This window comes from Sulfurimonas sp., assembly GCF_026196735.1.
Lineage (GTDB): Bacteria > Campylobacterota > Campylobacteria > Campylobacterales > Sulfurimonadaceae > Sulfurimonas.
Genome location: NZ_JAPHUF010000007.1, coordinates 173,015 through 230,685 on the forward strand (window position 1 = coordinate 173,015; position 57,671 = coordinate 230,685).

At 29.8% G+C, this 57,671-nt stretch carries 49 protein-coding genes (2 of these 49 running past the window's edge); 39 read left to right on the forward strand and 10 right to left on the reverse strand.

Annotated elements, in window-relative coordinates; genetic code table 11:
• From dnaE to OQK60_RS04205, 10 genes are all read left to right on the forward strand, one after another.
• Positions 1–2,144, forward strand: the 3' portion of a protein-coding gene (gene dnaE, locus OQK60_RS04160; RefSeq protein WP_297684363.1) for a DNA polymerase III subunit alpha. 1,465 nt of this gene lie to the left of the window's left edge; the window shows 2,144 of its 3,609 coding nt (coding positions 1,466–3,609); its start codon lies beyond the left edge, outside the window; the stop codon is at positions 2,142–2,144.
• A gap of 9 nt (positions 2,145–2,153) precedes the next feature.
• Positions 2,154–3,413 (forward strand): M18 family aminopeptidase, encoded by a 1,260-nt coding sequence (locus tag OQK60_RS04165; RefSeq protein WP_297684365.1) that lies wholly within the window; start codon positions 2,154–2,156, stop codon positions 3,411–3,413.
• On the forward strand, positions 3,413–4,396 hold the full coding sequence (locus OQK60_RS04170) for a HAMP domain-containing sensor histidine kinase (protein WP_297684367.1): 984 nt from the start codon (positions 3,413–3,415) through the stop codon (positions 4,394–4,396). Before OQK60_RS04165 ends, OQK60_RS04170 begins: the two co-directional genes overlap by 1 nt.
• A gap of 58 nt (positions 4,397–4,454) precedes the next feature.
• Positions 4,455–4,796: a hypothetical protein gene (locus tag OQK60_RS04175; RefSeq protein WP_297684369.1), complete on the forward strand. Its 342-nt coding sequence runs from the start codon at positions 4,455–4,457 to the stop codon at positions 4,794–4,796.
• A complete protein-coding gene (locus OQK60_RS04180; RefSeq protein WP_297684371.1) occupies positions 4,793–5,077 on the forward strand; it encodes a hypothetical protein in 285 nt (94 codons plus the stop codon). The genes OQK60_RS04175 and OQK60_RS04180 overlap by 4 nt, the downstream gene beginning before the upstream one ends.
• 104 nt (positions 5,078–5,181) lie before the next feature.
• Positions 5,182–8,307 (forward strand): cytochrome c biogenesis protein CcsA, encoded by a 3,126-nt coding sequence (ccsA, locus tag OQK60_RS04185; RefSeq protein WP_297684373.1) that lies wholly within the window; start codon positions 5,182–5,184, stop codon positions 8,305–8,307.
• Positions 8,308–8,316: 9 nt separating this feature from the next.
• Positions 8,317–9,015, forward strand: coding sequence for a DUF2461 domain-containing protein (locus OQK60_RS04190; RefSeq protein ID WP_297684375.1), 699 nt, complete (start codon positions 8,317–8,319; stop codon positions 9,013–9,015).
• Positions 9,016–9,969: a ferrochelatase gene (gene hemH / locus OQK60_RS04195; protein WP_297684377.1), complete on the forward strand. Its 954-nt coding sequence runs from the start codon at positions 9,016–9,018 to the stop codon at positions 9,967–9,969.
• An 8-nt stretch (positions 9,970–9,977) separates the two neighbouring features.
• Positions 9,978–10,607, forward strand: a complete 630-nt coding sequence (locus tag OQK60_RS04200; protein ID WP_297684380.1) for an HAD family hydrolase — start codon at positions 9,978–9,980, stop codon at positions 10,605–10,607.
• A 43-nt stretch (positions 10,608–10,650) separates the two neighbouring features.
• The gene (locus tag OQK60_RS04205; RefSeq protein WP_297684382.1) at positions 10,651–11,901 is read left to right on the forward strand and encodes a hypothetical protein; all 1,251 of its coding nucleotides are present in this window, start codon (positions 10,651–10,653) and stop codon (positions 11,899–11,901) included.
• Here the strand turns inward: OQK60_RS04205 and OQK60_RS04210 are convergent.
• On the reverse strand, positions 11,887–12,279 hold the full coding sequence (locus OQK60_RS04210; protein ID WP_297684384.1) for a hypothetical protein: 393 nt from the start codon (positions 12,277–12,279) through the stop codon (positions 11,887–11,889). The genes OQK60_RS04205 and OQK60_RS04210 overlap by 15 nt on opposite strands.
• A gap of 58 nt (positions 12,280–12,337) precedes the next feature.
• On the opposite strand from OQK60_RS04210, the gene OQK60_RS04215 reads away from it, so the two are divergent.
• Positions 12,338–12,721: a YbgC/FadM family acyl-CoA thioesterase gene (locus tag OQK60_RS04215; RefSeq protein WP_297684386.1), complete on the forward strand. Its 384-nt coding sequence runs from the start codon at positions 12,338–12,340 to the stop codon at positions 12,719–12,721.
• Here the strand turns inward: OQK60_RS04215 and OQK60_RS04220 are convergent.
• Positions 12,701–13,990 carry a hypothetical protein gene (locus OQK60_RS04220; RefSeq protein WP_297684388.1) on the reverse strand — a complete coding sequence of 430 codons (1,290 nt, stop codon included), beginning with the start codon at positions 13,988–13,990 and terminating at the stop codon, positions 12,701–12,703. The two genes, OQK60_RS04215 and OQK60_RS04220, sit on opposite strands and share 21 nt — an antisense overlap.
• A 283-nt stretch (positions 13,991–14,273) precedes the next feature.
• On the opposite strand from OQK60_RS04220, the gene OQK60_RS04225 reads away from it, so the two are divergent.
• The 5 genes from OQK60_RS04225 to OQK60_RS04245 all read left to right on the forward strand — a co-directional run bounded on the left by OQK60_RS04225 (position 14,274) and on the right by OQK60_RS04245 (position 20,161).
• On the forward strand, positions 14,274–15,413 hold the full coding sequence (locus OQK60_RS04225; RefSeq protein ID WP_297684390.1) for a DUF4172 domain-containing protein: 1,140 nt from the start codon (positions 14,274–14,276) through the stop codon (positions 15,411–15,413).
• Positions 15,414–15,415: 2 nt separating this feature from the next.
• On the forward strand, positions 15,416–17,647 hold the full coding sequence (locus OQK60_RS04230) for a hypothetical protein (protein ID WP_297684392.1): 2,232 nt from the start codon (positions 15,416–15,418) through the stop codon (positions 17,645–17,647).
• 506 nt (positions 17,648–18,153) lie between these two features.
• Positions 18,154–19,080, forward strand: a complete 927-nt coding sequence (locus OQK60_RS04235; RefSeq protein WP_297684394.1) for a hypothetical protein — start codon at positions 18,154–18,156, stop codon at positions 19,078–19,080.
• Positions 19,081–19,111: 31 nt separating this feature from the next.
• Positions 19,112–19,798, forward strand: coding sequence for a hypothetical protein (locus OQK60_RS04240; RefSeq protein WP_297684396.1), 687 nt, complete (start codon positions 19,112–19,114; stop codon positions 19,796–19,798).
• A 141-nt stretch (positions 19,799–19,939) separates the two neighbouring features.
• Entirely contained in the window at positions 19,940–20,161 is a 222-nt protein-coding gene (locus OQK60_RS04245; protein WP_297684398.1) for a DNA-binding protein, read from the forward strand.
• Positions 20,162–20,397: 236 nt separating this feature from the next.
• On the opposite strand, the gene OQK60_RS04250 is transcribed toward OQK60_RS04245, so the two are convergent.
• Positions 20,398–20,601, reverse strand: a complete 204-nt coding sequence (locus OQK60_RS04250) for a helix-turn-helix domain-containing protein (protein WP_297684400.1) — start codon at positions 20,599–20,601, stop codon at positions 20,398–20,400.
• A gap of 116 nt (positions 20,602–20,717) precedes the next feature.
• On the opposite strand from OQK60_RS04250, the gene OQK60_RS04255 reads away from it, so the two are divergent.
• Positions 20,718–22,664: a DEAD/DEAH box helicase gene (locus OQK60_RS04255; protein WP_297684403.1), complete on the forward strand. Its 1,947-nt coding sequence runs from the start codon at positions 20,718–20,720 to the stop codon at positions 22,662–22,664.
• 2 nt (positions 22,665–22,666) lie between these two features.
• Here the strand turns inward: OQK60_RS04255 and OQK60_RS04260 are convergent, their stop codons facing one another.
• The gene (locus OQK60_RS04260) at positions 22,667–22,798 is read right to left on the reverse strand and encodes a hypothetical protein (RefSeq protein WP_297684426.1); all 132 of its coding nucleotides are present in this window, start codon (positions 22,796–22,798) and stop codon (positions 22,667–22,669) included.
• Between the two features lie 78 nt (positions 22,799–22,876).
• Here OQK60_RS04260 and rmuC point away from each other — a divergent pair, with 78 nt between their 5' ends.
• The 13 genes from rmuC to OQK60_RS04325 all read left to right on the forward strand — a co-directional run bounded on the left by rmuC (position 22,877) and on the right by OQK60_RS04325 (position 46,880).
• A complete protein-coding gene (gene rmuC, locus OQK60_RS04265; protein WP_297684428.1) occupies positions 22,877–24,595 on the forward strand; it encodes a DNA recombination protein RmuC in 1,719 nt (572 codons plus the stop codon).
• A gap of 3 nt (positions 24,596–24,598) precedes the next feature.
• Complete coding sequence (locus OQK60_RS04270) at positions 24,599–26,557, forward strand: AAA family ATPase (RefSeq protein ID WP_297684430.1); 1,959 nt, start codon at positions 24,599–24,601, stop codon at positions 26,555–26,557.
• Positions 26,544–28,526, forward strand: coding sequence for an ATP-dependent helicase (locus OQK60_RS04275; RefSeq protein WP_297684432.1), 1,983 nt, complete (start codon positions 26,544–26,546; stop codon positions 28,524–28,526). Before OQK60_RS04270 ends, OQK60_RS04275 begins: the two co-directional genes overlap by 14 nt.
• A 62-nt stretch (positions 28,527–28,588) precedes the next feature.
• Entirely contained in the window at positions 28,589–30,424 is a 1,836-nt protein-coding gene (locus OQK60_RS04280; RefSeq protein ID WP_297684434.1) for a site-specific DNA-methyltransferase, read from the forward strand.
• Positions 30,425–30,430: 6 nt separating this feature from the next.
• Entirely contained in the window at positions 30,431–33,376 is a 2,946-nt protein-coding gene (locus OQK60_RS04285; RefSeq protein ID WP_297684436.1) for a DEAD/DEAH box helicase family protein, read from the forward strand.
• Positions 33,376–35,553, forward strand: coding sequence for a tetratricopeptide repeat protein (locus OQK60_RS04290; protein ID WP_297684438.1), 2,178 nt, complete (start codon positions 33,376–33,378; stop codon positions 35,551–35,553). The genes OQK60_RS04285 and OQK60_RS04290 overlap by 1 nt, the downstream gene beginning before the upstream one ends.
• A gap of 34 nt (positions 35,554–35,587) precedes the next feature.
• A complete protein-coding gene (locus tag OQK60_RS04295) occupies positions 35,588–40,402 on the forward strand; it encodes a RecQ family ATP-dependent DNA helicase (RefSeq protein ID WP_297684440.1) in 4,815 nt (1,604 codons plus the stop codon).
• Positions 40,403–40,474: 72 nt separating this feature from the next.
• Positions 40,475–42,223 carry a DUF262 domain-containing HNH endonuclease family protein gene (locus OQK60_RS04300; RefSeq protein WP_297684442.1) on the forward strand — a complete coding sequence of 583 codons (1,749 nt, stop codon included), beginning with the start codon at positions 40,475–40,477 and terminating at the stop codon, positions 42,221–42,223.
• A 19-nt stretch (positions 42,224–42,242) separates the two neighbouring features.
• Positions 42,243–42,485: a hypothetical protein gene (locus tag OQK60_RS04305; RefSeq protein WP_297684444.1), complete on the forward strand. Its 243-nt coding sequence runs from the start codon at positions 42,243–42,245 to the stop codon at positions 42,483–42,485.
• Complete coding sequence (locus OQK60_RS04310; RefSeq protein ID WP_297684446.1) at positions 42,486–45,032, forward strand: hypothetical protein; 2,547 nt, start codon at positions 42,486–42,488, stop codon at positions 45,030–45,032. It abuts the gene before it with no gap.
• Positions 45,029–45,436 carry a hypothetical protein gene (locus OQK60_RS04315; protein ID WP_297684448.1) on the forward strand — a complete coding sequence of 136 codons (408 nt, stop codon included), beginning with the start codon at positions 45,029–45,031 and terminating at the stop codon, positions 45,434–45,436. Before OQK60_RS04310 ends, OQK60_RS04315 begins: the two co-directional genes overlap by 4 nt.
• Positions 45,426–45,842 carry a hypothetical protein gene (locus tag OQK60_RS04320; RefSeq protein ID WP_297684450.1) on the forward strand — a complete coding sequence of 139 codons (417 nt, stop codon included), beginning with the start codon at positions 45,426–45,428 and terminating at the stop codon, positions 45,840–45,842. Before OQK60_RS04315 ends, OQK60_RS04320 begins: the two co-directional genes overlap by 11 nt.
• A gap of 3 nt (positions 45,843–45,845) precedes the next feature.
• Positions 45,846–46,880, forward strand: coding sequence for a radical SAM protein (locus OQK60_RS04325; RefSeq protein ID WP_297684452.1), 1,035 nt, complete (start codon positions 45,846–45,848; stop codon positions 46,878–46,880).
• An 82-nt stretch (positions 46,881–46,962) separates the two neighbouring features.
• Here the strand turns inward: OQK60_RS04325 and OQK60_RS04330 are convergent, their stop codons facing one another.
• The 3 genes from OQK60_RS04330 to OQK60_RS04340 are packed head-to-tail and all read right to left on the reverse strand — an operon-like array spanning position 46,963 to position 48,922.
• On the reverse strand, positions 46,963–47,805 hold the full coding sequence (locus OQK60_RS04330; RefSeq protein WP_297684454.1) for a metallophosphoesterase: 843 nt from the start codon (positions 47,803–47,805) through the stop codon (positions 46,963–46,965).
• The gene (locus OQK60_RS04335) at positions 47,806–48,483 is read right to left on the reverse strand and encodes a nucleotidyl transferase AbiEii/AbiGii toxin family protein (protein WP_297684456.1); all 678 of its coding nucleotides are present in this window, start codon (positions 48,481–48,483) and stop codon (positions 47,806–47,808) included.
• The gene (locus OQK60_RS04340; protein ID WP_297684458.1) at positions 48,473–48,922 is read right to left on the reverse strand and encodes a hypothetical protein; all 450 of its coding nucleotides are present in this window, start codon (positions 48,920–48,922) and stop codon (positions 48,473–48,475) included. The genes OQK60_RS04335 and OQK60_RS04340 overlap by 11 nt, the downstream gene beginning before the upstream one ends.
• A gap of 368 nt (positions 48,923–49,290) precedes the next feature.
• On the opposite strand from OQK60_RS04340, the gene OQK60_RS04345 reads away from it, so the two are divergent.
• The 7 genes from OQK60_RS04345 (at position 49,291) to OQK60_RS04375 (ending at position 52,558) form a co-directional block, all read left to right on the forward strand.
• Complete coding sequence (locus OQK60_RS04345; protein WP_297684460.1) at positions 49,291–50,100, forward strand: DUF932 domain-containing protein; 810 nt, start codon at positions 49,291–49,293, stop codon at positions 50,098–50,100.
• Positions 50,101–50,111: 11 nt separating this feature from the next.
• Positions 50,112–50,357 carry a hypothetical protein gene (locus tag OQK60_RS04350; RefSeq protein WP_297684462.1) on the forward strand — a complete coding sequence of 82 codons (246 nt, stop codon included), beginning with the start codon at positions 50,112–50,114 and terminating at the stop codon, positions 50,355–50,357.
• On the forward strand, positions 50,354–50,947 hold the full coding sequence (locus OQK60_RS04355) for a hypothetical protein (RefSeq protein WP_297684464.1): 594 nt from the start codon (positions 50,354–50,356) through the stop codon (positions 50,945–50,947). The genes OQK60_RS04350 and OQK60_RS04355 overlap by 4 nt, the downstream gene beginning before the upstream one ends.
• Before the next feature lie 10 nt (positions 50,948–50,957).
• Positions 50,958–51,662 carry a Rad52/Rad22 family DNA repair protein gene (locus OQK60_RS04360; protein WP_297684466.1) on the forward strand — a complete coding sequence of 235 codons (705 nt, stop codon included), beginning with the start codon at positions 50,958–50,960 and terminating at the stop codon, positions 51,660–51,662.
• A 107-nt stretch (positions 51,663–51,769) separates the two neighbouring features.
• Positions 51,770–52,087, forward strand: coding sequence for a DUF2958 domain-containing protein (locus tag OQK60_RS04365; RefSeq protein WP_297684468.1), 318 nt, complete (start codon positions 51,770–51,772; stop codon positions 52,085–52,087).
• Positions 52,071–52,313 carry a hypothetical protein gene (locus tag OQK60_RS04370; RefSeq protein WP_297684470.1) on the forward strand — a complete coding sequence of 81 codons (243 nt, stop codon included), beginning with the start codon at positions 52,071–52,073 and terminating at the stop codon, positions 52,311–52,313. The genes OQK60_RS04365 and OQK60_RS04370 overlap by 17 nt, the downstream gene beginning before the upstream one ends.
• A gap of 35 nt (positions 52,314–52,348) precedes the next feature.
• Positions 52,349–52,558 (forward strand): helix-turn-helix domain-containing protein, encoded by a 210-nt coding sequence (locus tag OQK60_RS04375; RefSeq protein WP_297684472.1) that lies wholly within the window; start codon positions 52,349–52,351, stop codon positions 52,556–52,558.
• A gap of 37 nt (positions 52,559–52,595) precedes the next feature.
• On the opposite strand, the gene OQK60_RS04380 is transcribed toward OQK60_RS04375, so the two are convergent.
• On the reverse strand, positions 52,596–53,888 hold the full coding sequence (locus tag OQK60_RS04380) for a hypothetical protein (RefSeq protein WP_297684474.1): 1,293 nt from the start codon (positions 53,886–53,888) through the stop codon (positions 52,596–52,598).
• Between the two features lie 167 nt (positions 53,889–54,055).
• Complete coding sequence (locus OQK60_RS04385; RefSeq protein WP_297684476.1) at positions 54,056–54,712, reverse strand: uracil-DNA glycosylase; 657 nt, start codon at positions 54,710–54,712, stop codon at positions 54,056–54,058.
• A 106-nt stretch (positions 54,713–54,818) separates the two neighbouring features.
• Between OQK60_RS04385 and OQK60_RS04390 the strand changes: the two genes are divergently transcribed.
• Positions 54,819–56,402 (forward strand): bifunctional diguanylate cyclase/phosphodiesterase, encoded by a 1,584-nt coding sequence (locus OQK60_RS04390; protein ID WP_297684477.1) that lies wholly within the window; start codon positions 54,819–54,821, stop codon positions 56,400–56,402.
• A gap of 18 nt (positions 56,403–56,420) precedes the next feature.
• The gene (locus OQK60_RS04395) at positions 56,421–57,140 is read left to right on the forward strand and encodes a penicillin-binding transpeptidase domain-containing protein (protein ID WP_297684479.1); all 720 of its coding nucleotides are present in this window, start codon (positions 56,421–56,423) and stop codon (positions 57,138–57,140) included.
• Here OQK60_RS04395 and OQK60_RS04400 read toward each other — a convergent pair.
• Positions 57,132–57,671: the end of a bifunctional diguanylate cyclase/phosphodiesterase gene (locus OQK60_RS04400; RefSeq protein WP_297684481.1), read on the reverse strand. The gene runs 1,026 nt beyond the window's last position; the window shows 540 of its 1,566 coding nt (coding positions 1,027–1,566); its start codon lies beyond the right edge, outside the window; it ends in the stop codon at positions 57,132–57,134. The genes OQK60_RS04395 and OQK60_RS04400 overlap by 9 nt on opposite strands.

Here is a 57,671-nt window from a genome sequence, read left to right on the forward strand (position 1 = left end):
TCGCCAGAGTTTTAGATATGCCACTCTCTCAAGCCGATAAGATGGCAAAACTTATTCCTGATGAGTTAGGCATTACTCTTAACGGCAAAGAGAAGAAGGGCGAGTATATTGACGGAGCTTTTCAAAAAGAGCCAAAACTTCGTGAACTTATTGAAAGTGATGAAAATTCCAAGAGAGTTTGGGAGTTTGCAAAGAAGCTTGAAGGACTAAAGAGAAACTCCGGTATTCATGCGGCAGGTGTTGTGATAAGTAATGAAGAGCTATGGAAAAAAACACCTATATACAAACCATCGGGTGAAGATGTTTTTGTAACTCAATACTCACTTAACTATCTTGAGGATGTAGATCTCATTAAGTTTGACTTTCTTGGACTTAAAACTCTTGATGTAATTGACAATGCTATAAAGCTTATAAAAAGAAGATATGACAAAGATATTATCTGGCATGAAATAAATGAGAATGACCCTAAAGTTTATGAGGTAATTAGAACAGGTGAGACAGTTGGAATGTTTCAGATAGAGAGTTCGGGAATGCAAGATTTGAACAAGCGTTTAAAACCGGATAACTTTGAGGACTTGATTGCGGTCTTGGCATTATATCGTCCTGGACCGATGGAGTCTGGGATGCTCGATAGTTTCATCGAGCGTAAACATGGCCGTGAGACAATTGAGTACACCTTTGATGTTATGAAACCGATTTTAGAAAATACTTACGGGGTCATTGTATATCAAGAACAGGTTATGCAGATTGTTCAACATGTAGGCGGTTTTTCTCTTGGTTATTCTGATATTATCCGTCGTGCCATGGGTAAGAAAAAAGATATGGCAACATACAATGCAGAGTTTTCTAAGGGTGCTGAAAAACAAGGCCATTCATATGAGGAAGCTTCCAAACTCTTTGATTTGATTGAAAAGTTTGCCGGTTACGGTTTTAACAAATCTCATTCAGCTGCTTATGCTATGGTTACCTTTCAGACTGCATGGTTAAAGACTTACTATCCAAATGAGTTCATGGCTGCACTTCTTACATCAGATAAAGACAATACAGAAAAAGTTGTAAGATACATCGATGAGGTTAAAAGGATGGGCATAGAACTCTCTCCTCCAGATGTCAATGATTCTTATTTAGAGTTTTCAGCAATAACAAAAGATGATAAAGAGATTATTCTTTTTGGTCTTGGTGCCATTAAGGGTGTTGGCGGTGCCGCAGTTGAATCGATTATACAAACTCGCGAAGAAGATGGTGAGTTTACCTCTATTGAAAATTTTGTAAACAGAATTGACCCATCAAAAGTAAATAAACGATTTATTGAGTCTACTATTAAATCAGGTGGTTTTGACAGATTTGGATACTCAAGAAAGGCTCTTTTAGACCAACTTGAGAAGATAGTTGAAACTGCTAAAAAAGCGAGTGATGCAAAGAAAAATGCAGTAGGTTCTCTTTTTGGTGATGATGATGAGATTACAACCGTAAAGCTGCCTCTTACAAACTCAGATGAGTATGAGTTAAAAGAGATTTTAGAGTTTGAAAAAGATACCTTAGGCTTTTATGTATCAGGACATCCGCTTGATAAGTTTAGAGAGATGATGGATGAATTAGAATATACTATGTCATCTGAAGTTGAAGGTGCAAAAGACGGTTCAACTGCTATATTTATAGGTAAGGTTGAGGATATACAAAAGAAGATTTCTAAAAAAGGAAATCAGTTTGGTATTGTAAATCTTATGGACTTTCATGGAAATATAGAGATTATGCTTTTTGCAGACAAACTTGAACAGTTAGATGAAATGAACTTAGAAGAGCCGGTAGCTTTTAAAGCAAAAATAACACACACTGAGATGTTTACCCGTATAGGTGTGAGTAAGATAATGACACTAAAACAAGCTGTAAAAGAGACTAAAAAAGTTAAAAAAGAGGTTCGCGAAGTACCTTTGGAACCGATACATTTAGCAATAAGACTTGATACAGAGACAACAATTTTAGACCAGTTATATACTTTAGTCAGACAAAATCCTGGAAACAGGGAGCTAAAACTTACAATTATTTCTAAATTACAAAATGTTCTTATTGATTCAGCTATTAGAGTTGATTCTAAAATTTTAACTGCCTTAGACGGCAATGAACATGTAGATATATTGAGCTAAGGAGCAGATATGGATAAAAATGATTTTAATGAAGGACTACTTGGCTTTTTAGATGCTTCGCCAACACCTTTTCATGCTACAAACAACATGTCAATGATGTTTAAAAATGCCGGATTTGTTAAACTTGAAGAGTCTGATAAGTGGGAGTTGGAGCATGGCAAAAAATACTTCGTTACTCGCAATGACTCTTCTATAATTGCTTTTACATATCCAAAAAATAAAAACTATGTAATGTTTGGCGCGCACACTGATTCCCCAAATCTTAAACTAAAGCCAAACCCTGTTATAAAAGAGCATGGCGTAGTTAAGTTTGGGGTTGAGCCGTATGGTTCATTGCTTTTAAATCCTTGGTTTGACAGAGACTTGTCACTGGCTGGAAGAGTGTCGTATTTGAACTCTCAAAATGTTGTAAAAGATGCTTTGATTGATACAAAAAAAGCTATTGCAATTATTCCATCACTAGCTATTCATTTGGATGAAAATGCAAATAAAGAGAGAACTGTAAATCAGCAGAGTGACATGTGCCCAATCTTGACAACAAATGAAGAATTTGAATTTGATGAATTTTTAAAATGGCAGCTATCAAAACTTGATATATTAGATGTAAAAAATTTTTATGCAAGCGAACTTAGTTTTTATGATACGCAAAAGGCTTCTTATGTTGGACTAAGCGATGATTTTATAGCAAGTGCAAGACTTGATAATCTTCTAAGTTGTTATACCGGAATGCTTAGCATTTGTAGTATAAGCGATGAAAAACCTATGCTTTTTATCGCTAGTGACCATGAAGAAGTAGGTAGTGCAAGTACGAGCGGGGCTAGTGGAAGTTTTTTAGAAAATACACTAAAGAGAATGTATAGCGATTATGATGAGTATATGAATATGATTAGTACATCTATTATGATAAGTGCAGATAATGCACACGCAATACACCCTAACTATTCAGATAAACATGATAAAAATCATGCTCCGTATATAAACAGAGGCAGCGTAATTAAGGTCAATGCAAATCAACGATATGCTTCAAACTCTAAAACTATTTCAAGGTTTATGAATGTAGCTTCCTCGCTGGATGAGCCTATACAGCAGTTTGTAACAAGAAGTGACATGGGTTGCGGTTCTACTATAGGTCCTCTAACTGCAACAAGATTAGGTATAGATACTTTGGATGTTGGACTCCCGACATATGCGATGCACTCTATAAGAGAGCTTTGCGGCAGTGACGATGCGTACTCTTTGTATAAAATCATTTTAGGTTTTTCTGAGTAATGTCCGGAGTAACAGCTGAGGAGTTAAATCTTTTAATTGAGCAGACTTACAAGGTTGAAAAAGAGTTCAATGAACTAAAGTCATCTTATGCTCATCTTCAAGATACTGTTGAGGAAGTTGTTGAGTTTTTACCAAATGCTATCTGGATTTTAGATGAGGACGGTGATGTTTTTTTACAAAATTCACAGGCAAAATCACTTAGTGAATTACTTGAACTTTTAGAATCAAAAAATAATGATTATGAGGTCAAGTTTAATTCCTCTTCCTACCTTATAAAAAGTTCGTCATACAAAGATAAGATTATGCTCAGTGCAACAGATATTACAGAGCAAAAAAGAAAAGAAAACCTTGCAACGATGGGACAGATGGCGGCGCACCTTTCTCATGAGATTAGAAACCCGATAGGCTCTATATCGCTTTTAAGCTCGACTTTAAAAAAGAGAGTTATCCCTGAAAATGTTTCTATAGTTGAGGAGATACAAAAGTCAGTTTCTCGTATCGAGAGAATTATAAAAGCTACTTTGATGTTCTCTAAAGGTGTTGATGCAAATATGACTCAATTTGAATGGAATGAACTACAAGAAGAGCTAAGCAGCGACATTGGATACTATAGTTACTCTAAAGATATTACATTTATTTTTCCACAGCAGCAATTCACACTATATGCAGACAAAGGTCTATTGGAGATGCTGTTTTCCAACTTTTTAACGAATGCTATAGATGCGATAGAATTGGATGATAACGAAGATGGAGTAGTTGAGATAATCTATGAAACAGATGATAAATATCATATATTTTACATCTATGACAGCGGCATAATGATTGAAAACACTAAAGAGCTGTTTGAGGCCTTTAGAAGTACAAAAGTTAAAGGTAATGGATTGGGGCTTGTTCTATCAAGACAGATTGCTGAGGCACATGGTGGCAGCGTAGAACTTTTAAGCGGAGATAAAAAAGGTTTTGAAATAAAATTAAGTATATAATTTTATTTTGGATGGAATATTTATTGCTGATGTCAAATAAATAACTTTAGGATTAGACATGTTAAATCGTGAAAATAATGTAGTTAATTTACTTGATTTTATTAAAGTTGATAGATTTTATGTAGTTTGTCACTTTAAATGTAGAGTTAAAAACAAAACAGTTGTTTCTACAGTTCCATTTGAGCCTTATGATGGTAAAATAGAAATAAGCTGGAAAGAAATGCTTTTGCATCCTATAAAGTCATATAATAGGTATTATCACACTCCTATAAAAATTTATGGAAGTGACTGCCACGAAACAATAGTTTTAAAGGCTTTTGAGAAGGTTTCAAAGTATTTTGAGTGGAATTCTCAAGAGCAAAAATATATTTATCATTACACAAGGTTAATAAAACAATGAAAAAAGAATTAATAGAAGTACCAAGAGCGACACTGGATTTTTACAAGTATGAAGAAGATGGATTGACTTTTTATGAGTTTAATGTAACAGGTTGTCAGCCGCCAGAACCGATGGTAAATACTTTGTGCGGACTTAGTCTGCTTAAAAGTGATAATGACAGACTTGTCGGTATTTATTTTCATGAGCCGTTTCCTCTGTATGACAGAATACCGTTAACTATTTCTCATGAAGCAAAAGAACTCGAAAATGGTGATTTCAGAATAACTTTTAAAATAGCTTAGTTATATATTTATGAAATTCTAAAATTATATAAAGTGTTTAAGAAATAATTTAACCCTCTATTAGCTAACTTTAACTAGAATATCTTTTTAATTAAGGGATATAAATGAAACAATTTTTTAATATTGTGGGTTCTATGAAAACGATGGCAGTTATGATGCTTATTTTTGCATTTGCCATCGGGTATGCAACATTTGTTGAAAACGACTATGGTACGATTACATCAAAAGCAGATGTTTATAACGCAAGATGGTTTGAAATCCTCCAAGCACTACTTACAATCAATCTTATTTACAATATGATTAAGTATAAAATGTTTAGTATAAAAAAAGCTCCAATCTTTATATTTCACTTATCTTTTATTATTATTGTTATTGGTGCTGCAATAACTCGTTTTATCGGTTTTGAAGGAACCATGCATATTCGCGAAGGTGATACGGCAACAACTATGATAAGTTCAAATACTTACTTTAAAGTTAGTGCAAAAATGGATGATAAAGAAGTTTCATCTTCTGAGATAGTTTACCTGTCTAAAAAAACAACAAACTCTCTAACATCATCTTTAAATGTTAAAGATAAAGATGTACATGTAGAACTTGTTAATTATATTCCAGATGTTATTGAAGCATTAGAAGAGGGAAGTGAAGGTGGATTTGAAGTTCTTGATTTGATGGTAGCAGGTCAAGGTTCAAGTGAGCCGGTGAAGCTGAAAAAAGGCTCTTTTTATGAGAATGAGTCTATAGCGATAGACTTTGGTTCAGGCAAAATGTTTTTAAGACCTGTTATTTCAATATTTGAAGAAGATGGTAAGCTTTTTTTGAAGCATGATATACCATTGAGATTTCTAAAAATGGAAGATAAATCAGATGGCGAAATAGCACCTTCAGAGAAGACTTTCTTAGCTAAGAGAACTCTTTTTGGTGTTAAAGAGAGTAATTTTGTTTTACGCAAACACTACAAAAATGCAAAAACAAAACTTATATCCAATCCAAATGCCTCACCAATGAGACCCGAACAGGATGCTTTAGAGTTTGCTGTTACTGTGGATGGTGTTACAGAAAATGTCATGATTTTTGGACAAGCGGGAAGAATGGCAAAAGAGTCTCATAATGTGATTAACGGAGTAGATGTTCGTATAGCTTATGGTTCAAAAAAATTAACTCTTCCTTTTGGTGTAAAACTGATTGATTTTCAATTAGACAGATACCCTGGTTCAATGTCTCCTGCCTCATATGCTAGTGAAGTTGAACTTGTAGATAATGAGAAAAATATTTATATGCCATATAGAATTTTTATGAATAATATTTTAGAGCATCGCGGATATAGATTTTTTCAGTCTTCGTATGATCAAGATGAAAAAGGAACTATTTTGTCCGTAAACAATGACCCTGGAACACTTCCAACATATATAGGATATTTTCTTCTAGGATTGGGGATGTTTTGGGCACTTTTTTCAAGAGGAAACAGGTTTGCAAAACTCTCTGAAAAAGCAAGAAAAGCCAGCGAAGCTAAAACTCTTGGATTTCTTTTAACTTTAGGTTTACTCTTTAGTGTAACACCGTCTTATGCCGAAAATTTAAATCCGGTAATAAAAACTGTACTCTCTTTTGATAAAGAACATGCCAAAAAGTTTGGTCAGTTGATTATTCAAGATAGCGCAGGTAGAATGAAACCAATGGATACTCTCACGACAGAGATATTGGCAAAAATTCATAGAGCCTCACACATAAGTGTTGGTAGTGAAAAATTGAACCCAAACCAAGTAATACTGGGAATGATGGCAAAACCAGATGCTTATAGAGAACTCAAAATAATTAGAACAAAAGATGAAGAGATAAACAGATTAATTGGCGCAAAAGCTGATGCTAAATATGCTTCATTCTCCCAGTTTTTTGAAGAGCCAGGTTATTTGCGTGGCTATAAACTTGAAGAAGCAGTAAATGAGGCTATAAGAAAAGAACCTAAAAATAGAGATCTCTTTGATAAGGCAGTGTTACAAGTTGACGAGCGTGTAAACATCTCATACTCTGTTTATTCAGGCGATTTGATGAAGCTCTGGCCAAAGCCCAATGATGAAAATAACAAATGGTATCCTACGGTAGAGGCACTTAAAACATTTAGCCCCGATAATATCCTTAAAATAAGAAATATCGCATTTGAATACTTCACAGCTTTAGATGCTGCAACAACAAGTGGAGATTGGAGTGCAGCAGATGTTGCTGTTGAAAAAATTTCTGAATATCAAAAATTTTACGGAGCATCGATTATGCCTTCTGAAGGTAGAATAAAAGCAGAGATGTTCTATAATTATGCAAATATATTTGAGAATATTTATCCTATATATCTTCTGGTGGGTTTTATACTTCTTATTTTTAGTTTTACAAAGATATTGAAACCAAAATTCAACTTATCTATATTTTCAAACATCTCTTTAGGAATCTTAGTTATTCTGTTTATCGCTCATACATTTGGCTTGGGTATTAGATGGTATATATCCGGTCACGCTCCATGGTCAAATGGTTATGAGTCAATGCTTTATATCGCTTGGGCAACAGTTTTAGCAGGCTTTATGTTCTCTAAGCGATCTGCTATGACTATGGCATCGACATCTGTGCTTACAGGTTTAATCCTTTTTGTTGCACATTTAAACTGGATGGATCCTCAAGTTACTAACTTGGTTCCTGTACTTAACTCATACTGGTTAAGTATACATGTATCGGTTATTACGGCAAGTTACGGTTTTCTCGGTCTTGGAGCACTTCTTGGATTTATTGTAGTATTACTCTACATACTTATAAATGATAACAACAAGAGACAGATATCTCTATCTATAAAAGAGCTTAATGCCATAAATGAAATGAGTCTCTTGATAGGCTTGGCACTTCTTACTTTAGGTAACTTTCTTGGTGGTGTTTGGGCAAATGAGTCTTGGGGTAGATATTGGGGCTGGGATCCAAAAGAGACATGGGCACTTGTAACAATTCTTATTTATGCAGTGGTAGTTCACTTGAGATTTATCAAATCAGTTTATAGTGAGTTTAATTTCAGTGTAATATCTTTACTCTCGTTTACATCTGTACTTATGACTTATTTTGGAGTAAACTATTATCTTGCAGGAATGCACTCATATGCAAAAGGTGATCCGGTTCCTGTTCCAGACTTTGTACCTATTACTTATGCAATTTTATTTGTTGTAATCGCGCTTGCATTTAGAAATAGAAAGTTAGTATAAGGTCTAAATTTGGATTTTAAAGGCTTTAGCAAAAAAACTTTACCTTTTTTAGAAGCTATCCGCAAAAACAACAATAAAGAGTGGTTTGAAGCGCACAGAAGTGAGTATGAGAAAGTTATTTTAAACCCTTCACGCACTTTTGTTGTAGAAATGGGTGAACATCTTATGGCGCTTGAGCCGACAATCGACTTTGAGCCAAAGATAAACAAAGCACTCTTTAGAATATACAGAGACACTCGCAGAATGGGTGCAAATAAAGAACCTTTAAAATCAAGAATTGGGATTATTTTCACACAAGGAAAAGGCAGCAGACTTCAAAGATCCTCTTTTTATATGCACTTCTCGCCTGATGAGCTTTTTATATCTGTTGGTGTAAGATGGTTTGAAAAACCTATGTTGAATGCTTATAGAGAGTATATAAACGACTCTCGCAAACGAGAAGAATTAAATAAATTACTTCACAATTTAATGGATAAAGGGTATAGTGTTATTGATAAGGGTTATAAAAGATTTCCTAGAGGTGTAAATGCAGATATGATGTACTCACATCTGTTTTTATACAAAGGTATGGCGACCTACAAGATTTTAGACCCAAAACTTATAGAAGATGGTGAGAAGCTCATTGATACACTTTATAAAATCTATGAAGATATGTTGCCGCTTCAACAAATAGTTTATGATATTAGTTTAAGAGTTAAAGAGGAATAAATGGCAAAAAAAGAAGCTGTAATACTGCTAAATATGGGCGGACCAAACAATCTTGAAGAGGTTGAAGTCTTTTTAAAAAATATGTTCAATGATAAAAATATTTTGACTATGAAAAGTGACCTGCTTAGAAAAATTGTTGGAGGCCTGATAGTTTTTAATAGAACAGAAAGTTCACAAGAAATATATCGTCAACTTGGTGGAAAATCACCAATTGTAGGACATACAAAATCTTTGGTAAAAAAACTTCAAGATAAGTTGGGTGATGATGTCATAGTTGATTTTGTTATGAGATATACACCGCCGTTTGCTCCAGAAGTCATAGAAAAACTCAACAAAGAAAAAGTCGAGAAGATTTATCTGATTCCGCTTTATCCGCAGTTTTCAACAACAACAACAAAATCATCACTTGAAGATTTTGAAGAGCATTATCACACAATGGGCGGCGATGCAATTCTTGTGGAAGTTAAACATTTTTTTCAAAATAATACTTACAACAAAGCAATCATACAGAGAATAAAAGAGAGAATCGGAGATACTGAGTATCAAGATTTTGACATTATATTTTCTGCTCATGGACTTCCTCAAAAGATAGTTGACGCTGGAGATGTTTACCAACGACATGTAGAAAAACATGTAGATATACTAAAAGATATGCTAAAAGAGCAAAAGATGGATTTTCGTGAAGTACACTTGGCATATCAGTCAAAAGTAGGGCCGATGGAGTGGCTAAAGCCATCATTGGACGATAAGCTTAGCAGCGTTAGAAATAGAGGTGTTATAATTTTTCCATTAGCATTTACAATAGATAACTCTGAAACAGATTTCGAGCTAGAGATAGAGTACAGAGAAATAGCAGAGGAACAGGGTTTTAAGGATTACAGGGTGTGTAGATGTCCAAATGACAGTGAGCTTTTTGTTGATGCGCTTTGTGAGATATATGAGAAGATGAAATAGGCCATATAGTGAAAGTTGTTATATTTGATATGGACGGTACTCTTTTAGATTCCAAAAAAGATTTGACTATATCTGTTAATCATGTGCGAAAACATCACTACAATCTTGCACCACTCAGCGAAGAGTTCATTGTAGAAGCAATAAATATGAAAGTTAGAAACCTTTCACAGCTTTTTTATGAAACAGATGTTTATCATGACAAAGATAGAGAACTGTTTGAGATTCACTATGCAATGCAGTGTGTACAAAATCCGTATCTTTATGATGGAGTAAGAGAGACACTTAACAAACTGGTTGTAGCAGATGTTAAAATTTCAGTGGCTACAAATGCCCCGACACCATTTGCAAAAAGAATGCTAAAACACTTAGAAGTCGACCATCTGTTTGATGTCATTATCGGTGCTGATAAAGTACAAGAGTCAAAGCCAAGTCCTGAAATGTTAAATAAAATATTAGAACATTACAAGTTTGATAAAAACAGCCATAGAGCGTGGATGGTCGGCGATAATATAAAAGACATGTTAAGCGCTCAAAGTGCCGGTATAGACTCTATGTTTGCAACATGGGGATTTAGTCCAAATAGCGATGATAAAGTTGTTATAAGAAGGCCTAGTGAAATACTAGATATTGTTTTGTAGGTTATTATGATAGAATATCTGTAAATAAATTTAAGGACTTGATGTGTTTGATGGTGATTTGTTAATTGCTTTTGCATTTATGGTTATATTATTTTTAAGACAGATTTCTATTATAAAAGAACCTAACAAGATTAACTATGCACCCTTGATGATTGGTATTGGTGTTACTAGTAGTGTTGTTCATTTTATTATTCATCCGGAGATTAATGACTTGCTCCTTATTTTAAGGGAGAGCTTTTTCCCTCTCTTGGTTTCAATCCTTTTATATATCGTTATGAATATACTTCATCAGACTCAACAAACACAACAAGCTAAAACTCAACATGAATTTACAAAATTATTAATTGATCAAATAACACAGTTAAAAGAATTTACATCAGAGTTAGAAAAAAAGATGATTCAAAATCAAAATGATGATAAAAAAGCTCAAGAAGAGATAAGAGAAAAGTTTAAACATGATATCAAAGCATTGGAAAAAATTCATCAAAATCAAGATAAATTTCTAGAAAAATTTGATGAAATGCAACTGTGGCACAGTGATGTAACAAATACATTTGAAAATTTCACTAAAGTTCAACTTCCATCACTAGACGATGTTGTACATAAGCATATAGATATTTTAAGAATTGAAGAACAAGACCACTTCAACAAAGTCAAGGCAACGCTGGCAAAAGCCGTACAGAGCAGAGGTGATATAATAGAAGAGATTGATGAGCTCAAAGAGAGTTTGAAAAATATGAGCAATATATCAAAAAATATAGCAAATGAAATTACAAAAACAACATTGCAGCAACTCTCTGAAATCACTAAACCTTATGAAAAACAAGTTGTATCGCTTAAAACACATACTGAAGGCGTTAATACATCTTTATATGAGAGCGAAAACAGACTAAACGGCATAAAAGAGCAGAGTGAGATGATAATGAAACAGATGATTCTTTCATCGAACAAAATGAGTGAACTCAAAGATCAAAATAGCGGTTTACATGATATATATGCAACTATGAAAGAAGTGATGAGCGACATAGAGGTTATAAAGTCTGAATATGTTAAATCACAGGCACAGCTTAGTATGATTATTAAAGATTTCAAAGATTCTAAAGATCAAGAAATAGACAACATAAAAGAGCAGATGGAATCATTGATTGTTGCACTGACAACGAAGATAGACAACTCTTTAGAAAAACTTCATAAACATTATCATATAGCAAATGAAGATATATCAAAAAGTGTACAGTTTTTGGCTAAACAAGCGCAGATTAAAAGTAGTTATTCAGACCTAGATAAGAGCTAAAACAATAAGCGGTGGATAAAATAATAAACCAAGATATGGTAAAAAACTATTCATAGGAGCTAAAAGAACAAGACTCAGATCTTGAGACAGCTTCCTTTTTGTGAATACTTGCTCTATGAGAAGTATTTTTGTAACCACATCAGCTGTTTTTATAAAAAGTAAAATTCCTGCATAAAAATTATAGTTGCTCAATATAAAAAAACCTATGCTGAAGTAAAAAGTCGGCTGCATAACTAAAAATAGAAAAATACTTTTAGAGTAGTACTTATGCATGCGGATTATCATACCCATAATACTAGGTGCTTTTTGCCAAGTAACTTCATAAAACTCAAGAAAAACAAAAAGAAGTATGTAGTTTAAAACTAAATCATTTATCATAGATTAGATTCTACAATAAATATTTAGATAAAATGATAAAAATTATAAAGGTTCCAATTTGAATATACGAGTATATTATGAAGATACAGATACCGGAGGAGTTGTTTATCATTCAAACTATCTAAATTTTTGTGAAAGAGCTAGAAGCGATGCATTTTTTGAGCGTGGATTAAGTCCGGTTTTAAGTAGTGGTCATTTTGTAGCCAGAAAGCTTGAAGCAGACTTTTTTTCATCTGCAAAACTTGGAGATATGCTTGAAGTTGAAACAAAATTAATAGATATGAGAGCAGCTTCGTTTAGATTGTCGCAAATCATTTTTAAAGATGCCAAGAAGGTATTTGAGTTAAATATTACTTTGGCTTACATAACTTTTGAAGGAAAGCCTCAAAAAATCAGCAGTGATGTCAAAGAGCTTATAAAATCAATCTTCGCTGCTGGATGATGCATATGGTATAAATCTTGATAAAGATGGCTGTATGAGCTTTATAGGATACATCATCTGGTTATCTACTACTTCAATATCATACTCTCTGTCTTGTCCGCTTATATGATGGAAAAAATAATCAATACCAACGGTAGTAGTATAGTTTATCCAGTCAAAAACTATATCGTTTCCTAGAAGTGAATTTGTTTCTATCAATACATCTTTATTGTGGGTAATCGAGTTTGCAATAATCATGTTTTTTCTGTCGTGGTATTGAGTCATAGATAATATGAGAGGATTATAGTTTGTTTGGGTTGATAAAATATTTGTTGCATTTGTGTCATAGAGCGTTAGTTGAGACATAATCATACCACTTTTTATAATTGGTGTATTTATCATGAATGAGCCCATATTTATATCTTGATTCTCTTTTAACTGTTTTTCAAGATTTGTTTTTCTTTTTGGTATTGAAAATTTAACAACAGTTCTGTTGTTGTCTAAAAGTTCTGGTGTAGTTTTAACTTCTTCTATAACATTATTTACGAGTGTAGTGTTTACATCAACAAACTTTTTATTTTTAAATTCTTCTTCTTGATAATCTGATAGTTTTTTTCCTATATTTGACTTATCGTAAAATATCACTAAAGGTGATTCGGCTTCATTTAAGAGCAAATCACTTTGTGCACGATAGTCAATACCGCCAAAGTATAAATTTTGAGATGTAGTGTTTGCATCTTTTTTATTAATTGTTGGGAAAAAGATATTTAGTTCAGGTTTGATAATTGACATTGTGTCAGAGCCTGATTGAGTTAATGGAGCTATAACATAATAAAAACCGTCGTCTTGTATTTTTTTGATTGCATTTAAAATATCTTCATGGCTCTCAGTCTCTATTTTATAGCTTTTAAGCTCAAAAGGAAGGTTCTTTGCAATAAGGTATGCAAATGCGGCATTTGTTGTGGAAGCTGAGTATCTGCCTATTATTTTATATGGTAAAAGTAGGGCGATACGAAGTTTTTTGCTTATTATTCTAGATTTTAAATTTAAGGCGAATGCATACTCTTGTCTTGCAAGTTCAAGTTCTTCATCATCTAGTTGAGAGTAGCTATGAGCTAAAAAAGAGAATATTTGACCATTTTCTAGATACTCTTTTAAACAATCCTCATCACACGGGTAAGGGTCTAGATTTAATATTTTCGTATTTGGAAGCGGAATGTTTGATATTAAGAAACTCTGCGCAAACAGGGCAAATGGAAATAGCAAAGTAATATAAAATATTTTTTTCATATGCAACTCTTTATAGTTTTTTGTAAATCTTATTAAAGCACCTATTTCTAGTGCTTATTGGATATATTATATCCCTACTATATTATATTTTTTTATCATAGAGTAGGGATTTATTTATAATGTATATTATATCTGATGGAATTTAATATGAGTATAAATAGTTGAGACTATTAAAAAGTATTTTAAAATAGATATGCAAGAATTACTAATGATACTATTATAAGTAATAATAGACTCATATTATGATACTATTATAGTGAATATTCGACTCAAAAGGTAAATTATGGATAATACAATTATAAAATGGATATGGCAACATAAAGATTATCCGCATTTTAAATATGATAAAACAAAACTTTCAACACTTATAAGCGAAATAGATTATCAAAGAGGTATACTCGATGGCATGTCTAAACTTTTTAGCCAAGATGATATTAGAGATATAGAGATAGAGACTTTAACAGATGAAGCAATAAATACATCTTTAATAGAGGGTGAAATATTTAAAAGGGAAAGTGTACACTCATCATTTAGAAAGAAACTTGATAAAGACTTTGATGGAAGAAGTGATAAGTATTCAACAGCTGCAACAGATTCTCTTGTAGAGATACTTTTAGACTGTAGTTTAAATAAAGACCCTCTGACACTAGATAGGCTTCATGGTTGGCATAACTGCCTCTTTGAAAATAGATATAGTAAGTTAGATCGAATTAATATTGCTCAATTTAGAACTCATGATGACATGGAAGTAGTCTCTGGCGCAATAGGATATGAAAAAGTACATTATAAAGCTGTACCATTATCAAGTATGGATGAAGATATTGAAAACTTTCTAGAATATTGTAATAGCAGTGATGAAAATATTTATATTAAGTCTGCAATAGCTCATCTTTGGTTTGTATCTATCCACCCTTATGATGATGGAAATGGAAGGATATCAAGAGCAATAACTGATTCCATTTTATCTAAACAGACACTTCATACAGAGTTTAAACTCTATTCCATTTCAACCGCTATTAATAGTGACAGAAAATCTTATTATGATGTATTAGATAAAACTACAAACCTCTTTAAAAATAGAAATTTTGACATAACTTTATGGTTAGACTGGCATCTGAATACTTTAAAAAGTGCAATGATAGATGCATTGAAAAATATTGAATATCTTGTAGAAAAAACAAAATTTTGGGATTTTCATAGGAAGCAATCTCTAAATGAAAGGCAGATAAAAGTTTTAAATAAAATACTTGATATGGGTGCAGAAAACTTTGAAGGCGGTATCAATACAAAAAAATATATATCACTCACTAAGGTTAGTAAGGCTACAGCAGTAAGAGATATTAATCAGCTGCTAGAATTTGACTGTATTGTGCAAATAGAAGGAACTCAAGGTAGAAATGTTAGATATAGAGTGAATATCTAAAAATGAATATAGTAGAAATTGGTAAGTATATAAATATAAAATTGGCATTAGAATTAGATCATCTTCCTAGAAGTAAAGAGGAAGCAAATGAATATTTTGAATTGGCAGAATATATGAGTGAAGTATATAAGAAAAATAATGGTATGACTTCTAAAAATCAAATTTATTTCGAAGAACAGAAAAAGTTAATTTATAAAAAGTACTATGATTCAAAGGATAATCTAATGAAAGAAAAACAAACTAGTCAACAAGTGGATCTTAATACCGACAACTATAATGCTACTAGCATATATATATTTGAGGAATATTTAGAAAAAACAAAAGATAGATATGAAAAGAAAATTGATAGTTTTTTGCTTAATGAAGATGTAAATAATTTTCAAAAAAATTATCAAATAATGAAAAATAATCAAGAATGGTCAGAAATCTTTTATTGGCAAAATTTAGTATTAGATATTTTGAATGAATGGAATAGCTTATGGTTTGATACCAGAATTAATAAGTATTGTTTTCGTTCAAAAATTGGTGGCATTACAATATATAAAAATAAAGATCAGATAAGTGAATTATTAACTAGAGCACTGAAAGAACAAATAATAAACTATTTAAACCAAAACAATAGTGGTTTTTTCTCTAGTTATGCGATAGAAATTGTATTAGTCTATAGGCTTAAAGGTATAAAAAAACAGCAACTAAATGCAAATGAAAAAGCATCAAATGTGATAAAAATATTGCTTTTTGAAAATGCCATTTCTTCAATTGATGATGATAGGTTTGAGATTCAATCTCCCTTAGAATTTATGAAAGGTAATAATGATTTATTTTATACACGAAATAGATTTATATCTACAAAATATCTGAAGAAAAGGTTTGAAAATGGAGGTCTTAATTACAACTATTCAAGCATTATTCAAGAAATGTTTATCAAAAATGATGATAATTATCTTTATGAGAAAAATAAACAAAACTCAGAGATAGTAACTGATTGTAAAGGTAATTCCTTTATTACACAATTTATCTTTTACCTTGTGGATGAAGATTGTCATTTATATTATTATGTAATGAATTGGTTAGCTTGTTTTTTCAATAGTTTAGAAAAAAGTGGCACGGCTTTAGTATTACTGGGTGACCAAGAAGTAATTCAAAATATTCTTTGGGATAAAATCATAAAAGAGATTTTTGGATTACAGCACTGTATTAGTATTAATGATGAGGAATGTGTAACTGCCTCATCTTTTGAGATAGCGAAAGATAAACTATTTTTTCATATTGCTGATATTACAAATCCTGCTACAAAATTTGATGATGAAACATTATATAAATTAGTGAAAGATTTGTTGACTAAGCCATCAATATCTAAAGTAAATGAAAATAATGAGATAGATGATGTTACTGTGCATGGTCAAATGATTATTACAGCTAAAAATCCTTTTCCATATATAAAAAGAGCAATGTCAAAATGTACAATAATTAAAGTCAATGATATGGATACAATTATAGAAAAACTAGGAATACCTGATGAACTTATACTTGAGGATAAAATACAAAAAGACTTAGATAATTTTGCTGATATATTACGATCGTTTCAAGGAAATAATAGCCTTCCTCAATATGCACTAGATACAGAAGATAGAGGAACTATCAAAAATAATAAATCCTCTAATATAGATAAGGAAGACATTGATAATAAGATTGATGATTTTATTCAAGCGATTAAAGATCAAGATTTAAAGTATTTTGAAAAAGTTAAAGATATTGATGATGATGAAATCTATGAACACCTGCAAATTGTTTGTAATAAACATAAAGGTTATTTTATTGGGCGAGATCTTCTTGATTATTATAATGCAATACATGAGCAAAAATTTACAAATAAAAAACAACTTATGGATAAGCTAAAAGATAAAGATGATATGTTTAATCAAGAAACTAAGACACTAAAAATTTTAGATAAAGATCAAAAAGAGGAAGTTTTATTTCAAGCTTACCAAACATCAAAAGAAACAAAAAATAAAGAATTATATAAAATCACAGACTATAAAATGGCTAAAGATATAAAAATTCCTTATGGAGCTACTGTTATTTCTAGTCAAGAAAAACTTGAAAAATTTGCTTGTGAAGATATGGAAGATAGAGATGATTGTATTAAAAGAACAGAAGAATATAGAGTGAAAGAAAAAGAAAGAAAAGCTAAAGAAAAAGAAAGAAAAGCTAAAGAAAAAGAGCAGAAATAGCTTTTTTTCATATCTCAGTTATACTCTCAGGCCTTCTCAATACCATTCTCAAGGGCATCTCATGCTAATTCTCAGACAAATATGTTATAAAAATTACTAGAACTACCTTTAGCATTATGTAGGGGTATAGCTATAGGAAATTTTCATTCCATCTATAAGTAATAAAGAAATCGTAAAATACTCTAGCCACTTCTATTTTAATATTCCTCTCCTATAATAAAAACCAAAATGTGGACATCATGATAATATCTTCACATGAATAAGCAAAACTATGGAACAAAGATAAAATAATTTTTTACTGTTATCTATAAGTTGAAAAGAAATAAATTTAAGAATAACAACAATAATTCAAACTCCCTGTAAACTAGTAAAAACTTAACAAGAGTATAGTTAGGTCTTTTATAATTAATATATTATTTATATAACTAGTAATAATTGTCTATCAATGGGAGTACAGTTATAGTTGTTATTTATATTTATTTCATTAACTAAAAAGGTAGATGATAATGGAAGCAATAACAAATATAGATACTATAAAAATACAAATTGATAGAGATGATCCTTTAGATCAATTTCAAGTTTTAAATGGACTTGTGGAGGTAATAGGAAAACTTGAATCAATATTTATTAGATTTATAGATAAGCCAATAGGAATGGGAAGAATCTATAGAGAGCATTTTGTTTTCTACAAAGGGAAGAAGATAGCTGGTATTACTACTGGTAGTTGTAGCGTAGGAAGTATAAGAACTAATGACCTAAGACGAGTTTGGTTTATAGCGATAGAGTATGATGGTTTATTTCGCTTTCATGATATGGATAGAGGTTCTTTAGCCTGCCTATTAGAAGTATGTATCTATTTGAATACGAGAGCTATCCCATTAAGAATTACTGCTCTTGATATATGCTTAGACCTCATAGGAGCTAAACCTAGTGAAGTGCTAGTGTTAGTAATAGAAAGACTTAAGAGAATCAAGTATCATTGGGTTACAGGTTGTCCAACATATGAAAATACTACATATGTGGAAATACAATCTTTTAACATGCTATCTCAAGCATATTCTTACCCCAAACAGATAAAAGATAAGTGGATAAAAGAAGATATCGTTCGTTTCGAATGTAAGTTCTACCAATCATTCTTCAGAAAGCATGAAAATAGTATAAAGGCAATAGCACGTACTATAAATAATTATGCTGTTTTGTATATTGAAAATCCTATAGTCAGAAGCTCAATCATTACACAATATAATAAGCAATCAATAGACCTTACAGCAAAGCCTATAGAACGATACAGGCTTAACATTGATATGGATTATGTAGAAGAGTTTATTAGCATGCTGATGACAATCGATGAAGTGTTTACCTATGATTTAGTTGCTCCTGCAAGAGATAGGGTAAAGCCAACTAATGAAACTTTTTTCAAAGCAAGTATATAAATGATAGAAATTAATATTAAAAGGATTAAAAATGTCAGTTAGTGAAAAAAGAGGACTATGTTTGAACAGTTTCTCTATGATAGTAGAGACAAAAGATAAAATTAAGAGAGAGCGTGTGTTAAAGCATCTTCCACATAGATTAACTATGTTTCCGGTAAGTATTTCAAGTATGGTATCTGAAATAAATGAGGAGAATCAAACGGTTCACAGAAGCAAAGAGAGAATAAGGTTAATAGAGTTAGAAGATAATAAACTGCATATTCAATGCGAAGAGTACAATATCTTTATAGCAGTATGTGCTTTCTTAAATGATTGGAAGATTGACTATGAGCTAGATAGGAAAGAGAAGGTGCCCGTTGAGTACACTTTTGAGTATGCTTTAAGTGATCTTGTCAGTATATCTACACATGAACCTGTACAGCTCATAAACGACAGCATAGATGCCATAAAAATTGTATTTGTATTTGATAGTAACTGCATTAGCAGTGGCTTAGTTGAAACTAATGCGATTATAGATTATGTTGCATCCATTGAAGCTATTCAATATGATATTGATGATGGAGATGACATCACTCTTTATGAGATTGTAAAAAGTGATATTAGCAAAATTGAGTTTACACCTTTTGCACTAAATGCAGTAGAGGATACACTTCAGAGAATTAAAAATAGATATAAAGAGATTAATGATGATAATCTTGATGAGTACATAGAAGATTAGCACTACTAGTAAAGTTATATTTTTTTATACAACATGCTTAATTGAGAGAATATGTAGCACTTGAATTATTGAAAACATTCAAGAAGAAAAAATAATGATATTGCATATATTCTTATTATAATCATACAGCAGGAACACTAAATGAAATTAATAAATTTTGAAGAACTTATACCATCTGGAGTCTTATTTTCCATTAAAGATATTAATAATATGGGAATTATAAAGAGCGATATGTTACGCAAGTTGATTTATAATCGTGCTATTACCGTAGTTAAGATTGGCTCAAAAAATTTTATAGCTAGAGACACCTTGATTTCTTACTTAGAAGCTAATACGGTACCTGCTGAACTAGACATGCACTAATTAAAGGTACAACAATAAATTAATAAATATAAAGACATTCATAATAAAACTGCCATATTACAAGAAACATTCTGAACTATTTAAATACTCTCACAAATAAACAAAAACAACATTACACATTTTCTTATTAAAAGTAGCGATAGCTCAACTGAAAAGAACGCTCTAGTATAGCTTATTAGGCTATGCTAGAGGGAGTATTATATACTTTTATAAAAAGAATTTAGTAACAATACTAATTAAGCCTCATACAGAAAACGAGCTATCTCATCAATAGAAAACATGATTTGACCTAAAATTTTCTTAGAGCTTAATTGCCCCATTTGTCTTAATCTATCAATTGTTGCTTCACTCACATTTAGTTCTTTAGCAGTCTCTTTTTTGCTAAGTAACATTTTATTGTGATTTTCTCTAATCATAGTTAAATAATCAAGTTGTGACATGGTTAATCCTTCTACTTTTTATTAATATATAAGAAGAATTATATACGAATAATATTTTTAAACAACCTACATCAATGATAGAAGTATTAAAAAAATAAAGTTAAAAGGGATACGAAATGAAAAATTTAGAAGAGCTTGAAGCAGAGAAGAAATCAGCTTCTCAAAAAGATACTGTTGAGGTGATTCTAAGACCTTATCAAAATAGTATTATTAAAAGTGTTAAAGAATCTCAAGGTTCAGTACTGATTGAAGCACCAACTGGGTCTGGAAAGAGTGTAGTAGCGTCTGAAATAGCAAAAAATGAGATACTAAAGGGTGGTAAAGTACTTATAGTTGCTCCAAAGATTATTCTTTTAGAGCAATTACAAGAGACTTTTCACAAGTTAGACCCTCAAATTATTCACGGAAAAAGAAATTATGATGAAACCCATTCAGTTTTTATTTCAACACTACAAACAGCTCATAAGCATAAGTTAGGATTTGAGCCTACTATGATAATGGTAGATGAAGTTCATTTTGGGTTTAGTGGTAAGATGATTGCAAAACTTTTAAAAGGTTTTACAGGTAGGTTGATTGGACTATCCGCAACTCCATATGACCAAAACTCTAAGCTTATTGAAGGATTTGATACCCACATTAATGAGTTTGATTTAAAATATATGCTTAAAAATAAATATTTAGTACGACCAAAATGTTATGCACCAGTAAAAGTGGACTTGTCTAATATTAAAGTTCAAGCTGGAGACTATAATCAATCTGAATTAGATAAAGCATTTAACAACTTTGAAAGTATTACTCAACTAGTAGAAAACACTAAAGGTCTTATAGAAAATCAAAAATCTACTTTAACTTTTTGTATAAACATTTCCCATGCTAATGCCGTTGCTACTGCTTTTAATGACGCTGGTATACCTACAAAAGCAATTCACTCAAAACTCTCAAAAGAAGAGCAAAACAGTATTATGAAAGAGTACAAAAGTGGTAAGGTTAAAATGTTGGCAAACCCTATGATGTTAACGACAGGATTTGATGATCCAGCAACAGACTGTATAGTCTTAGCCCGAGCTACTAAAAGTCAAAATTTATATCGTCAAATGGTAGGTCGAGGACTTCGTCTTTTTGAGAATAAAACACATGCAAAAATTATCGACTGTGCAGGAGTAGTAGATAATTTAGGATTACCAACTGAATCTCAAAAAATAGATGATAAGCCACTCTCAAAACATATGACATGTTGTTCATCTTGTAAAAGTACAGATATTTATAAAGGAAAAGATGAAAATGGAAATCTTGTACGAATCTGTGCAGATTGTGGTAATTCTGAAGAAGTGAAGCGGCAAGGGTGTGAGTGCAAGTCATGTGGTCTGGTAAATGACTCAAGTGCAAGATTTATTACAAAGAATAAATCTCTTTATCTTGAATGTACAGATTGTAGCCATCACACCCTAATAAGTAGTATATCGCGAACTAAAGAGTTAGGTGAAGTATTTAGTGAAAATAAGATAAAAGAACTCCAAGAGAAGTATGCTATTGGTTATATTAGACATCTTTATTATGAGCAAAGATCAATTGATCTTCCTTTTGGAGAAGATGTTTCTAGGCATATTCGTGCTTTTCTAATATATATATCAGAAAATCCATCTGATTTTGTACATCTTAAAAGTATAGATAATATCAGAAATAATTATAAACCTTTTTATACTTCAAGAATCGATGATTTAGAGGCGACAGGTTCATGGAGTTGGGAAAGAGATGGTCGTCTATTTAGTTTAGAATTTGAAGCAAAACTTTTTGGTACAAATACTGGAGATATTAAACAACAATTGAATGTTATTCAAGATCCCGTGGAAGCATTAAAATTGATTAATCGTCTATTAAGTTCTAAAGGTAAAGTAACCCTATCTGAAGAACAGACGCGAACACTTCTGCTCCAACTTAAAATGACAAATATGGAACATGCTGAAGTGATGTGTACAAAGCGTTTAAAGGACATTTACCATAACAATGAATCTATAGGAGATATTTTAAAATTTATACCCATGATGGAGAGTGTTATGAATTGAAGCTATGAGTAGTTTAAACTACTCATAGCTTCATGTTCACCTTTTTTTATTAGCTGTTTATAATTTACTACTTCATCATATTTTGATATATATTTTGCCTTAATATTTATACTACTTGTAGTTATTACATTCATAATAAATTCTTTATCTACTGTACGAAATAAATAATATGCTATTATAAGATATTAAAAATTGTTTACTAGGGTAAAGTTATGAATGAAATCTTAAGTTTTGCTATTATCGCTGTTGTAGGGCTATTTAGTGTTAGTGTTTATCTGTATAGACAAAATGGTAAAAAAATAGAAGCTATTGATGAACTTAAAAATGATTTAGATAACAATAATGAGTTACTAAATACTAAAAATATAGAACTAGCAACTTATAAAGAAAAGCTTACACAGCTTGATCCTTCATTACAAAAAATAAAAGATTTTGAAATATTAATAAATGAAAAACAAATTGAACTTTCAAATACAAAAGAGGAGTCTTCTAAGTATAAAACTTCACTTGATGAACAAAAAGAAAAATATACTGATTTTAAAATAACTAGTGATAAAAGACTTGATGAATTAAAAGAAGAACTGCAACAACAAAAGGTACAAATATCTAAATACAATGATGAAATAAAACATGATAAAGCCTTGATCTCTGAGCTAGAAACAAAGGTGCTAGAAGAGAAAAAAAGTAGTGAGAAGCTTTCTCGTGCAAAAGAGATCTACATAACGGAACTAAAACAATCCCTTGAAACTTTAGAAGCTGATAAAAAAGAACTACAAACTCAAGTAAACCAAGACAAAGCTACAGTATCACAACTTCAAACACAACGAGAAGAACAAAACAAAGCAATGGAAGAAAAAGTAAAGCTGCTACAAAATAGTGAAGCAAAATTAAAAACAGAGTTTGAAAATTTAGCAAATAAAATATTTGATAGTAATAGTAAAAAATTTACTCAGCAAAATCAAGAGAGCTTAGGACTTATACTGAATCCTATGAAACAACAGTTAACAGACTTTAAAAAGAAAGTTGAAGATGTATATGATAAAGAGGCTAAGGATAGAAGTGCATTATCAGCCGAATTAAAAATGCTAAAAGAGTTAAACCAAAAGATGACTACAGAAGCTCACAACCTTACCAATGCATTAAAACATGACAATAAAACACAAGGTGGCTGGGGCGAAATGGTACTTGATAAAGTTCTTGAAAGTTCAGGACTTAGAGAGGGGCATGAGTTTACAAAGCAAGTTTCATTAAGAGATGATGAAGACAAGTTATTTAAACCAGATGTAGTAGTTAACTTACCAGATAATAGGCATATTATTATAGATGCAAAAACATCACTTACTGCATATAACGAATATAGGGCAGAAGCAGATGATAATTTAAAACTTATACATTTGAAAAATCATATTAAATCTGTAAAAGACCATATAAAAGGACTGAGTAATAAAAAATATGAAGACCTTAAAAATGTAAATAGTTTAGACTTTATATTTATGTTTTTACCTATAGAAAGTGCTTTACTTCTTGCCCTTGAAAATGATGTAAACCTATATGATGAAGCATTTAAACAAAAGATTATATTGGTTAGTCCTACTACTTTACTTGTAGCCCTTAGAGCCGTTGAAAATACTTGGCGATACGAAAGACAAGCTCAAAACATAGCTGATGTATATAAACGAGCTGAAGAGTTATATAAAAAGTTTACTGGTTTTGTAGATGATCTAAAAAAGGTAGATAAAGGACTTGAGAGTGCAAGAACTAATTATGATGAAGCATTTAAAAAGTTAAGTGGTGGTAGAGGTAACCTCATAACCCAAGTAACAATGCTTAAAAAAGTATCAAATATCAAACCTAAAAAAGAGTTAGATAGTGCTTTGGTTGAAGGGGCTATGATGGATGGTTTGGAAGATCAAAAAGAGATAGGGGAATAATTTATGAATATTAGTGAAATTAAAATTAAAAACTTTAGGTTATTAAGAGAAAGTACTCTTGATATGAAAAATGATTTATCATTATTGATTGGTAGAAATAACAGTGGTAAGACATCATTATTAGTACTATTTGAAAAATTTTATAATAATGAAAATTTTATGTATGATGACTTTAGTTTATATTTACGAGATGAACTTCACAATATAAATGAGCATACCAATATATTAGATTTAACAATTCAAATGATAATTGAAATAGATTACAATGAATCAGATGATTTAGAATATTTATCAGAATTTATATTAGATCTAGACCCTGATAGTAATATTGTAAAAATACTTTTTGAAGTAACAATAAAAAAGGAAAAAATTATATCTGTTTTGTCATCTTTAGGTTCAGATGATGAAAAGACAAGATATATAAAAAAACATTTACATAGTTTTTTAACTACTACAATTTATACTTTTGAGAATGATGAAGATTTAGAAGAGGAAAATAGATATAAACTTATAAAGAAAGAGCTAAAACAGATAAAAAGTCTTATAAATTTTCAAATTATTCATGCCAAAAGAAATGTTTCTAGTTCTGATGATAATAAAGGTAAAAAAATACTTTCCACAATGACTACAAAGTATTTTAATAAAAAGAATATTGAAGATCCGAATTTTTCTGAAATTAATAATCAAATGATTGAAATGGATAATACTTTAAATTCAACATACGCAACTGAATTTAATGATTTTTTAAGATATGGGAAAGATTTTTTAAATATTGATACATTAAAAGTTATATCTGACCTAGAATCAAATGAAGTAATTCAAAGTTCTTCAAAGGTTGTTTATGGAGATAGTTCAAATTATTTACCTGAACATCTAAATGGTTTAGGTTTTATGAACATATTGTACCTTTTATTAGATATAGAGATGAAAAAGGAAAATTTTAAAGAAGAAGTAAAAAGTATAAACCTACTTTTTATAGAAGAACCAGAAGCTCATACACACCCACAAATGCAATATAAGTTTATAGATGAAATTAAAAAAGTTTTTAGTGAAATTGAAAATTTACAAACAATTATAACAACACATTCTGCACAAATAGTTTCAAGGTGTGATTTTAAGGATATTAGATATTTATTAGAAGATAATCAAAATATAAGAATTAAGAATTTTTATTCTGAATTAAAAGATGAATATGGCACGGAAGAAGAGCATTTTAAGTTTATAGAACAATATTTAACTCTTCAAGCATCAGAGTTGTTTTTTGCTAATAAAATTATATTTATTGAGGGTACTACGGAAAAAATGTTGCTACCTTACTATATAAATATGTATGATGAAGAAAATATTGGAACAACTGATTATATACCAATTTCTTCTCAAAATATTTCAATTGTAGAAGTGGGGGCGAATGCAGAAGCATTTGATAAATTAATTAAATTTCTTAATATACAAACATTAATAATTACAGATATTGATACAACAATTAAGACAACTAATTCTAGCGGACGGATAATCTATCCAGCAGAAAAAGTATCTGATGCTACCCATACAAGTAATGCAACAATTAAAAAATATTACAACTCTCCTGATGTAAATTCCGATGACTTTGAACCTTGGTTTATTAACCTTAAAAATGCCAATTTAACTATTACTGATACTAGTATGATTAATATCTTTTATCAAATAGAAGAAGATTCATATCATGCTAGAAGTTTTGAAGATGCATTTATAAAAGTTAATTTGTTAGAATTAATTACTAACAAAGATGATTTAAGAGGTCTGAAAAATAGAGATGAATTAATTGAAACAACTGAAATCTATGAGTTAACAGACAGGGTGTTAAATAAAAAATCAGATTTTGCATTTTCATTATTATATTTAGCATTATCAAGAAATATAGAATGGAATATGCCACAATATATTAGAAATGCTTTAGAATGGATTCAAAATGACGCCTCTTGAAAACATTCAAAACTGTATTAAAGAAAAAAAATGTTTTGTTCTTCAAGGTGGAGCTGGTAGTGGTAAAACAGAAACTCTAAAAGAAGCTTTAAAATATATATCTGAAAATTATCCTGATAAAAGAGTAGCATGTATTACCCATACAAATTTAGCTGTTGATGAAATAAAATCAAGAGTTGGAGATATCTATACAATTAGTACGATACATTCATTTTTAAATTCAATAATTAAAGATTATAAAAAGAATATTTTTCAATGTATTTTTGAATTGTTTAAAGTTAAAAAAATAGAACGCAACGAGATAGAATTCTATGATGGTGATGAAAAAGAGCAGAAAAAAAAAGAACATGATAAATATAAAAAAGTATATGAAAAGTATGCAAAAAAACTTTTTACCATAACTAGTGAAAGTATAGATAAACCTGAGGGTAAAAGAATTTATGATGCTAATCCTATAACATATAATACAAATTTGAATACTAGAATTGATGAGTTGAATGAAGTTATCAAAAGAGAAATAGAAGCAAAGGACTTCAATAAGATTAAATATAATGAAACACGATTTGATAGTTATAATGATTTAACTTTCGGACATGATGGATTACTAGAAATTGCTTATCAACTTTTTTCTACTTTTCCTAAAATAGGTAAAATACTTCAAGATAAATTCGACTATATTTTTATTGATGAATATCAAGACACAAATGAAAATATCATTGAAATATTTTTAAGTTATTTAGCACAATCACATACAACAACAATAGGTTTATTTGGTGATTCTATGCAAGCTATTTATGAAGATGGAATTGGTAATGTTCATAAATATGTTTCCGATGGTATTTTAGAAGAAATTATTAAAGAAGATAATTATCGATGTTCAGTTCAAGTAGTAGAATTTATTAACATGTTAAGAAATGATGGCTTAAATCAACAAGTACAGTTGAAACATACAGAATCTAGCCTTGATGAAAGACAAGGTAATGTGAACTTTTATTATTCAATAGTTGAAAACAAGCCTCATAGTCGAAGTTCTGATGGAGATAAAGCTCAATATCTTAGAAAACTAAATGAATTAATAGAATATGCGAAATCAACTCAAGATAATTATAAATTATTAATGTTAACAAATAAATCTATTTCTCTTGAGGTAAATTTCAATAACCTATATGAGTCATTTGCACAGAGATATCAAGACCCTAAAGAATACATAGATGAAGCTTTGATTAAACTACAACTTTTAGAGTTAGTAGAGTTTTGTCAAGCATATGAAAATGGTAATTATAATTATATATTAAGTGAATTAAAAAGAATTGGTTATCCAATAAAAACAATAGCTGCTAAAACAAAATTAAAAAGTGATATAGAATATATATTAAACTTTGATGGTGCTGCTATTGAAGTTTTGGATTATGCATTTTCAAATAGTTTAATTAAAAAATCTGAGATATTTGACTCATATATAGATAGAAAAGATGTATTTTTACGAAGTTTAGATAATTATGAGTATAGGACATTTAAGACAAATTATAATGATGGTATGAACACATTCGCAAGAATGGTAAGTGGAGATGTAACTATAGAAGAAGAACAGTTTAAAGAGCTAGAAAAAGAGCTAAAAAAGGAAAGGCTATTTACTAGTTTATTTTCACCTGCTGTAACTTTTCAAGAAGTAATTAATTACTATCTATACATAAATGAAACTACAGATTATATTACCATGCACAAAACAAAAGGTTCTAGTATTGACAATGTTATTGTTGTATTAGATGAATATTTTTGGATTAAATATGATTTTAGTAAAATTTTTGATCCCGAAATAAATGATAATAAAAAATTTGACAGCCAAAAGCTTTTTTATGTTGCTTGTTCAAGAACAAAAACCAATTTAACATGTATAAGGTTAATTAAAAGCGATGAGGAAGATTTACTAAATAATCTTTTTATAAATGCAACTAGAATAGATTTGTAACTAACCATTACATAACAATATTTTAAATATAATATCTTTCATAAATTAAAGGTGCAACATAGATGAAACAAAAAGAAAATGTAATGGACGAGCAGAGTATAAATGATATAAACTATGAACTTTTAAAAAAGCAATTTCCTCATGCTGTTAGTATTGATGAAGAGGGTAAATATATTATTGACCCTCAAAAGTTACAGATGAGTTTAGACCCTTCAAAGGCTGATATAAAAGAAGATGGTTATGGTTTAAACTGGGTTGGTAAAAAAGAGGCTTATCATACTGCGTTTTCTAAAAACTATAAAGTTTTAAAACCTTTAAACGATGACAATAGTAGGAACTGGGATACTACGGATAATATCCTTATTAAAGGGGATAATCTTGATGCCTTGAAGATACTTCGCCAAAACTATTTTGAAGCTATCAAGATGATATATATAGACCCACCTTACAATACTAAAAATGATGGATTTGTTTATAACGATGATTTTACATCAAACACAGAAGAAACTCTTGAAGAGTTGGGATATGATAAAGAGTATGTTGATTATATTGAAAACATACAAGGAGCAAAAACTCATAGCGGATGGTTGAGTTTTATGTACCCCAGACTTTTGCTTGCTAGTGATTTACTTAAAGATGATGGTGTTATTTTTATCTCTTGTGATGACAACGAAGTATCAGAATTAAAACTATTGTGTAATGAAATATTTGGTGAAGAAAATTTTATAGAACAGTTAGTATGGAAGCGTCGTTCTACTCCTCCAAATGATAGAGTTATAGGTAAAAATCATGAATATATCCTTTCATATGCTAAAAATATTGAAAATATAAAGATATTTCTTCAAAAGAGAAGTGATAAGCTTAATTCAAGATATGCAAACCCGGACAATGATCCAAGAGGTTTGTGGGTAGCTTCAGATTTAAGTGCAAACGGGAAGGGTGGTCGTTTAGCTGAATCATGTTTGTTTGATATAGTAAATCCAACTACAAAAGATAGTTATTCTCCTCCTCAAAATAAATGTTGGTTGTATAATGAGGAGAAAGTAATTAAATTAATAACAGATGGGCAAATTGGTTTTAGGAAAAGTACTGGTACTCCATTCTTAAAAAGGTACTTATCAGAAGTACGACAAGGATCAACATTAGCTACTATTTTAGATAACCATGGTTTTTCACAAGATTCAGCTAAAGAGCTAAGAGATTTATTTCAAAATGATTTTTTTGATTTTCCAAAACCACTTAAATTAATTAAAACACTTTTAATAACTGCTCTTAGTAAAGATGATATAGTCCTAGACTTCTTTTCCGGAAGTGGAACAACAGCTCACGCAGTTATGGATTTAAATGCACAAGATAATGGAAGTAGAAAATTTATAGCAGTTCAATGGGCAGAAGAGACACCTGAAAAAAGTGAAGCTAAGAAAGCTGGATATGATACTGTGTTTGACATCACTCAAGAGAGAATAAAAAGAGCTGGAGATAAAATAGCTAAGGGTGATATTGGCTTCAGAACTTTTGAAATAGTCGAAGATGTAAAACAAAAGATATATCAAAAATCTTTAGAAGATGTAGATCAAAAAGATTTATTGGCATTTACTCAAAGCATAGTAGAATCAACAGAAGATATACTTTTTAATTTAATTGTAGCTGAGAGTTTACCTCTCAGCTGCAAGATAGAATCCCTTGTTGAAGATAAATTATACAAAGTGGATAATGTCGCTTTTGTACTTGGTGATTTAACAATAGATGAACTAATTAGTAAACTCAAAAGTAAAAAAGAGTTAGAATATATAACCGTATATTCTCCAAATATAAGTGATGATAAGTTTACACTTGAACTTGAAAGTGCAGTGAGTAGCATAGGTATAAAATCTGACAAGCTTAGATTTAGAGGTTAGTAGTTTATGAGCTTAAAAATAAAGTTTGATAGATTAGATTATCAAGAAAAAGCTGTTGATAGCATAAGTGATGTATTTAAAAATATTTCATTTAAGCCAAATGAAAATCGTAAAAGTAATCCATCGTTTGATTTACAAAGTTCTAAAACTATTTTAGTACAAAACATTACAGATACAAGAGAATCTAACAAAGTAGATATAGGAGAAATATCTATAAAAGATGAGTTAGTTATAGATACTCTTATGGAAACTGGTACTGGTAAAACTTTTACTTTTTTAGAATCTATTTATAGACTCAATCGTGACTATGGACTATCAAAATTTATCATCCTTGTGCCATCAAATCCTATACGACAAGGTACGATAAAAAATATAAAAATCACCAAAGAGTTCTTTGTAAAAGAGTACGGTAAAAATATATCTGCATTTAACTACAGTGAAAAAACAATTTCAAATTATATCAATGCTAGTGATCAAAATATATCTGTACTAATATCTACTTATCAATCATTTAACAGTGCAAGTAACAAGATAAATAAAAAAGGTGTTGAGCAAAGCTTGATAGGTCGTGCAAAGAGTTATATGGAAGCTATAGCATACTTGAAGCCTGTAATTATTATAGATGAGCCTCATAGGTTTGAGGGTAAGCAAACAGCAAAGTATCTAAAAGAGTTTAATCCACTTTTTACACTTAGATTTGGAGCGACTTATAAAGGTGATGTTTATAAAAATCTAATCTATACTCTTGATAGTGTAGATGCTTTTTCACAAGGTTTAGTTAAAGCTATCACAGTTGATACAGTTGGAAATGAAAATGTTGATAATCATACAATTTTATTTAAAAAAGTAACTGGTGCAAATCAAAAAGACTATGAAGTTACTATCGAGTACAAGGATATTAACTCAAAATCTAAGAGTCTAAAACTTAAAAAAGGTGATAACTTAGGTGTGAGAGCTGACATAGATTATCTCAATGGTTACATCATAGAAAAAATTACAAAGAGTGAAGTTCTCTTTGTTAATGGTATATCTCTACCTCTTGGAGAGAGTGAAAGTTACGGTGTCCTTTTAGATGCGATGCAGACGCAAATAGTTGACACTGCTATAAAAAACCACTTTGAGAGAGAAGAAGAACTTTTTAAGATGGATATAAAGGCTCTTTGTCTGTTCTTTATAGACAGGGTTGATAAATACCTACTAGATGATGGAAGTGCTGGAGACTTAGCTAAACTTTTTGAAAAACTATATTTGAAAAATTTAAAAGATGTACTGGCTAGAGTTGATTTAGATAGTGAATATAAGAAGTATCTCTTAAAAACAAAAGAAAGTCCAAAAGAATTGCATAGTGGGTACTTTGCAAAATCTAAAAATCTAAAAGATGAAGAAGAAGCAATAGATCTTATACTTAATAAAAAAGAAGAGTTACTATCTTTTGATAGTAACTTGCGATTTATATTTTCTCAATGGGCTTTACAAGAGGGTTGGGATAATCCAAACGTTATGACACTTTGTAAGTTAGCACCAAGTAATTCTAAGATATCTAAACTCCAACAAATAGGTCGTGGTTTAAGACTTGCAGTCAATCAAGATGGCAAAAGAGTTACAAAAGATGATAATGATTTTGATTTTATTAATGAACTGTTTGTGGTGGTTCCATCAACTGAAAGTAACTTTGTAAGTTCTATTCAAAATGAAATAAGTGAACATAGTGTTAAACAAGTCTCTAAGTTATTCAATGAAGATATTATGGTAGAGAATGGTATCGCTACTTCTTCAAGGTCTGCTGTTCGGCTTTTAGATGTACTAGAAGACTTAAAGTTTATAGCCATAGATGATGAAGATATGAGCGAGATAGTTATCTCTAAAGAGCAATATAGTTCAAAATCAAAAGAGCTAGAACTTTTAGATATAAAAGGCTGTGATAGTCAAAAACTTAAAGAGTATTTTGATAGTTATTTTAAAACTACTAGCAGAATCAAAGCAAAAGATAGAAGTGGTAAAAAAGATAAGGGCAAAATAAAAATAGATAAAGATAAATTTAAAAAGTTTAAAAACCTATGGGATACTTTAAATTATGATGCAGTAGTAAAGTATGATATTAACACTTCTGAGCTGATTGAAAAATCAGTTCAGAAGATAGACAGTGATTTTTTTATTAGTGGTCAAGATATTATAATTAAAAGAGATAGCCATGTAGAGGATGAAAATAAGCATGATAGTGAGAAAGATAGTGTGAAAGTACAAACTCACTCTATATTTACTATCTATGAGTTCATTAAAACTCTATCTAATAATACAAAACTAAGTTTACAGACTATAGCAAGTGTGCTTCATGGCATAAAAAAAGAGAAGTTTGAACTCATAGCAAAAAATGAAAACTTAGCACTTAAAAAGATAGAAGAACAGCTTGTTAGTGCTATATACGATACGATAATTAATAAAATATCTTACGATATAAAAGAGATAAAAACTTGTAGTACATCATTAACGGATAAAGATGGAAATGTAAAAGATTTTATAAATGTTGGAAGCTTAGGAGTAGAGACTTATAAAATAACAAAACCAAGTATAAAAGAAAAATCTATATATGCTGAGAATTTTATGGAAGTAGATAGTAATATAGAAAAACTTACCATTGATGAGTCTGATGACAAGAAAATAACGGTATTTGCTAAATTGCCAAAGGTTAATATTCCTACAGCTCATGGACGAAGTTATAATCCAGACTTTGGATATGTAATAAAACAAAATGATAAAAAAGAGTTGTATTTTATAGTAGAAACAAAAGGTTATGATAACTTTGACGAGATAAGTACTAAAGAAAAGCTTCAAATAAAAAGTGCTGAAGCTTTTTTTAAACAGCTAAAAGATCAAGGTGTAAATGTAGAGTATAGAACTAAGCTGAATAGTCCAGAGCTATCACAGATGATAAGTGATATTCAAAAAAAATAATGAAAAAAATAAACTTCTGCACAACTCAAATCGTAAGAATAAAAAATCTATTAGATGTAATAGATTCAGACTTCTTCGCAAGAGTTATATCAAGAAAAATAATTGTTAGAATTGATGATTTTATAGATATTACAAGAAGGTATAATAATTCTACTATTACAGATGGAGTATTAAAAAGAAATTTAAAAACAAAACTTAATGAACTAAATGGAGAGTTTGAAAATTTATTAAGGCTACAAAGACATAAGTTTTCAGCACATATTCAAGACTTAGAATTTGGATTGAGAGTTGATAGTTGGGCTAATATTACATATGAAAATATTATATTTTTTCATGATAAGATAATTGAGATATATAATCTACTAGAGCATCAAGCTGATTTTATAGTTATAAATAATGATTTATGTTTATCATCGAAAGAAATGAAAAATATTAAAGCTGTTGTTAAAGATAAAGATATAGAAAGTAGCTTTATGATGTCTACTGATATACTGGCAATGACAAGATTAAACAGTAGTTCAATGATACCATGCCATCCCATTCAAGATAAAGTTTTAACATTAAATAGTATTGTTATTATTTTAGATTTTGAGATAGCCTTGTATCAAGCCTTTGATGATATTCAATATAAATATATCTTACAGACATTGATTATAAATGATATTATTAGTTTTATCGACAATATTATTACTCCTGAAAATACAGACTATACAGGACTTGACGAACTGCTTGAAGATAAAGAGATATTAGATAATTTTTTAAACACTTTTAATTTAGATACTCTAGCCGAAATAAGAACTATTAGAAATAAAGTAGGTTCTCATATAGATAGAGATGATATATTTGAAGATATTATAAGTTTACTAGATAATAATAATTTAGAAAATACTTTATTAACTTATCAACATTTTTTAAATATTTTTTATAAAATATGTAATAATACTTTTTATCTTAAACATTTAACTTTACCACCTACAAAAATGAATGGTGTATTAGGAATGTCACATCAACCAGATAAAACTTTTTTTGAAAATTCAATAATAACTACGGAGTTTATACATAATGATATAAATGATATTAATCTTTACAAAAACTATTTAAAGAAATTGTTTTTGTTAAAAGATGATTCCAACTATGAAGATATAAGGTATTTTTTCTATGATGCTTTAGCACATTCAGAAGTAGTAAAAATAGTCAAATTGGATAATAAAGATTTAGAATTAAAAAAAGCTCATAAGTTTTTTATTGATAAATTAAAAAGCAGTATAACATCTGATAGAAAAAGAATTATATTAAAGTTACTTAATGATTGTTCAAATGGATACCCAAGTCAATTAACATATATCTTATTAGATACTTACAATACAAATAAACTAACAAACCTATTAAAGGAATATATAGTTTATCTAGGAAATATAGGACATGATCATAGTCAAAGTGCTATGATTATGTTAGTACAATTTTTAAATGCAAAAGATTTTAATGTTGAGTATTTTACATTATTATCATTACTAAAAATTGATATAAAAAATAGAGGTAGTGACTGTTTTAATAAAAACTTAGTAATCGTAGAAAATGAATATTCATTAATCATCAAGGAAAGACTTAACAAATTTAGCCCATTATTTAAAATATTTGTATCTATACTTTTAAGTTCAGAAATGATATTTAATCCTATGCTACAAACTTATCACAAATTTTTTAAAGAATTATATTCTGAATATTTTGAAAATATTTCATTTGATAATTTACAATTATTAGATATAAACTTTTCAGATGAAGAAATTCAAACTATCAAAGATTTAAAATCTACTAATCAGTTATCAAATATCTTTATCATAATTGCAGAAAAATTAAAAAATAAAGAAGAAGCTCAATTTTTTTATCAAGCAATAGTTAATAATCTTCTAAAATTAAACTTTACACATTTACCATTTGTAGAACACCTAGCTTACTCAAATTACAAGATAGGTGATATTGATGAAGCAGTTAAAATATATAAAAGATTAGTAGATAAAAATCCTGACATTATAGAATATAGGATACAGTTAGGTCATTATTATTTAGAACAAAAAGATATTGTGGCATATAATGCTGCAATATCTTATATAGAAATAAATTTTAATTTAAACAATGAACAACAAGAAACTTTAAACAAATTACGAGATGAAAGCTAAAAGTTTAAATAATAAAATGGAGAACAGCCATAGTATGAGTTTAGAACCTATTTATATAGATATAGAAGCTACTTTTAATGAAGATATACAAGAAGTAGGTTTAGTTTATAAAGAGGATGAATTAAAAACTAGTTCCATTAAGGAAGCTTTTGAATATATTCAAGCTACACCTACTAAGTACATCGCTGGTCATAATATTATTGCTTTTGATAAAAAAATATTAGAAACAAGCTCGATTGGTACTTTGCTACAAAACAAAACATTTATAGATACTCTTCCTGTTTCACTACTACTTTTCAATGAAAAAACATTTCATAATCTTCCTAAGAACTACAAAAGTGAAGATAATTTTTTAAACAATCCAGTTAAGGATGCTAAGCTTTCTAAAGAACTATTATTGCGATCCATAGAGAAGTTTAAAACACTACCAACACTACAACGAAATATCCTATATACATTACTCAAAGATGAAGAAGTATTTAAAGGTTTTTTTGAGTTCATAGTTCATGAAAATATATTTGAAGAGCTGAGTGCTATTGTATTACAAGGGTCAATTCTTAATATATTTAAGACTATTATTAGAAATACTGATGTTTTAAAAGAAGCATTAGAACTTCATAGGATTGAACTTGCTTTTATCTTAGCTATTAGAATGCCAGAGCTTGAAGTAAATGCTCAACCACCTAAGGTTCTTTATGATTATAAAGAGATAACATCACTACAATCACGACTATGTTTTGATTATGACAGCTCTGTAAATGAACTAAGCTCTACTGCCAAAGATATTTTTGGGTTTGGTACATTTAGAGATTTTCCAAGGCAAGATGCTACTCTTGAAACAGGTGCAATAATTTCTCAAAAAGAGATAGTAACTGCAGCTTTAAAGAATGAATCATTTCTTGCCATATTGCCAACTGGTGGAGGAAAGACTTTCACATTTTGGCTTCCATCAATTATAAAAGCAAAATCACTAAAAACACTTACCGTAGTTATCTCCCCACTTCAAGCACTTATAAAAGATCATATGGATAGTTTTCATGAAACAGTTGCCAACTATAAGGCTGTCGCACTTAGTGGATATATGTCCCCCAGTGAGAGAGCCGATTCAATGGAAAAAGTAGTAAATGGGGATGCTGATATATTATATATAGCGCCAGAGAGTCTTAGAGCTAACTCAGTATTTAATTTACTAAAAAACCGTGTAATAGAAAGGTTTGTAATTGATGAAGCTCACTGTCTTTCAACATGGGGAAATGATTTTCGACATGATTATTTCTATATTGGTGCATTTATCAACGACTTATTAAAAGAAAAACCATTCCAAGACCATATTCCAGTATCTTGTTTTACTGCAACAGCGAAACCAAAAGTAATGGATGATATTACAGATTATATAGAGTCTGCTTTAAATCTAAAAATGAATCGTTATATCGCAGTACCAGAGAGAAAAAATCTTGATTATGAAGGATATGAACTTAATAGTGATAAAGCTAAATATACAAGTTTGTTAGAGCTCATAAATACGAAAGAGGGTTCTACTCTTATATATATTCCATCATCAACGAAAAAGTGTGATGAAGTTGCAGAGCAACTAGCTTTAGATACTGGTAAAAATGTTAAATCATTTCATTCTAAGCTAGATACTGATATTAAAATGCAAATCTTAAGAGAATATATAGATGATGATGTAGATATTGTTGTAGCGACTACTGCTTTCGGAATGGGAGTTGATAAGCCAAACATAAAGAATGTAATTCACTATGAGATATCAGAATCATTAGAAAACTACTCTCAAGAAGCAGGTAGGGGTGCAAGAGATCAAAATATTAGAGCTTCATGTCCATTACTGTTTTCTCAAAGTGATTTAGATAAGCATTTTACTACCTTAACTCGTTCAAAAATAAATCCAGATGAGATCAATGCTATTTTCAGAGTATTAAAAAATGATGGTCGTAATCCAGTTACATTAACAACTAGAGAGATAGCTTCACAAGCTGGTTGGGATACCGAAGATAAGTCTAGTGATTATGATATGAAAGTAAAAACAGCTTTACTAGAACTTGAGAGAGAGGATTATTTAGAGCGCTCAAGAAATAGAGTACAGTATTATGCTGACGCAGTAGCAAAGGATTCTTTGGAAATTTTACAAGAAGAGTATAAAACTAAAGAGTATAGTGAAGATTCAAAGATTAGATTGTCTCGTGTATTGCAAACTCTATTAGGAAGTGGAAAACCTGAAGCTGTTCAACTAGATGAACTAACTGAGATACTAGGCTATTCTCATGAAGTAGTTACACAGTCAGTATTAGAACTAAAAGAGATGAATATTATTTCAGATGCAAAAGATTTGAGTTTAAAATTAAGTAGAGAGAATATAAACTTGTATCAAAGTTATTGTCAAATTGAAAAGATATTGTACGAGTATTTAATCAAAGAGCATAGTCATACAGTTCGGATGAGCGAATTAAATCAAATACTCTTTGATGATTCAACTCTGAATATTAAAAATGAAAATATTAGCTCTACAATCAAGGTATTGCTTAAAAGCTGGATTGGGTATAAGCATCAATTTAAATTTAATCGACTTGATAGACAAAAAGATCTTTGGTACTTTGAGTTTATAGATGCTAAGAGAGTAAAAACTATAATTGATTATAAGCATTATATAGGATTGAAGACTCTTGAGTATTTATCAACAAATCTTTCCCAAAAGAAAGCTACTACAAAAGAAACAGTTGAATTTTCTATGCTTGAACTTCAAAAGGCATTAAATCTAAAAGAGGAACAAAGTTCAAAAATTATTGATAAAGCACTACTGCACCTACATGAACTAAGGATATTGGAACTAGGTAATGGTCGGTTTATCTATTATGCACCAATGAATATTAAGAAGATGGATAAGATGCTCGCTCCAAATAAAAAATATACAAAGCTTGAGTATAAATCTAGACTTGAACCATACTACCAGAGAAAAATGGAGTCTATTCATATAGTTGGTGAATATTCTGAAAGACTTATCAAAAATTCCAAACAAGCACAAACTTTCATGAAAGATTATTTTACACTTTCGTACATAATGTTTGTTAATAAGTATGGTGAGTTAAAAGAAAAATTTAAAAGACCTATGACAGAGTATCGTTACAATAAAGTTTTCAACAGTCTTTCGGATGAACAGAAGAAAGTTATAGATGATAAAGAATCTCAAGCAATGATGATCCTAGCTGGACCTGGAAGTGGGAAAACAAAAGTACTAGTTCATAAGATAGCTTCTCTCATCTTACAAGAGGATATTAAAGCTGATCAATTTCTTATGTTGACATATTCTCGTACTGCTATGATGGAATTTAAATCTAGACTGTTTGAGTTGATTGGTCAACTTGCTTACGATATAGATATATTTACATTTCATGGATTCTCTCTTCAATTGATAGGTAGAGAAGCTAGTAGTAATAAGGATATACTTCATAATGTTGTATCTTTAGCTGCACAACAAATTAACGAGAACAAGATAGATATACCTTTTAAAACGGTTGTAGTGCTAGATGAGTATCAAGACATTAATGCAGATGGATTTGAGTTAATAAAAGCACTATCTAATGCTCACGAGAATAAAAAACGGCTTATTGCAGTTGGTGATGATGACCAGTGTATCTTATCTAATGTTAATGGTGCAGATATAAAGTTTATCCAAGAATTTGAAACAGAGTTTGGACTTAATGATGAAGAGGAAAAATCATATGCTCAGTATGAACTTTTAACTAATTTTAGAAGTACTCAAAACATCGTAGAATACTCAAATAAATTTATTCATAATGTTCCTATAAGATACAAACAACACCCTCTAATATCTCATTCTAAATATCAAGGTGAAGTTATAATAATCAATTGTGATTCACAGTATCTACAACAGCCAGCAGTTGAACAAGTTAAAGAGCATATAGAAGCCAAGAAAAGCCTTGCTGTATTAGCTTTTAGCAATAACGAAGTAGCAGATATTTATGCTTTACTTCATGATGAAAATATTGCTGTAAACTACTTATTAGATAATGATGGCTTCAAATTAAATAGCTTAGTAGAAATTAGGTTTTTAGATACACTATTAAAAGATAAAGAGCTTAATGAAAATCTTCTATGGGAATCATATGAAAAAGTAAAACAGCGATACAGTGGGTCTAAAAATCTATCTATACTCTACAAGATAGTTAAAGGATTTATAGATGACCATGAAGTATATACACCATCTCTATGGCATATATACTTGGATGAAATATCTTCAGAACAGCTTATATCTACTTACAATAAGGTTTTAGTATCTACTATACATAAAGCAAAAGGTAAAGAGTTTGACACAGTTGTTTTAGTTGCTCATAAGATGCTACTGAATGATGATTTCATCAGACTTTTTTATGTTGGAATGACACGAGCAAAGAAAAAGCTAATTATTGTTACTGATAATGAATATTTCAAATCTAACTCAACTGCATCAGTTGAAAATATAGTAAATAATAAACAGTATATAGAACCAAGTAAAAAAACTTTTGTAATGGGCTTATCAGATTTATATATGAGTTTCCAATCTCAGCATGATTCACAAAATATTGACCTAATTGCAGGCTCACAGGTATATGTACAAGAGCTAACAAAGAATAAACCGTATTGTCTCATTCAAAATAATATATTAATCGCTCAGCTATCTAAAAAGATGCAAAATACTATTCTTACTCATGAAGCACAAGGCTATTCATTATCAGATGTCACTATTGAAAATGTTATTGAGTGGTTTGATGAAAAATCTGGAAGTTATAGACAGCTTCCATTGTGTAAGATATCAATGAGTAAATTGTCTTGAAAATGCTAGAATGTATCTATTCAAAAAAATAGATTAAAATACTATAAATATAAAATTTGAGGAAAAGAGAATATGCAAGCGTTTGAACCAAAAACATTAACAATAGCAGAACTATTTGGTAATCAAGATAGTTTATATAAAATTCCGAGATACCAAAGACCATATAAGTGGGAAGGTGATCAAGTTGAACAACTTTGGGATGATATATACTCTGCGTATGAAGACAATATAAGCAACTATTTCTTAGGTTCAATCATTACGGCGAAGGATGGTAGTTCAATAGATATTATTGATGGTCAACAGCGTATGACAACATTAATGATTTTCTTTTGTGTTTTAAGAGATGTTTTTCCAAATATTAATGAAGATACAGATAACCCAGATGCAATTGATAAAGACACTATTGAAAATTTTATTTACTATAAAAAGAAATTTGAGCGATTAACACTACTAACCGACCCTCAGCATAGAGGTGATTTAGAAAATTTAATTATCAAAGGTTCAGTTTATGATCTAAAAAAACCTTATAAATATGAAATAAAAATAGATGAAAAGCCTAAATATAAATTTATGAATACTGCCTTAATATTTAAAGAAAAATTAGAAGAAATTGGTGAAGAGAATATAGGCGAATTTATTAATTATTTGTTTAATAATGTATCAATAATCAGAATAGATTGTATTGACAGAGGCTTTGCTATAAAATTATTTCAAGTACTAAATGACAGAGGTATGGATTTGACATCGTCAGATTTAATCAAAAGCTTTTTACTTCAAAAGATCGAAGATAAGTATAAAAATGAAGAAGATGATACTGGAAGAAAAGATGAAGAGGATCAGTTTATTTCTGAGTGGAGGAAAGCAGAAAATATTTTATTAGATACTGATTTAAGTATGAACGATATGTTTATAGTTTATGAATATTATTTACTTGCTCAAAATCCTAAAAAATCATTATCTGATGAACTACAGGAACAGTTTAAAGATGGTGACGCAAATACCATATTGCATGATTTTGTGGAGTTTTCTGAAATATATAGAGATGATATTTGCAATAAAGAAGACAAAGTGATCTATTCATTTTGGTATCTTAGATGGAGCGTATATTGGAAGTCTATACTATTAGCTTCTCTACACAATAACTATAGTGAACATGAAAAACTATTAATAATTTTAAGACGCTTTTACTATCTTTATTGGATTGCTGGTAAAACATTATCTAAAGTAAAACAACTTTCATTTAATATTATTAAATGGGTTAAAGAAAACAAGTCTATTGATTTCATAGAAAATGAAATTAATGTAAAACTAAAAGCTGATAATATTATAAATTTAGCAAAAGATAACTTGTCATCAGACGATATATATAATACAGCTTGGAGCAAGCCTCTTATTTTATTAATTGAGTATGGTATTACGGATGATAGTAAATTGTCTTTTATCGGATTAAGTAAAGATTTGCATCTGGAACATATACTTCCCAAAAAATATAAAAGTTTTCCAGAATGGGATCATATAACAGATGAAGTTGCTTTAGAATGGTTAAATAGTGCTGGGAATCTTACACTATTAAGTGGTAAAAAAAATATCGAAGCTAGTAATAACCCTTTTGATCAGAAAATCAGTATTTACAGAGGTAAAGGAAAATATAAAGATAAAGATACTTCTATCACAGCTTTTGAGATGACAAAACAAATAGTTAGTGACTTTGAACAAAACAAATATAATAAAGAATGGACAGAACAAGCTATTGAAGATAGATATGATTGGTTTTGTGAGAAAGTAACAGATATTTTAGATATCTCATGTGAAGATCAATAAAAGCATAAGAAGGTAGAAAATGGATCAGGATTTAAATATTACCGAAACAGCAGCCAATACAATAGCTGTAAATGTAAATACGGCTTTTATTGTAATTAGTACTGCTATTGTTTTTGCTCTTGCTATATGGGGATATAAAAAATATAAAGGTATGAATATAATTAAGAAGACTATTAATGAATTTGGTGAAATTAGTCAAAACGGTAAAGACAATATTATTGATGATGTAGATAATACTAACGGAAAAATAAGTCAAAGTTAAATGAGTAACATAGTAAAAGATACAGATAATCGTTGGGGTGTAATTAATCAAACTACAATTAGAAATTATTTGATTTTTAAACCAAAAAAGTGGCTAAAAAAAACATTCCAAAAAGATAAATACTATCAAAGTTTACATCTAATATTGAGACATCAATTAAATAAAAAAGTACAAACTTTTAAAGACAATAAAAAGTATATTCCTGATATTTTTTTAGAGCTTGATGATGTAAAAGAAAAGCTTAGATATATCACACAACCAATACTGTTTTATAAAAAAAACATAGATGAAATTAAGAATGTAGAGTTTTATTTTTTTAATGAAGTATTAGAAAATCTTGGCATTACTAAAAAAAACCTTGATATCTCAATAAGGTATTCAAGTCCTAAAACACAAAGTGAACTAAATGAAACAATAGAACAATTGATGAATGATTTTTTAAAGTTTAAAGAATCTATACCAAACTTTGATGATAGAAAAGAAATGGAGAATAAGCTTTCAGAAGAAAAATATAAGTTACTCATTAAAGAACAAGGACTTAACCATAGATTTGGACGGTTTTTAGACAATTTTGAAAAAAAATTTAGACTACTTCAAAAGCAGTTTATATTACTAACTGAACAAGCAGGACAAGGTAAAACAAATCTAGTATGTGACTTTGTAGAGAATGTAATGTTAAAAAAGAATCTATTAGGAGTTATGTTTACTGGCAATGAATTCAATAATTTACATAGAGATAAAATTGAAGATATTATTTTAAAAGAAATATATGGTTTTGAATCAGGTATAGAGTTTAATGAATTTTTTGATGATATTGAATACTTATGTAAATCTAATAACACTACTTTTACAATAATCATAGATGGTCTAAATGAAAATATTAATATAAAATATTTTTCTAAAGAGCTCTATTCATTTGTTGAAGAAATATTGAAAAAAGATTTTATTAGATTGATTTTTACTTGTCGTTCTGAATACTTTGATGATAGGTTTAAAAACTTTAAAGAACCATCATTTTTAAATAAGATGGAAATGCAAGAAAGTTTTATGAATCGATATAAAAGGTATAGAGAAGAGTTTCCTGAACACTTAGAAGACAGGCTAATTTCTTCATATATGAAATTTTTTCAAATAAAAAGTACACTATCCCCTAATGTACGTGCTACACTAGCTAATAACTTTTTATTACTAAGAATGTTTAGTGAAGTATATGGCACAAAAGACAATCCAACTGCCCCTGTGGAACAAGTATATAATATATATAAAGATGATTTATTTAAAAAATATTTTGAGTTCAAACATGAACAAATAAACGTCAAAACTAAATACGGTTCAACAGAGTTGAAAAAATTATTTGAATCTATCCTGAAGTATATGGTTGAGACTAATATCTACACAAATATATCATTAGACAACATTGAAGATATTGATTTGGAACTACTAGAACATATTATTGACGAAGATATATTTTTTAGAAAAGATTTAATTAAAGATGAAAGTAGTATATATGCAAACAGTGAAGTTCTGAATTTTACATTTGATGAGTTTAGAGATTATTTATTAGCTGATTATATAGTAAATAATGAGAAGATTGATCCAAAAATATTCTTAGAGTCTATTGATGAAAATATGACAATTAGAGAGGGTGTTGAAAGATACTTATTTTTTAAATCAAGAAAAAAAATGTATAAAGTTAAGCTGCAATTTTTAGAAGAGTTAGAATATTATGATAATCTATTCTTGAGTAATATATTTTCTGTTAGTGACGAAGATATTAATGATGATGACATTCATAAAATAAAAGATTTGTTTATTCAAGATGTTGTTTTTTCAAAAAAAATTATTAATCATCTGATGTATAGACATATTACGAGGCACTATATAAAACTTAATATATTTACTTTATTTGATATTATTTTATCATTAAATGATGATGAGTATAGTACATTTGTTAGTGAAAAGTATAAAATAAAATATGATTATTATAGCTATCAAAGAGAAAGAAAAGGAGGCTTTTTACAGCTACTAGAAGACTTATATGGTATTTTAGAAACTAGAAATTTTTCAAAAGAATATCAACTACACAATGTTTTTGAGTTTATGTTTTTGCTTTTAGGTGTAACAGACGAAACAGCTTATGGTTCTTCTGTATATGAACTAACTGAACTTTTAGAAAATTATATAGATAAATATCCAGAAAATGCAAAAAAAATATTATTGAAATATGAAGATATAAATATAGAAAAAATAAAACTTGAAATATGGAAATTATTGAATTATTATATAAATAAGCAGATAGACTTTGATAATGAGTTTTATAAAGAAACCTTTAAAAAATTTATTGGCTTAGAAGATGGAATTTTAAAAAATAATATATTGAGATTTCTAGAAAAATGTTATAAATTAGATAGTAGTTGGTGCACTTCTGAAGAGCATAGTTTTTTTAAAGATTTAGAAAATGAAGAAAAAACGAGAATGCAGTTTTTTCGTGATGTAGCTGATGGAAAGGCAGATTTATCTGAATTATTAGAGGATCTTGATATATGATAATTAATAGCAATGATAAAAGTCATTTAGTTCTTTTGCCTAAAAAAATATCTAAAGATAAGTTTTTACTTCAAGCTAAAGTTCGTAAAGGTAGTTACTTTTATAAAAGGTTAGAAAGTATATATGTTTCTTTGACATCATCTACAACTAATCTAGAAGAAGAATATAAACTATACTACACTGAGTATGAAAGTTTTGAAGAATTTTTATATCATAAATACCCTCATTTAGACGAAAAAAGCCTGGATTTAATCAACAATAGTTTATGTACTAAGCAGTATAATTTTGTACGAGGATACATGTATGAACTAAGTGATTATCAATTACATATGCTTATTGATTACTCTGATGAATTTATAGGAAAAATTAATAATTTACTTAAGGCTGAATTATATGAAAATTAAAACTGACTTTGTTACAAATAGCTCATCTACATCATTTATTATAATGACAAAAGATGACTGGAATAAAGATGACTTTATAAGTTTAATGGGTGTAGAGAAAGACTCTGATTTCTATGAGATGATGAATGGGTTATATCACACACTAAGTGATGCAATGGAAGATATTGAAGTAGCTATTGCAAGTGAATATTGGAGAGATGCATATAAAACTATTGAAGAATTTATTACCAAAGAATATTCAAAAGAAGTATATGAAAAATATTTGCTTGCTAAAAAAGAGAATAAAAAAATTTATGTAGGTAGATTAAGTAGTGATGATGAAGCTTTCGCAGCATATATTTGTGTTGATTATTTTGAAGAAGAAGATGAGAAAATTTATTTTAACTATACAAATTGTTATTGGTAAATTATGAATTCAGTTATATTTAAAAATTATCCAGAAGAGAAATATAAAATCATATTTAATCAAAAAACTGGATTTTTTGCTAGAGTTGAAGAAAAAGATACACCTGAAATATTTTGGGCTAAAAGTGGTCCAGAACTTTTAGATATATCTATTACTAATTGGTGTGATAAAGAATGTTCTTTTTGTTACAGAAACTCAAATGAAGATGGCAAGCATATAACGATAGAAGATTATGAAACTATAATGCTAGAAGCATCCAAAAACAATGTTTTACAAGTAGCTTTAGGTGGAGGTAATCCTAATCAACATCCAGACTTTATAAAGCTTATTCAACTAACCAGAGATAAATATAACATAGTCCCTTCCTATACAACTAATGGAAGAGGTTTGAGTAAAGAAGTATTAGAAGCTACAAAAAAATACTGTGGTGCCGTTGCTGTGAGTGCATACGAACCATTTGATGAAACAAGACGAGCTGTATTTAGACTATCAGATCACAATATTAAAGTAAATCTTCATTATGTATTAGATAGCCAATCTATAGAAAGAGCTATAGATTGGCTAGAAAATGGTCATCCTATTCTTGATATGTGTAATGCTATTATTTTTCTCAATTACAAACCAGTAGGAAAAGACAAAGACTATAGTTTACTTTTAAAGTATAGTCCTCTACTAAAGAAATTCTTTGATTTGGTAGATAATAATGTAAATTCTTTTAAAATAGGATTTGATAGCTGTATGGTCTCAGGAATAGTTCAAAATATGAAAAATATAAATTTGACTTCACTTGAGCCATGTGACGCAGGAAGATTCTCTGCTTATATTTCAGAGGACTTAAAAATGTATCCTTGCTCATTTATGATGGAGCATTATGAAGGTGAAAGTTTAAGAGAAAAATCCTTTATGGATATATGGAATAATTCAAATTCATTTAAAGAAATACAAAATAATTTGGGTGGAAGTAGGTGTGAAAGTTGTATGCAAAAAAATAATTGTTTAAATGGCTGTCCATTTTTGAGAGAAATTGATTTGTGTTAGATTACTAAATATGATGATTTTTTATAAAATAAAATCTATCATTTAGCCTGTCTTTTAATATCATTATAAAAATTTGTAGTTGTCATAGACTTATCTCAAAACTTTTCATATTAATATTATCTCCATACTGGCTCTCATTTGGATAACCAAGTGGGTTACATAAAAATTTAACATCTTCCATCTCATACTCTATAGAATCATGCGTATGACCAAATATCCAATACTTCATAGAACTATTTTTATAAAATTTACTACCGTCAAATGTGAAAAATGTATTAATAGGACTATTGTGATATTTTTCGTTAATATGCTCTTCATCAAATGATGGATTGACATGAGTAATCATAACATCACAGTTTTGATATATTTGTTCAAGCTTTACCATCTCTAATTTAGCAATATCATCAAACCTACTAATCCCTTTGATTAGTCTACTATCGTTGATATTTCTATTCCACAGTAAATTAATATGGTTGCTATCAAACTGAGTATAATATTTTTTTACATAACTTCCATCATACCAACTATCTGCTCCAGCAAATCTAATTCCCTCTATCTCAATGATTTTACCATCTAAACAGTACATATTTTTTTCTTGATTTATGAGTTTTCGCATATCTTCAACTCGTTTAAAAGAGTCATTTTCAAAAGCGTACTTTGATTCACTGTCTACAAGGTAATAGTCATGATTTCCCAATACACAAATGATGTATTTATAAAACTTTTTTTGAAAAGTTTTTAAGACTTCTATATTTTGCTCATTGTAGTGTCCTATATCGCCAGCTATAATTAAAACATTACCAATTTCTCTAGTGCAATTGTCTGTAAAAATCTGTGTAAATAAAGATATAACATTTTCACTTGTAGTTAAATGTGGTTTGAAATAAAAATCAAGATGTAAATCGCTTAAAATATCAACTGTCATTTATACTTCCAATCTATTTATCAATTGCAAGACTCTTGTTTTGATTTCATTAAATGATAAGTGAGACTGCTCTTTTTCATCTAAATAAACTGTTTCATCATTTAGAGGTTGTACCTTGGTATCTATAAACTCAACTAGAGACTCTTTAGTCTCTAGTTGAGTTAGTTTTTTGGCTATTTCTAATATTTCGTCTATAGATAGAACATTATTATCTAGTATCGCTCCAAAATCAAAAAGATCTCTAGACTTATCTCTTGAAAATAGTGCTACAATTTTTAATTTAGCAATTGACTTTAAATCTAGTATCTTAATATTTGAATTTTCAAACTGCGTAAATGATGATTGCTCTAGTATTTCTAATTGTAGAGTTCTACTAGCTTTAAAGAATTCTACTTTTACACCATCTAAATTGAATTTCAACATATGCTCATCTGGAAACAGACCTGCTAACCTTAGAGCAAATACATTTTCATCTTTGACTTTGTTAGCATTGATGGATAACATTGATGAGATTATTGCTTTATGGTTGAGTATATTGGTACTTACGACATCTATATCTTCAGATATTCTGTGATTTATGTAGTATGAGAGTGCAGTACCACCGATAAAATACAAATCATCGTTGAACAAATCTAAATTTTTGATTTTTTTGAGTGTTTTGATTACATTAGCAGTCATTGATTATCCTAGAGAGTTCTTTGTACATCTCACTTTTATTGTAGCTACCGCTTAGTTGGATATCCATACCACCAGTGCTTATATAGCCTTTATCGTACATTTTTTTGTATTTATCATTTAGTACATACCTGACAAGTGATTTTCCATACTCTTTACATATCTGCTTTATGTCACTAACATCCATCAAAGATAAGTAATTGTAGATAATAGAATAAACTGTTTGACTACTTGTTTCATTCGTCTGCCAAAAACAGTTAGTAGTGTACTTCTCAGGATTAAATATTACAACATCATTTGTATCTTGAAATGACTGCTTCTCTTTAATTTCATCATAATCAAGAGATTCTAATACATCATAAAGTCTACTTCTATTCTTCTTCCAATCCCTAAGTGTTCTATCTGGAATATCTAATAATCTACTAATCTCTTGTTGAGTCATAATAATCCTCTTTTTATAATTATAGGCGAATACCGCCTAATTGTCAAATCTTCTACATACTAATAAATTAACTTCTAAATTTTTACAACCACATATTATTAACATAGTCAAAGTACAAAGATACTTTGAAAATCAGTAGATCTAAATATAGGAGCATGTGTGCGAAAAAAATTACAAGAGTTTAGATTCTTTACTAAGTCTCAAAAGCTTATCCAAACATTAATAGGATTCAAATGTTACCCATAGGTCAAATTCTGACAATTGTGATTGCAGTTGGAACAGTAATAAAAGAAACACTGGATGAAGATTAGTCAATTAGTCTTAAAGACTTTTAACCAAAAATAAAACATAAAAATAAAGGTTATACTATGTCAAAACTACCACTTACAATACAACAGTTACAAGAACAAGCACCAGTACTCTTTACAGAGCAACCACATTTCCAAACTAGCGACAAGTACCATTTTGTTTCATCAATAGACGTCATAAATGAATTAAAGTCTCATAATTGGCATCCCGTTTCAGTGCAAATTTCATCTGTAAAAGACGAAGATAAAGAAGGCTACCAGCGTCACGTTGTACGTTTTCGTCATTTCGATGATCTGCTTAGTCCAAAAGAGAATGCAGTTGAGCTTTTGCTGTTTAACAGCCATGACAGAAGCACGGCTTTTAGTATATCTGCTGGAATATTTAGGTATGTATGCTCAAATGGTTTAATAATATCAGATAATATTTTTAGTAGTTATAAAATAAAGCACATAGGAGATAGAGCAAACGACATCCATATAGCGATAAATAAGATAACATCTTTTAAGCCACAGCTTGAACATAAAATCAATACACTTGAATCTATCAAGCTATCAACTGGTGAAAAAGAAGCGTTCGCTAAATCTAGTTTAGAGCTAAGATTTCCGAAACACCTAGAGGTTGACTACAAAGACCTACTTGTACCACACCGTGATGAAGATCAAAAAGATGACCTCTATACGACACTAAACATAATACAAGAGAACCTATTATCAGGAAATGTATCAGGTGTTAACAAAGAGACAGGCAGACGTTTTACATCTCGCGAGATTACATCTATAGCAAAAGATAAAGATATTAATCAGGGACTATGGGAAATAGCAGAACGCATTAGTTCTATAAAAGTGCCAGATATGGCATTAGCTGCTTAATCTATTCTCTTATGCAAAATATACACAAAACACTAGAGAGCATCATAATAGAGATAAAGTTAATTCAACTACAGCTACACCTAGCTAAAAAGAGTGCTAAGAAAATATATACACTTCAAAGCACTCCATCAAAAGTTCAACTACACATTGAGCATTCACTCCATAGTCTTAATCATCTGATAGCTCATATAGATGATTTAAAAATAGATGCAGAATTAAAACATTCTGCTCGTCACCGAACAAAGGAAATACAATGAAAATGACAAATTACCGTTTACAGACAGAAATTGAAAATATCAATGTAAATAAACAAGAGTGGTTTAAAAACTACGTTAGACAGGTGCTTGAGAGCAATAAGCCATATCACGCAAAGGCTGACTATATTGGTCTTAGTATAAAAGAGTTAGATAATAAAATAAGTTATATAGCAGAAGATATCAAAGAGCTACAAGCACTTAAGAAAAACCTTACAAGTGCTAAATCAGTAGCACTAGAAGCTACAGCTTCTGTATTGGCAGAGTACGGAATTGATAGATTAGACGGTACATCAATCTCTTCTATAACAATCACACCAAAAAAGACAACACTCACAGAGACTTTTAAAATAAAAGATTCAGGAGTAGATGCTCTTATAAAACTTGGATTTTATACAGTGATTGTAGATGAAAATAGTGTAAAAGAAGCTATGAAAACTTTGGATGGTATGAATGAGATAGATGAGTTTGTAGAAGTTGGTGTAACAAAACAAGAGGTGCCAGCTCGTATAAAAGTTAATGCTAGACGTTCTAGTCAAAATAATCAAGCCACAGAACTACTAAATTTAGTAGATTCGCAAGAAGCGGCATAAAGGAGATAAAATGCTATCAGAAAATCAAATAAAAGCACTTTCGTATAACCTTGATGAAAGTCGTGTTAAGACTATAGACAAAGCAGGGATGAGCTTTAAGTATATTGAGACTTATGACTCTATTAATGTTGCAAACACCATATTCAGCTATATGTGGGACTATACTATTACAAGGCTTGAAGAAGTAAACCGTGAAATTAACCAAAACTCAAACCACGTTATTACATTCAGTGCCATTGTAAAAGTAAAGATTTATGATAATCAGCGAAATTGTATAGAGCGTGAAGATACTGGTGTAGGTATAGGAACAGCTCGCTCAATTGGTGAAGCTATAGATAATGCAAGCAAAAGTGCAGTAAGTGATTCACTCAAACGTGCTTTACGCTCAATGGGTGCTCAATTTGGAAATAATTTGTATTCAAAAACACCTACTACAAGCAAAAATCAACAACAAAACTATCAACAACCTACACAGTTACAACAGCCACAGCAATACTCACAACAAAATCAACAGCAGACACAACCATTTCATAATCCAAATGATTTTTCATCCCTTTATTCTATTGGGCTTACGATAATGGAACAAGGTCAAAATCTCGTAATTATCGGTGATGATATATTCAGCAAGAAAGATAGTATTAAAGCTTGTGGTTTCCGTTGGAGCGGGGAAAATAAGATGTGGTATAAGCCTATTGAGCAGCAACAAGCTGCATAGGATGGTGCTTAATATGTGTACAAAACCTTTAAAGAAAAACTCTTTAGTTATCTGTTTGATTATAGGCTTAGCTATAGGAGTATTAAAATGTAAGGAAGAAATTTGCTATGAGTAAACTTATCCCACAAACACTACTAAATAATATACCAGACATATACGGGACAGAAGGTTCTTTAAATCCCACCTGTTATGTCAAGCTATTTACACCAGATAGTAATTGGACTTGGTACATCATAGAGATATCTAAAACTGATAGTACATGCTATGGCTATGTTAAAGGAGTTGATAGTGAACTTGGCTATTTTGATTTCTCAGAAATCGAGTTACTTCGCGGACCACTAGGGCTTGCGGTTGAGCTAGACTCATCCTTTATACCTATCCCATTCGCTACTGTTAAAAAGAACGAAGATGACAGTTCTAGCTAAAAACAAAATCAATTCATTAGCTAGAATATTAAAAAATGAAAATAATGTTGAGTTTAAACATAATGGGCTTTACTATGAAGTGTTTGAATCTGCCGACAGTGGGTTTATGGTAAACCTTTACTCTAGTGATGAGAAAGATCTTGATGGTGAATATATAGAAGCTAATCTTGTAGATGGAGGTTTATGTAGTGGTGGTACAAAGGATGCCATAGAATTTATGCTATAGATTAAATAGATATCATAATATAATAGGAGAATAGAATGACGACTAACTACGATGCTTTAATACCTAAAGGGGTATTATTCAACTTGCAAGAAATTCAGAATATGAAATTACTAAAAATAGATATGGCTAAAAAACTAATTTACAAAGGTAAAATTGAAGTTGTTAAGGTTGGTTCTAAAATACATGTATCCAGATCTGAACTTATAAGGTATCTTGAAGAAAATACATTTGCTGTAGCAAGTTAATATAGTTCCTTTAATATAAAGGAATTACATGATTTAACTACTCTAATTTCATCATTTTCATTACTTGTTTGATTTTATCATCACTAGCATTTGGATATAACTTTTTTAATGCTGTATATTCATCTTCAATTATTTCAACATCTATTGCATTATTTGGTGCATCTATAACAGCTGCAAAGGTATCTTGTGCTTCTGCTGCTTGTTTGGTATCATCATTAAGATAATTTGATTGTGTGGTGCTTAACAGCTTATGGGAAAGCATTTTAGATACAGCATATATATCTGCACCATTTCGTAGTGCAACTACCGCCACCATTGAACGAAGATCATGCATAACCATACTAATAACACCAATACTTTCCATCGCAAGTTTCCAATGATAATGTACCGATATAGCTTTTAAATCAAAGATTTTACCCGAAGTGGTTTTTTGTATCTTGATAGCATTTAGAAGTAGGGGAGTTAAAGCATAAGTAACTTCTGTATTAGTTTTAGTATTTTCTTTAGGTAGCATGAAAGACCCATAAGGATATTGCTCTGTTTTTTTATAGTTGATATGAGAATGCTCCATCAACATTGTTTCGTTAATTCTTCTACCACTAAGTAAAAATGAAAATACACCTCTGGCTATTGGATGCTTATACTCAAGCAGTGTTCTAGCTATAAGTGTGGCTTTTTCATCATCTCCACTAAATTTTTCTTTAGACTTTATTTTCGGTAATATGATTTTTTTCCAATTTAAAATTACATCATTTGTATCTAGTAATGGCTTGAGTACAGCCTTTACTATAGTGATGGTTTTTGGTTTTTTCCCTTTCGATATCATCTCATTTATAAGGTTTTGAATATCATCTTCTGTAATTTCATCTATAATTTTATTATCTAGTTTTTTAATCCAAACATTATAAGATCCGTTATACATTCTTACCGTACTAGCACTAACTTCGATTGATTTACGAGTTATCCAAGCACTATATACAGATTTGAATTTTCTATCTGTAGTATCTATCTTTGGAATAATTTTTTTTTCAATTTTTAAGGTACCTTTGGATTTAAGAGTATTTTTAATTTCTTCACGCTTACCAAGCAATGATCCAACAGCTTTAGATATACTAGTACCTTTAGCTATTGTAAATGTTTCTTTACCTCTAGCTCTCTTATGATTATGCATAGCCTCCACGGCTACTTCAATCTTGTAACTTCTATTTGGTGGTTTCGTTTCATTATCTTTTGTATAATTTATTTCATTGTGACTAATCAGAATATACATTCCCGAAGCTGTACCATTGTTTAGTTTGATTTTTACTGGCTTATACTCTGAAACACCCATTAACAGCACCTTTGCTTTAAATCCCTACTTTTAGCTAAAAAACATACAAATAGTAGGGATTTTTGTAGTAATATGTAAAAAGTATAACAAGTTGTAGTTAATATGTAGCTTTAAAAGTACTTTAAATAGGGGAACTATAGATAAATATAGTGAGATGTAATTAGATTCTAGAGGCAACTCTTTATAGTTTTTAAATCATTTAGTGCTATTTTTTTGTCATCTGGGTTTCTAAGCAGATGATTCGGATGGAAAATAGGGACAAGTTTATACTCCTTGAAGTCTATAACATGACCACGAACACTTTGAAAATTTTCATTCTCCGATGTAACTTTAGCATAAGCATCTTTACCTAAGGTAACGACTACTTTTGGTTTAACAAAATCAATCTGAGAAAATAGATAGTCTTTGCATGAATCCCATTCAGAACTTGATGGAGTATTTGAATTCAGGGGCTTGCATTTTATAGCATGTGTAAAATAAACATCTTCAATTTTTAAACCTAAAACATTATTTATCATATTAGTTAAAATTTCACCTGAACGACCACTATAGTAAGAATTTGTACTGTCTTCATTAAGAGATACGCTATAGTCGATTATCATTATATCTGCATTTTCATTGCCAAAACCACTCATACTTTGAGATCTTGATTTACTAAGGTCGCATAGATGACATGTAGATATATTTTTAGTTAGTTCTTCCAAGTTGTGAGGTTTTTCATGAGAAGTTTTATGGTTAACAGAAAAAGTGTCGCTATATTCAAAACCTAGAGCTTTTAGCCGATATAGATTCTGCAGGAGAAGTAAGTTTTGAAAAGACCTCAATAATATACCTTTCATATGTAATATGGCTCTTAGTATATAGAAAATGTGGTTAAATTCTACTTTATAATTTTGTGATAAAATATGAAAAGTATGATTGGAGTGCAATTTGCCCTTAAATAGCGATATATTAGAAATAAAAAATTTTACATTAACTTCATCAACAGCAATATCGGCAGTAATTGATGATTTTGAAAAATTTCAAGAGGCAAATGTTTTAGTACACATTGTATCTGTAATACACAACACTGTTTTGGTTCAAAATTTAAAAAATGAAATAAAAAAAGTGTTGCCAAATGCAAAAGTTGTTTTACTAAAACACAACGACAGAACAAATACAAATTTAACAATATATAATATAAAGAAAAACATTGATGTTGCAAATATAAACGATGAAATACTTAATGAATTATATAAAGATAGTTCAATAAAAGATGCAAGTATTGCAAAATATAGAAATAAACTATTTAGTAGATATTTTACAGATCACCTAACAAATCTTCCAAATGTGTATAAACTTAGAAATGATTTAGAAGAGCATGAAGATTATGCTTTAGTGATTTTTAATATAGATAATTTTCAAACAATTAATAATTTTTATGGTTTTATGGTTGGGGATTATGTAATTGAAAAAGTTGGCAAGTATTTAAAAGAAAATATTCCAGAGTCTGATATTTATAGACTCTCAGGTGATGAATTTGCATTTGTTTTAAATCGAGATATGGGCTTTTATGAACTAAAAGAGTATTTGAACAATCTTCATAGCAGAATAAATAATATTGTTGTTGAGTATCAAGGGATAAATATATATGTAAATTTCACATTAGCTTCGTGTACCAATAAAGATAGAGACAATAAAAATATATTCTCTAAAGTAGCAATGGCATTAAAATACGCTAAAGAAACAGGAGAACTTTTTTGGATTTATGAAGATAAGATGAATTTTGAGAATGAATATGAGAGAAATTTGAAGCTATCGGGAATAGTGAGAGAAGCTGTAGAAAACTCAAAAATAATCCCATATTATCAAGCTATCGTTGATACCAAAACTTATGAAGTTAAGAAGTATGAGTGTTTGGCAAGGTTAGTAGATAAAAATGAAAAAATTTTATCTCCACTTCTTTTTATACCTGTAGCAAAAAATATTAAACTTTATAATGAAATTACTAAAATTATTATTAATAAATCATTTGAAACATTTAAAGATAATGACTTTGAATTTAGCATCAATTTATCTATTGATGACATAATGAGTCATGAGATATTTAGCTTTATTATAAATAAGTTAAAAAATTCAGAGTCATCACATAGAGTAATATTTGAACTACTTGAGTCCGATGCAATTGAGGACTTTAAAAAAGTTGAGCGTTTTATCTCTGAGGTAAAAAGATGTGGTGCTAAGATAGCAATAGATGACTTTGGAAGCGGGTATTCTAATTTTGCTTATCTGACTAAGATGAGCGCTGATTTTATTAAGATAGACGGTGCTCTTATCCGAGATATGGATGTGGACAACAATGCATATATTGTAGTAGAGACTATCGTTTCATTTGCAAAAAGACTTGGCATAAAAACGATAGCAGAGTATGTTCATTCCAGCACTGTTATGGATAAAGTAAAAGAGTTAGAGATTGATTATTGTCAGGGATTTTATCTAGATGAACCATCCATTAGTTTAGGTAATGGCTCATAAACAAATTTAAAGCGCAAAATGATTAAATATATAATTGTCTTTATCTCTATATACTCTTTACTTTTTTCTAGTGAACTTAATTTTGGCAAATTTGACGGTAGTGGTGTTATTTTTGACCTTAATAGTTCAAAAAAAGAGATATTTGGTTCTCGCACGGATGAACGCTTAAGTCCATGTTCTACATTTAAAATTCTCAATAGTATGATTGCATTAGACCTAAAAGTTGTTAAAGATGAAAATGAAACACTTTTGTGGGATAAAAAAGTCCGTGCCTATGAAGTATGGAACAAAAATCACTCAATGCGTAGTGCCATAGGTGTTTCAACAGTGTGGTTTTATCAAGAGATGGCAAAACGAGTTGGAACGGTACGAATGCAAGATATGCTAAAGAGAGTAAATTATGGAAATGCTGATATGTCTCACTCTTTGACTGATTTTTGGCTTGGTGATGGAAGTTTAAAAATCTCAGTAAATGAACAGATAAAATTTTTAACTAAGCTAATGCGTAATGAATTGCCATTTTCAAATAATTCAACAAATACTTTAAAAGATATTATTACACTTGAAAAACAGCCCAATTATACACTTGCAGGCAAAACTGGCAGTTGTGGAGGTGTTGGATGGTTTGTTGGCTTTGTTGAGCATAATAACTCAACAAGAGTTTTTGCTTTTAATATTAAAGGAGATGGTGCCAGTGGCGCTGAAATAAAAAAAATTGTTATTGAGTATTTAAGGTAAATGAGATGGTCTATCTATGTAATATCCTTGAGAGTAATCTATAGAGAGCTCCTTAGCTTTACTCATAATTTCACTAGAGTACACATACTCCGCAATAGTCTTGATTCCAAGTTTTTTTGCAAATGAAACGATAGTCTCTACTACAATATATGCATTTTTGTCTATATCTATGTTTTTAACAAGTGAGCCATCTATTTTAATATAATCAGCTTTTATCTTGGTTAGGTATGAGAAGTTTGAATAACCGCTTCCAAAGTCATCTATTGCTATCTTAGCACCATGCCTTTTTGCTTCAAAAATAAAACGCTCAACTTTTTTAAAGTCCTCAATTGCATCGGACTCAAGTATTTCAAAAGTAACCATATGCGATACTCTGGAGTTTTTTAATTTATTCATAATGAAGTTAAACATATCTTTATTTATGACATCTTCAATAGATAGATTGATACTAAATTCAAGATTAATGCTTTCAAATGTCTCAAATGATTTATCAATAATAGTTTTTGTAACAATATGATAATTTTTTATTTT

Coding starts and splice junctions, on each gene's coding strand:
- hemH (WP_297684377.1), top strand. CDS start 9,016: ATGGCAAAAAAAGAAGCTGTAATACTGCTAAATATGGGCGGACCAAAC.
- OQK60_RS04290 (WP_297684438.1), top strand. CDS start 33,376: ATGAAAAAAATAAACTTCTGCACAACTCAAATCGTAAGAATAAAAAAT.
- OQK60_RS04305 (WP_297684444.1), top strand. CDS start 42,243: ATGGATCAGGATTTAAATATTACCGAAACAGCAGCCAATACAATAGCT.
- OQK60_RS04170 (WP_297684367.1), top strand. CDS start 3,413: ATGTCCGGAGTAACAGCTGAGGAGTTAAATCTTTTAATTGAGCAGACT.
- OQK60_RS04380 (WP_297684474.1), bottom strand. CDS start 53,888: ATGGGTGTTTCAGAGTATAAGCCAGTAAAAATCAAACTAAACAATGGT.
- OQK60_RS04325 (WP_297684452.1), top strand. CDS start 45,846: ATGAATTCAGTTATATTTAAAAATTATCCAGAAGAGAAATATAAAATC.
- OQK60_RS04280 (WP_297684434.1), top strand. CDS start 28,589: ATGAAACAAAAAGAAAATGTAATGGACGAGCAGAGTATAAATGATATA.
- OQK60_RS04230 (WP_297684392.1), top strand. CDS start 15,416: ATGAATATAGTAGAAATTGGTAAGTATATAAATATAAAATTGGCATTA.
- OQK60_RS04330 (WP_297684454.1), bottom strand. CDS start 47,805: ATGACAGTTGATATTTTAAGCGATTTACATCTTGATTTTTATTTCAAA.
- OQK60_RS04310 (WP_297684446.1), top strand. CDS start 42,486: ATGAGTAACATAGTAAAAGATACAGATAATCGTTGGGGTGTAATTAAT.
- OQK60_RS04240 (WP_297684396.1), top strand. CDS start 19,112: ATGTCAGTTAGTGAAAAAAGAGGACTATGTTTGAACAGTTTCTCTATG.
- OQK60_RS04255 (WP_297684403.1), top strand. CDS start 20,718: ATGAAAAATTTAGAAGAGCTTGAAGCAGAGAAGAAATCAGCTTCTCAA.
- OQK60_RS04250 (WP_297684400.1), bottom strand. CDS start 20,601: ATGTCACAACTTGATTATTTAACTATGATTAGAGAAAATCACAATAAA.
- OQK60_RS04225 (WP_297684390.1), top strand. CDS start 14,274: ATGGATAATACAATTATAAAATGGATATGGCAACATAAAGATTATCCG.
- OQK60_RS04275 (WP_297684432.1), top strand. CDS start 26,544: ATGACGCCTCTTGAAAACATTCAAAACTGTATTAAAGAAAAAAAATGT.
- OQK60_RS04340 (WP_297684458.1), bottom strand. CDS start 48,922: ATGACTCAACAAGAGATTAGTAGATTATTAGATATTCCAGATAGAACA.
- OQK60_RS04395 (WP_297684479.1), top strand. CDS start 56,421: ATGATTAAATATATAATTGTCTTTATCTCTATATACTCTTTACTTTTT.
- OQK60_RS04335 (WP_297684456.1), bottom strand. CDS start 48,483: ATGACTGCTAATGTAATCAAAACACTCAAAAAAATCAAAAATTTAGAT.
- OQK60_RS04165 (WP_297684365.1), top strand. CDS start 2,154: ATGGATAAAAATGATTTTAATGAAGGACTACTTGGCTTTTTAGATGCT.
- OQK60_RS04315 (WP_297684448.1), top strand. CDS start 45,029: ATGATAATTAATAGCAATGATAAAAGTCATTTAGTTCTTTTGCCTAAA.
- OQK60_RS04320 (WP_297684450.1), top strand. CDS start 45,426: ATGAAAATTAAAACTGACTTTGTTACAAATAGCTCATCTACATCATTT.
- OQK60_RS04370 (WP_297684470.1), top strand. CDS start 52,071: ATGACAGTTCTAGCTAAAAACAAAATCAATTCATTAGCTAGAATATTA.
- OQK60_RS04285 (WP_297684436.1), top strand. CDS start 30,431: ATGAGCTTAAAAATAAAGTTTGATAGATTAGATTATCAAGAAAAAGCT.
- OQK60_RS04175 (WP_297684369.1), top strand. CDS start 4,455: ATGTTAAATCGTGAAAATAATGTAGTTAATTTACTTGATTTTATTAAA.
- ccsA (WP_297684373.1), top strand. CDS start 5,182: ATGAAACAATTTTTTAATATTGTGGGTTCTATGAAAACGATGGCAGTT.
- OQK60_RS04300 (WP_297684442.1), top strand. CDS start 40,475: ATGCAAGCGTTTGAACCAAAAACATTAACAATAGCAGAACTATTTGGT.
- OQK60_RS04180 (WP_297684371.1), top strand. CDS start 4,793: ATGAAAAAAGAATTAATAGAAGTACCAAGAGCGACACTGGATTTTTAC.
- OQK60_RS04295 (WP_297684440.1), top strand. CDS start 35,588: ATGAGTTTAGAACCTATTTATATAGATATAGAAGCTACTTTTAATGAA.
- OQK60_RS04220 (WP_297684388.1), bottom strand. CDS start 13,990: ATGAAAAAAATATTTTATATTACTTTGCTATTTCCATTTGCCCTGTTT.
- OQK60_RS04345 (WP_297684460.1), top strand. CDS start 49,291: ATGTCAAAACTACCACTTACAATACAACAGTTACAAGAACAAGCACCA.
- OQK60_RS04235 (WP_297684394.1), top strand. CDS start 18,154: ATGGAAGCAATAACAAATATAGATACTATAAAAATACAAATTGATAGA.
- OQK60_RS04360 (WP_297684466.1), top strand. CDS start 50,958: ATGCTATCAGAAAATCAAATAAAAGCACTTTCGTATAACCTTGATGAA.
- OQK60_RS04365 (WP_297684468.1), top strand. CDS start 51,770: ATGAGTAAACTTATCCCACAAACACTACTAAATAATATACCAGACATA.
- OQK60_RS04260 (WP_297684426.1), bottom strand. CDS start 22,798: ATGAATGTAATAACTACAAGTAGTATAAATATTAAGGCAAAATATATA.
- OQK60_RS04350 (WP_297684462.1), top strand. CDS start 50,112: ATGCAAAATATACACAAAACACTAGAGAGCATCATAATAGAGATAAAG.
- OQK60_RS04245 (WP_297684398.1), top strand. CDS start 19,940: ATGAAATTAATAAATTTTGAAGAACTTATACCATCTGGAGTCTTATTT.
- rmuC (WP_297684428.1), top strand. CDS start 22,877: ATGAATGAAATCTTAAGTTTTGCTATTATCGCTGTTGTAGGGCTATTT.
- OQK60_RS04270 (WP_297684430.1), top strand. CDS start 24,599: ATGAATATTAGTGAAATTAAAATTAAAAACTTTAGGTTATTAAGAGAA.
- OQK60_RS04210 (WP_297684384.1), bottom strand. CDS start 12,279: ATGATAAATGATTTAGTTTTAAACTACATACTTCTTTTTGTTTTTCTT.
- OQK60_RS04375 (WP_297684472.1), top strand. CDS start 52,349: ATGACGACTAACTACGATGCTTTAATACCTAAAGGGGTATTATTCAAC.
- OQK60_RS04355 (WP_297684464.1), top strand. CDS start 50,354: ATGAAAATGACAAATTACCGTTTACAGACAGAAATTGAAAATATCAAT.